This is a genomic window from Blautia sp. TF10-30 (assembly GCF_003481245.1).
Lineage (GTDB): Bacteria > Bacillota > Clostridia > Lachnospirales > Lachnospiraceae > Fusicatenibacter > Fusicatenibacter saccharivorans.
Genome location: NZ_QUKM01000015.1, coordinates 1 through 57,671 on the forward strand (window position 1 = coordinate 1; position 57,671 = coordinate 57,671).

At 48.6% G+C, this 57,671-nt stretch carries 51 protein-coding genes, 1 tRNA gene, 2 pseudogenes, 1 CRISPR repeat array and 1 riboswitch (1 of these 56 running past the window's edge); of the genes and pseudogenes, 9 read left to right on the forward strand and 45 right to left on the reverse strand.

All coding sequences use genetic code 11. The annotated features are described in order from the left end of the window. Nucleotides 1-317: 317 nt before the first annotated feature. The 9 genes from radA to cas9 form a co-directional block, all read right to left on the reverse strand. Nucleotides 318-1,697, reverse strand: coding sequence for a DNA repair protein RadA (gene radA / locus DXD02_RS12475; protein ID WP_118640954.1), 1,380 nt, complete (start codon nucleotides 1,695-1,697; stop codon nucleotides 318-320). A gap of 70 nt (nucleotides 1,698-1,767) precedes the next feature. After that, the gene (locus DXD02_RS12480) at nucleotides 1,768-2,181 is read right to left on the reverse strand and encodes an endosialidase (protein ID WP_118666926.1); all 414 of its coding nucleotides are present in this window, start codon (nucleotides 2,179-2,181) and stop codon (nucleotides 1,768-1,770) included. Nucleotides 2,182-2,284: 103 nt separating this feature from the next. Continuing rightward, nucleotides 2,285-4,759, reverse strand: coding sequence for an ATP-dependent Clp protease ATP-binding subunit (locus DXD02_RS12485; protein WP_117804997.1), 2,475 nt, complete (start codon nucleotides 4,757-4,759; stop codon nucleotides 2,285-2,287). 16 nt (nucleotides 4,760-4,775) lie between these two features. Further along, nucleotides 4,776-5,162, reverse strand: coding sequence for a GntR family transcriptional regulator (locus tag DXD02_RS12490; RefSeq protein WP_117510240.1), 387 nt, complete (start codon nucleotides 5,160-5,162; stop codon nucleotides 4,776-4,778). Between the two features lie 79 nt (nucleotides 5,163-5,241). Further along, nucleotides 5,242-6,006 (reverse strand): type III pantothenate kinase, encoded by a 765-nt coding sequence (locus DXD02_RS12495; RefSeq protein ID WP_117510241.1) that lies wholly within the window; start codon nucleotides 6,004-6,006, stop codon nucleotides 5,242-5,244. Between the two features lie 225 nt (nucleotides 6,007-6,231). After that, a CRISPR array of direct repeats spans nucleotides 6,232-7,123; the repeat unit is 36 nt; unit sequence GTTTGAGTACCATACATTTTTACATCATTCTCAAAC. 63 nt (nucleotides 7,124-7,186) lie between these two features. Beyond that, a complete protein-coding gene (gene csn2, locus DXD02_RS12500) occupies nucleotides 7,187-7,861 on the reverse strand; it encodes a type II-A CRISPR-associated protein Csn2 (RefSeq protein WP_117510242.1) in 675 nt (224 codons plus the stop codon). After that, nucleotides 7,858-8,163, reverse strand: coding sequence for a CRISPR-associated endonuclease Cas2 (gene cas2 / locus DXD02_RS12505; RefSeq protein ID WP_117510243.1), 306 nt, complete (start codon nucleotides 8,161-8,163; stop codon nucleotides 7,858-7,860). The genes csn2 and cas2 overlap by 4 nt, the downstream gene beginning before the upstream one ends. A gap of 11 nt (nucleotides 8,164-8,174) precedes the next feature. Next, nucleotides 8,175-9,041: a type II CRISPR-associated endonuclease Cas1 gene (gene cas1 / locus DXD02_RS12510; protein ID WP_117814296.1), complete on the reverse strand. Its 867-nt coding sequence runs from the start codon at nucleotides 9,039-9,041 to the stop codon at nucleotides 8,175-8,177. Then, entirely contained in the window at nucleotides 9,038-13,015 is a 3,978-nt protein-coding gene (gene cas9, locus DXD02_RS12515) for a type II CRISPR RNA-guided endonuclease Cas9 (RefSeq protein WP_118666927.1), read from the reverse strand. The genes cas1 and cas9 overlap by 4 nt, the downstream gene beginning before the upstream one ends. Nucleotides 13,016-13,428: 413 nt before the next feature. On the opposite strand from cas9, the gene DXD02_RS12520 reads away from it, so the two are divergent. Then, nucleotides 13,429-13,511: transfer RNA gene (locus tag DXD02_RS12520), tRNA-Leu, on the forward strand. A gap of 157 nt (nucleotides 13,512-13,668) precedes the next feature. Here the strand turns inward: DXD02_RS12520 and DXD02_RS12525 are convergent. The 3 genes from DXD02_RS12525 to DXD02_RS12535 are packed head-to-tail and all read right to left on the reverse strand — an operon-like array spanning nucleotide 13,669 to nucleotide 17,285. Beyond that, nucleotides 13,669-14,946 (reverse strand): diaminopimelate decarboxylase, encoded by a 1,278-nt coding sequence (locus DXD02_RS12525; protein ID WP_118666928.1) that lies wholly within the window; start codon nucleotides 14,944-14,946, stop codon nucleotides 13,669-13,671. A gap of 23 nt (nucleotides 14,947-14,969) precedes the next feature. Further along, a complete protein-coding gene (pyk, locus tag DXD02_RS12530) occupies nucleotides 14,970-16,406 on the reverse strand; it encodes a pyruvate kinase (RefSeq protein WP_055268187.1) in 1,437 nt (478 codons plus the stop codon). A gap of 15 nt (nucleotides 16,407-16,421) precedes the next feature. Continuing rightward, entirely contained in the window at nucleotides 16,422-17,285 is an 864-nt protein-coding gene (locus DXD02_RS12535; RefSeq protein ID WP_118666929.1) for a hypothetical protein, read from the reverse strand. A gap of 219 nt (nucleotides 17,286-17,504) precedes the next feature. On the opposite strand from DXD02_RS12535, the gene aroC reads away from it, so the two are divergent. Beyond that, on the forward strand, nucleotides 17,505-18,611 hold the full coding sequence (gene aroC / locus DXD02_RS12540; protein WP_118666930.1) for a chorismate synthase: 1,107 nt from the start codon (nucleotides 17,505-17,507) through the stop codon (nucleotides 18,609-18,611). A gap of 84 nt (nucleotides 18,612-18,695) precedes the next feature. Here aroC and DXD02_RS12545 read toward each other — a convergent pair whose 3' ends face one another. The 6 genes from DXD02_RS12545 to DXD02_RS12570 form a co-directional block, all read right to left on the reverse strand. Further along, complete coding sequence (locus DXD02_RS12545) at nucleotides 18,696-19,754, reverse strand: lactonase family protein (RefSeq protein WP_022463215.1); 1,059 nt, start codon at nucleotides 19,752-19,754, stop codon at nucleotides 18,696-18,698. Nucleotides 19,755-19,977: 223 nt separating this feature from the next. After that, nucleotides 19,978-20,505, reverse strand: coding sequence for an RNA polymerase sigma factor (locus tag DXD02_RS12550; protein WP_055228517.1), 528 nt, complete (start codon nucleotides 20,503-20,505; stop codon nucleotides 19,978-19,980). 279 nt (nucleotides 20,506-20,784) lie between these two features. After that, the gene (locus DXD02_RS12555; RefSeq protein ID WP_117802506.1) at nucleotides 20,785-24,582 is read right to left on the reverse strand and encodes a phosphoribosylformylglycinamidine synthase; all 3,798 of its coding nucleotides are present in this window, start codon (nucleotides 24,580-24,582) and stop codon (nucleotides 20,785-20,787) included. A gap of 246 nt (nucleotides 24,583-24,828) precedes the next feature. Beyond that, entirely contained in the window at nucleotides 24,829-25,500 is a 672-nt protein-coding gene (locus DXD02_RS12560; RefSeq protein WP_055268197.1) for a phosphatase PAP2 family protein, read from the reverse strand. 72 nt (nucleotides 25,501-25,572) lie between these two features. Further along, complete coding sequence (locus DXD02_RS12565; RefSeq protein WP_118666931.1) at nucleotides 25,573-26,445, reverse strand: glycerophosphodiester phosphodiesterase family protein; 873 nt, start codon at nucleotides 26,443-26,445, stop codon at nucleotides 25,573-25,575. Next, entirely contained in the window at nucleotides 26,442-27,389 is a 948-nt protein-coding gene (locus tag DXD02_RS12570; RefSeq protein WP_158580146.1) for a diacylglycerol/lipid kinase family protein, read from the reverse strand. Before DXD02_RS12570 ends, DXD02_RS12565 begins: the two co-directional genes overlap by 4 nt. A 335-nt stretch (nucleotides 27,390-27,724) precedes the next feature. Between DXD02_RS12570 and DXD02_RS12575 the strand changes: the two genes are divergently transcribed. Continuing rightward, a complete protein-coding gene (locus tag DXD02_RS12575; protein ID WP_118666933.1) occupies nucleotides 27,725-29,287 on the forward strand; it encodes a PucR family transcriptional regulator in 1,563 nt (520 codons plus the stop codon). On the opposite strand, the gene DXD02_RS12580 is transcribed toward DXD02_RS12575, so the two are convergent. Together DXD02_RS12580 and DXD02_RS12585 are read right to left on the reverse strand one after the other, a co-directional pair. Next, a complete protein-coding gene (locus DXD02_RS12580) occupies nucleotides 29,223-29,744 on the reverse strand; it encodes a phosphatase PAP2 family protein (RefSeq protein WP_055221420.1) in 522 nt (173 codons plus the stop codon). The genes DXD02_RS12575 and DXD02_RS12580 overlap by 65 nt on opposite strands. Before the next feature lie 2 nt (nucleotides 29,745-29,746). After that, a complete protein-coding gene (locus tag DXD02_RS12585) occupies nucleotides 29,747-30,403 on the reverse strand; it encodes an NAD(P)-dependent oxidoreductase (protein ID WP_147326119.1) in 657 nt (218 codons plus the stop codon). Between the two features lie 190 nt (nucleotides 30,404-30,593). Between DXD02_RS12585 and DXD02_RS12590 the strand changes: the two genes are divergently transcribed. Then, nucleotides 30,594-31,478, forward strand: coding sequence for an N-acetylmuramoyl-L-alanine amidase (locus tag DXD02_RS12590; protein ID WP_117805007.1), 885 nt, complete (start codon nucleotides 30,594-30,596; stop codon nucleotides 31,476-31,478). Between the two features lie 67 nt (nucleotides 31,479-31,545). On the opposite strand, the gene pcrA is transcribed toward DXD02_RS12590, so the two are convergent. Continuing rightward, nucleotides 31,546-33,774 carry a DNA helicase PcrA gene (gene pcrA / locus DXD02_RS12595; RefSeq protein WP_117805008.1) on the reverse strand — a complete coding sequence of 743 codons (2,229 nt, stop codon included), beginning with the start codon at nucleotides 33,772-33,774 and terminating at the stop codon, nucleotides 31,546-31,548. Nucleotides 33,775-33,953: 179 nt separating this feature from the next. Here pcrA and DXD02_RS12600 point away from each other — a divergent pair, with 179 nt between their 5' ends. Continuing rightward, nucleotides 33,954-34,574, forward strand: a complete 621-nt coding sequence (locus DXD02_RS12600; RefSeq protein ID WP_055228509.1) for a DUF1836 domain-containing protein — start codon at nucleotides 33,954-33,956, stop codon at nucleotides 34,572-34,574. Nucleotides 34,575-34,634: 60 nt separating this feature from the next. Here the strand turns inward: DXD02_RS12600 and DXD02_RS12605 are convergent, their stop codons facing one another. The 5 genes from DXD02_RS12605 to DXD02_RS12625 all read right to left on the reverse strand — a co-directional run bounded on the left by DXD02_RS12605 (nucleotide 34,635) and on the right by DXD02_RS12625 (nucleotide 39,727). Beyond that, entirely contained in the window at nucleotides 34,635-34,934 is a 300-nt protein-coding gene (locus DXD02_RS12605; RefSeq protein WP_022463203.1) for a YerC/YecD family TrpR-related protein, read from the reverse strand. 96 nt (nucleotides 34,935-35,030) lie between these two features. Beyond that, nucleotides 35,031-35,918: an AraC family transcriptional regulator gene (locus DXD02_RS12610; protein WP_118660436.1), complete on the reverse strand. Its 888-nt coding sequence runs from the start codon at nucleotides 35,916-35,918 to the stop codon at nucleotides 35,031-35,033. An 18-nt stretch (nucleotides 35,919-35,936) separates the two neighbouring features. Further along, complete coding sequence (gene xylB / locus DXD02_RS12615) at nucleotides 35,937-37,409, reverse strand: xylulokinase (protein WP_118666934.1); 1,473 nt, start codon at nucleotides 37,407-37,409, stop codon at nucleotides 35,937-35,939. A gap of 124 nt (nucleotides 37,410-37,533) precedes the next feature. Then, the gene (locus DXD02_RS12620) at nucleotides 37,534-39,000 is read right to left on the reverse strand and encodes an L-fucose/L-arabinose isomerase family protein (RefSeq protein ID WP_055221457.1); all 1,467 of its coding nucleotides are present in this window, start codon (nucleotides 38,998-39,000) and stop codon (nucleotides 37,534-37,536) included. Between the two features lie 109 nt (nucleotides 39,001-39,109). Beyond that, nucleotides 39,110-39,727 (reverse strand): DUF4867 family protein, encoded by a 618-nt coding sequence (locus DXD02_RS12625; protein ID WP_055221409.1) that lies wholly within the window; start codon nucleotides 39,725-39,727, stop codon nucleotides 39,110-39,112. Between the two features lie 152 nt (nucleotides 39,728-39,879). Then, nucleotides 39,880-39,989: riboswitch (TPP riboswitch) on the forward strand. Nucleotides 39,990-40,054: 65 nt separating this feature from the next. Here DXD02_RS12625 and DXD02_RS12630 point away from each other — a divergent pair. Then, nucleotides 40,055-40,723, forward strand: a complete 669-nt coding sequence (locus tag DXD02_RS12630; RefSeq protein WP_055221407.1) for an energy-coupled thiamine transporter ThiT — start codon at nucleotides 40,055-40,057, stop codon at nucleotides 40,721-40,723. A 71-nt stretch (nucleotides 40,724-40,794) separates the two neighbouring features. Here DXD02_RS12630 and DXD02_RS12635 read toward each other — a convergent pair whose 3' ends face one another. The 3 genes from DXD02_RS12635 to DXD02_RS12645 are packed head-to-tail and all read right to left on the reverse strand — an operon-like array spanning nucleotide 40,795 to nucleotide 42,656. Continuing rightward, a complete protein-coding gene (locus tag DXD02_RS12635; protein ID WP_238033485.1) occupies nucleotides 40,795-41,514 on the reverse strand; it encodes a SpoIIIAH-like family protein in 720 nt (239 codons plus the stop codon). Between the two features lie 13 nt (nucleotides 41,515-41,527). Further along, on the reverse strand, nucleotides 41,528-42,097 hold the full coding sequence (locus tag DXD02_RS12640) for a hypothetical protein (protein ID WP_055228505.1): 570 nt from the start codon (nucleotides 42,095-42,097) through the stop codon (nucleotides 41,528-41,530). A gap of 4 nt (nucleotides 42,098-42,101) precedes the next feature. Continuing rightward, nucleotides 42,102-42,656 carry a stage III sporulation protein AF gene (locus tag DXD02_RS12645; protein WP_022463195.1) on the reverse strand — a complete coding sequence of 185 codons (555 nt, stop codon included), beginning with the start codon at nucleotides 42,654-42,656 and terminating at the stop codon, nucleotides 42,102-42,104. A 14-nt stretch (nucleotides 42,657-42,670) separates the two neighbouring features. On the opposite strand from DXD02_RS12645, the pseudogene DXD02_RS16280 reads away from it, so the two are divergent. Then, nucleotides 42,671-42,799: pseudogene (locus DXD02_RS16280) on the forward strand (DUF6783 domain-containing protein); the annotation flags it as partial. Here the strand turns inward: DXD02_RS16280 and DXD02_RS16285 are convergent. The 14 genes and pseudogenes from DXD02_RS16285 to DXD02_RS12710 all read right to left on the reverse strand — a co-directional run. Then, nucleotides 42,749-42,880 (reverse strand): annotated as a pseudogene (locus DXD02_RS16285) (DUF6783 domain-containing protein); the annotation flags it as partial. The pseudogenes DXD02_RS16280 and DXD02_RS16285 overlap by 51 nt on opposite strands. Beyond that, complete coding sequence (locus DXD02_RS12650; protein ID WP_055228504.1) at nucleotides 42,852-44,138, reverse strand: stage III sporulation protein AE; 1,287 nt, start codon at nucleotides 44,136-44,138, stop codon at nucleotides 42,852-42,854. The gene DXD02_RS12650 and the pseudogene DXD02_RS16285, both read right to left, overlap by 29 nt. Beyond that, nucleotides 44,125-44,508: a SpoIIIAC/SpoIIIAD family protein gene (locus DXD02_RS12655; RefSeq protein ID WP_055221401.1), complete on the reverse strand. Its 384-nt coding sequence runs from the start codon at nucleotides 44,506-44,508 to the stop codon at nucleotides 44,125-44,127. Before DXD02_RS12655 ends, DXD02_RS12650 begins: the two co-directional genes overlap by 14 nt. A 29-nt stretch (nucleotides 44,509-44,537) precedes the next feature. Beyond that, nucleotides 44,538-44,732 (reverse strand): stage III sporulation protein AC, encoded by a 195-nt coding sequence (spoIIIAC, locus tag DXD02_RS12660; RefSeq protein WP_022463192.1) that lies wholly within the window; start codon nucleotides 44,730-44,732, stop codon nucleotides 44,538-44,540. A gap of 27 nt (nucleotides 44,733-44,759) precedes the next feature. Beyond that, complete coding sequence (locus tag DXD02_RS12665; protein ID WP_055221399.1) at nucleotides 44,760-45,275, reverse strand: stage III sporulation protein AB; 516 nt, start codon at nucleotides 45,273-45,275, stop codon at nucleotides 44,760-44,762. After that, a complete protein-coding gene (spoIIIAA, locus tag DXD02_RS12670) occupies nucleotides 45,275-46,282 on the reverse strand; it encodes a stage III sporulation protein AA (RefSeq protein WP_055228503.1) in 1,008 nt (335 codons plus the stop codon). The genes DXD02_RS12665 and spoIIIAA overlap by 1 nt, the downstream gene beginning before the upstream one ends. Before the next feature lie 57 nt (nucleotides 46,283-46,339). Further along, entirely contained in the window at nucleotides 46,340-46,891 is a 552-nt protein-coding gene (locus DXD02_RS12675) for a 4'-phosphopantetheinyl transferase family protein (protein WP_117802514.1), read from the reverse strand. Between the two features lie 82 nt (nucleotides 46,892-46,973). Then, nucleotides 46,974-47,480, reverse strand: a complete 507-nt coding sequence (locus tag DXD02_RS12680) for an SEC-C metal-binding domain-containing protein (RefSeq protein ID WP_055221393.1) — start codon at nucleotides 47,478-47,480, stop codon at nucleotides 46,974-46,976. Between the two features lie 110 nt (nucleotides 47,481-47,590). Then, nucleotides 47,591-48,067, reverse strand: coding sequence for an Lrp/AsnC family transcriptional regulator (locus tag DXD02_RS12685; RefSeq protein WP_055221452.1), 477 nt, complete (start codon nucleotides 48,065-48,067; stop codon nucleotides 47,591-47,593). Nucleotides 48,068-48,075: 8 nt separating this feature from the next. Next, entirely contained in the window at nucleotides 48,076-49,425 is a 1,350-nt protein-coding gene (locus DXD02_RS12690) for a hemolysin family protein (protein WP_022463186.1), read from the reverse strand. Nucleotides 49,426-49,450: 25 nt separating this feature from the next. Next, nucleotides 49,451-50,830, reverse strand: coding sequence for an aminopeptidase (locus DXD02_RS12695; RefSeq protein ID WP_055221450.1), 1,380 nt, complete (start codon nucleotides 50,828-50,830; stop codon nucleotides 49,451-49,453). Nucleotides 50,831-51,118: 288 nt separating this feature from the next. After that, entirely contained in the window at nucleotides 51,119-51,826 is a 708-nt protein-coding gene (locus DXD02_RS12700; protein WP_055221390.1) for a DnaJ domain-containing protein, read from the reverse strand. A 6-nt stretch (nucleotides 51,827-51,832) separates the two neighbouring features. Further along, entirely contained in the window at nucleotides 51,833-52,672 is an 840-nt protein-coding gene (locus DXD02_RS12705; protein ID WP_118666935.1) for a DUF5685 family protein, read from the reverse strand. 21 nt (nucleotides 52,673-52,693) lie between these two features. Further along, nucleotides 52,694-53,095: a hypothetical protein gene (locus DXD02_RS12710; RefSeq protein WP_022463182.1), complete on the reverse strand. Its 402-nt coding sequence runs from the start codon at nucleotides 53,093-53,095 to the stop codon at nucleotides 52,694-52,696. Between the two features lie 191 nt (nucleotides 53,096-53,286). Between DXD02_RS12710 and DXD02_RS12715 the strand changes: the two genes are divergently transcribed. Then, nucleotides 53,287-53,523: a hypothetical protein gene (locus tag DXD02_RS12715; protein WP_118660430.1), complete on the forward strand. Its 237-nt coding sequence runs from the start codon at nucleotides 53,287-53,289 to the stop codon at nucleotides 53,521-53,523. Then, nucleotides 53,520-54,122: an HAD family hydrolase gene (locus DXD02_RS12720; RefSeq protein ID WP_118640978.1), complete on the forward strand. Its 603-nt coding sequence runs from the start codon at nucleotides 53,520-53,522 to the stop codon at nucleotides 54,120-54,122. The genes DXD02_RS12715 and DXD02_RS12720 overlap by 4 nt, the downstream gene beginning before the upstream one ends. Before the next feature lie 48 nt (nucleotides 54,123-54,170). Here the strand turns inward: DXD02_RS12720 and DXD02_RS12725 are convergent, their stop codons facing one another. Both DXD02_RS12725 and DXD02_RS12730 read right to left on the reverse strand, forming a co-directional pair. Beyond that, nucleotides 54,171-56,708: a transglutaminase domain-containing protein gene (locus tag DXD02_RS12725; RefSeq protein ID WP_055221449.1), complete on the reverse strand. Its 2,538-nt coding sequence runs from the start codon at nucleotides 56,706-56,708 to the stop codon at nucleotides 54,171-54,173. A gap of 153 nt (nucleotides 56,709-56,861) precedes the next feature. Next, nucleotides 56,862-57,671, reverse strand: partial view of a glycoside hydrolase family 18 protein gene (locus DXD02_RS12730; RefSeq protein ID WP_118660427.1) — the 3' portion only. Its footprint extends 204 nt past the window's final position; the window shows 810 of its 1,014 coding nt (coding positions 205-1,014); its start codon lies off the right edge, out of view; its stop codon occupies nucleotides 56,862-56,864.

Consider the following 57,671-nt stretch of genomic DNA (forward strand, 5'->3'; position numbering starts at 1 on the left):
TCAGCAACTCGTTTATTTTATCAAACTCATTCGCTTTTGTCAAGAACTTTTTTCAGGTTTTTTTGAAGCAGTTTTTCCAACCCGCGGCAGCCACCCGGCTCCGAGCTAGGTTTTTCTGTTTCAAAGAAACTCATTCGCATCAGCTCTCGCTGACAGCTTAGTTATAATAACACCGCCCAAAGCAAAAGTCAACACCTTTTTTCGAATTTTCTTATTTTTAGAAAAATATAGTTAATTCTGTATATTTTATATTTTATCTGAATTTTTTAAAAAAGACCGTACGCATCACACGCCGGTCCTTTTTCCACAACTTCCTTCTAATTTTTCCCCACGCGCAGAATCGCATCCTGAATATTTTCCACCGGAATCAGTGCGATTCCACCGATTTTCTCCACGGACTTCATGCAGACAGCAGGTAAAATCACCCGCTCGAAGCCCAGTTTTTTTGCTTCCAGTACACGCTGTTCCGCCATGCTGACGGCGCGGACCTCACCGCTTAAGCCGACCTCGCCAAATACGACCGTTTTCTCATCGATCACCTGATCTTTGTAGCTCGATACGACGGCAAGTGCGATGCCAAGATCGATCGCCGGCTCATTCATCTTGATTCCGCCTGCGATGTTGACGTAGGCATCGCTTGTCGAAAGATTGACTCTTGCGCGTTTTTCCAGCACTGCCATCAGCAGGTTCACACGGTTGAAATCGCATCCTGCTGCGGTGCGGCGCGGGATTCCGAAATTACTGTGGCAGACCAGTGCCTGAATCTCGATCAGGATCGGGCGCGTTCCCTCCATGGAGCATGCGACAACCGAACCGGAAGCTCCCTCCGGCCGTCCGTTCAGCATGTATTCCGATGGATTTTTCACTTCCACGAGTCCCTCTGTCTGCATTTCGAAGACGCCGATCTCATTTGTAGAACCAAAACGGTTTTTGACGCCGCGCAGAATCCGGTAGGACGCATGACGGTCGCCCTCGAAGTACAGCACGGTATCTACCATGTGTTCCAGCACACGTGGGCCGGCCACATTACCGTCTTTTGTCACATGACCGACGATAAAGATCGAAATTCCCATTCCCTTTGCAATCTGCATCAGCACATTCGTCGATTCCCGGACCTGGGATACACTGCCCGGCGCGGAGCTGACCTCTTCGTTATACATGGTCTGGATCGAGTCGATGACGGCAATCTCCGGCTTCTCTTTTTCCATGACGGCGCGGATAATGTCAAGATTCGTCTCACAGAGCAAGGACAGATTTTCATTAAATTCTCCGATCCGCACGGCGCGCAGTTTGATCTGGCGCAGGGACTCCTCGCCGGAAATGTATAAAACCTGATGTCCTGCTGTGGACAGCATGCGGCACACCTGCAGAAGGAGTGTGGATTTTCCAATTCCCGGATCGCCGCCGACCAGTGTCAGGGAACCCGGCACGATTCCTCCGCCGAGCACCCGGTCGAGTTCTCCGATTCCCGTCGGGATACGCTCTTCTTTTCCTGTTGAAATTTCCGTCAGATGCACCGGCTTTCTGCCCGCTGCGCTGTGGCTTCCGAGCCCCTGGTTTCCCGCCGGTGTTTTGGCCGCCGTCGGTTCCTCCACAAACGTGTTCCATTCTCTGCACGCCGGACACTGGCCCATCCATTTTGCGGACTCATAGCCGCAGTTCTGGCAGAAAAAGGCTGTCTTTTTTGCTTTTGCCATAGTTGTCTCCCTTATAATTGTCAAAAAAGCTGCCGCACACGTTCTGCGACAGCCTTCTTTTTTTACTTCATCATGCTTTTACGATTTCTACTGCTACATCCTCTGTTTTTTCCAGCTCTACGCTGAAGGAAAGTTTTCCGCCGAGGTTTGTGGTCATGTGGCCAACGTTTACGCCGTCGAGCAGCACCTTGTATTCGGTCTCTGCTTCCATTTCAACGGTGATCTGTGCATCCTCCGGTCCTTCTACTTTGAAGGTCATGCCGTCGTCGAATACGTTCAGATCGGTAACTGCGGTTCCCGGAACGGATTCGTATACGAACAGTCCGTTTCTCTCCAGCTTTGTGATTTCCTTAAAGGTTTTTACTTTATACAGATCTCCTCTGTGCTCAAAATCAGATTTTTTTGCCTTTGCCGCAAGCTCATAATCTCCGAAGCTGATGCCTCCGTCTGCCTCTGTGCGGATTAATTCTTTTACTACTGACATTTGTAAATGCCCTCCTGGTCTTGTCTTTTGTGGTGTTTCGTTTGTTTGTGAAAATCATACCATAATCGAAAAGATTTTACCATATAATTTATGGAATTTTATATTATTTTTTCTCAAGAACCTTAAATGTAATCTCTTTCTTATTCATTCCAGCCGCAACGGTATCGCCTTTTTTCACTTCTCCGTTCAGGATGGCTTCTGCGAGCGGATCCTCAATTTTGCTCTGGATCGCGCGTTTTAACGGGCGGGCACCGTACTTGCTGTCGAAGCTGTTTTCCACGAGATATTCTTTCACGGTGTCACGGACTTTCAATTCAATGTCCATCTGCTCCTTGCAGCGGCGCTCCAGATCTTTGAGCAGAATCTGCAGAATCTTCTTCATATCCGCCTTGGTAAGCTGATGGAATACAATAATCTCGTCGATTCGGTTCAGGAATTCCGGCTTAAACATCCGTTTGACTTCTTCCATCACCTGGCCCTTCATGTATTCGTAGTCTTTCCGCTCATCTTCTGTCGAAAGGAATCCAAGGCGTTTCGGCGCTACAATGTTCTGTGCTCCGGCATTGGATGTCATGATAATGCAGGTCTGTTTGAAATCAACTTTTCTGCCCTGCGCGTCGGTGATATGGCCATCATCAAGCACCTGCAGCAGAATGTTGAAGACATCCGGGTGCGCTTTTTCGATCTCGTCAAACAGGATCACACTGTACGGGTTGCGGCGCACTTTTTCGGAGAGCTGGCCGCCTTCCTCGTAGCCGACGTATCCCGGAGGGGAGCCGATCAGTTTGGAGACGCTGTGTTTCTCCATGTACTCCGACATGTCGACGCGGATCAGGGCCTGCTCTGTACCGAAAACTGCCTCGGCGAGTGCTTTGGAAAGTTCTGTTTTTCCGACACCGGTCGGTCCAAGAAACAGGAAGGATCCTGTCGGACGGTTCGGGTCTTTTAATCCGACTCTGCCTCGTTTTACGGCTTTTGCCACAGCTGTCACGGCTTCTTCCTGGCCGACAACGCGTTTATGGAGTGTCTGCTCCAGTCTTGCCAGACGTTTCGATTCTCCTTCCGCGAGACGCTGTACCGGAATTTTCGTCCAGGTGGATACGGTTTTTGCGATTTCTTCTTCTGTTACCTGCAGTTTTTTGTTTTTGCAACGGCGTTCAAAGCGTTTTCGGATCTGCTCCAGATCTTTTTCGAGCTCCTGCTGGCGCGCCTGCAGTTCTTTTGCCTGCTCAAAATCGCCGGCACTGATCGCGGATTCTTTTTCTTTCTGTACTTCGAACAGTGTCTGCTCCTCTTTTGCCATGTTGTCCGGCACCTGGTAGCCGGCGAGCTGTACGCCTGCGGATGCCTCATCGATCAGATCGATGGCTTTATCCGGCAGGAAACGGTCGTTGATGTAGCGGACGCTCATTTTTACGGCTGCTTCCAGTGCTTCATCGGTGATTTCCACGCCGTGGTGGCGTTCGTAGTATGGGCGCAGGCCTTTTAAGATATCAAGTGCTTCGCTTTCCGTCGGTTCTTCTACTTTGACCGGCTGGAAACGGCGCTCCAATGCGGCATCTTTTTCGATGTATTTACGGTATTCTTCCAATGTTGTTGCACCGATGAGCTGAATTTCTCCGCGGGAAAGGGACGGTTTTAAGATATTGGATGCATCGAGTGCTCCCTCTGCACCGCCGGCCCCGATGATGGTGTGAAGTTCATCGATGAACAGCAGAATATTTTCATTTTCCGTGACTTCTTTGACAACGCGTTTGATACGCTCCTCAAATTCACCGCGGTATTTGCTTCCGGCTACCATTCCGGAAAGGTCAAGGACAACAACTCGCTTATCGCGGATCGTTTCCGGCACGATGCCAAGGGCAATCCGCTGCGCCAGACCTTCCGCAATCGCCGTTTTTCCGACACCCGGCTCTCCGATCAGACACGGGTTGTTTTTTGTCCGGCGACTTAAGATCTGAATGACACGCTCAATTTCCTGCCCACGGCCGACAACCGGATCGAGTTTTCCTTCGCGCGCAAGCTCAGTCAGATCCCGGCTGTACTGGTCCAGTGCCGGCGTTTCGCTGGTCTGCGCTCCACCTCTTGTCTGCGGTCCGCGGCCGGTGTTTGTATTTCCGCTTGCACCGCCCTGCAGCGGTGCCTCGCCCATGGCAGTAAGGATTGCTCCATATAGTTTCTGAATGTTGATCCCCATGGTAAAAAGCAAACGGGTAGCAACACAGTCACTTTCTTTTAAGATTGCAATCAGCAGATGCTCGGTTCCCACAGCTCTGCTCTTAAAACGCGCTGCCTCCGCTTCTGCATTTTCAAGCACTCTGCGTACCCGCGGAGTATAGCCCGGTCGGGATTCGGTCACGGTGTTTCCGCCTGGTGCAATCAGACGGTCAATCAGTTCGGTAAGCTGTCCGGCATCTACGTGAAACTCAGAAAGCACCATGCCTGCTGTGCCATCCTCCACGTTCAGAAGTCCGATCAGAAGGTGTTCGGTTCCTACGTAATTATGTCCACATTTTTCAGCTGTCCTAACCGCATATGCCAGTGCTTTTTTTGCCTGACTGGTATATCCTTCTCTCATAATACTATTGTCTCCTTCATGTTTCGTCTGCGTAATTGCTGTAAATTTCATCTACAAGCTGATGTACTTCTTCTTTTGATATATTTTTGCAGACGGCTTTTGCAAGAATCACCTGCAGATCTTCGCGCAGTTCCTGCATGGCATACAGTTTATCCGCATCGATAGAGATAACGGCTCCTTTTCTTCGGTCAATCGAAAGAAGCCCCTCCTGCCGGAGTACGCTGTAGGCCTTATTTACGGTATGCATGTTGATTCCGATATTGTCTGCGAGCTGTCTTACCGAAGGTAGAGTATCTCCTTCCTGAATTCTGGAAGTGGCAATACCCAGAATAATCTGATTTCTCAGCTGGATATAGATCGCTTCATCGCTGTTGAAATCGATCTGTATTGTCTCATAATACATAGTTACACCCTGCTTTCTCGTATCGTTTTGTTATACATATGTTATAACAATTCGCAGACTTTGTCAACAAACGGTTTCCCTACCTGTTTTTCTCGTAGATGATCTGAAGACCTTTCAGGAGCAGATTCTCATCGATGATGATGTCATGTCTGCAGTGCGGAATCACAGCTTTCGCCAGACCTCCGGTAGCCACAATCGTGCATTTGCAGCCAAGTTCTTCTTCCATCCGTTCGATCATGCCGTCGATGCTGGCAGCGTTTCCATAAATCATACCGCCTTTCATACAGTCCAGCGTATTTTTGCCAATGACTTTTTTCGGTGCTGTCAGACTGGTCTGGCTAAGCTGCGCGGCATTTGATACGAGAGCATCCAGCGAAGTACGAAGTCCCGGAAGAATCACGCCTCCGATGAAGCTTCCTTTCTGATCAAGTACACTCATCGTCGTGGCAGTTCCCATATCGATAACAATCTGCGGACATGTGTATTCATTCAGCGCTGCTACTGCTACTACAACAAGATCGCTTCCTGCCGTTGCGGGGTCGTCCAGTTTGATATTAAGTCCGGTCTTCACACCGGGGCCGACAACTTTGACCGGCTTTTTAATCACTTTTTCTGCCGCACTCCGGCAGAGCTCTGTCACCTGCGGAACAACGGAAGAGATGATACCTCCTTCGATCTGCTCCACCGGAATCTCATACAGTTCCAGTACATTTTTCAGGCTGACTGCGTATTCCAGCTCTGTTTTTGCCTTGTCCGTGGAGAGTCTTTCGATGAAGTATGTTTTTTTCCCTTCCACACACCCAAGGACGATGTTCGTGTTGCCGATGTCTATTGCAAGGATCATGATTCAGGTTCCTCCTGTAAAAACTATGAAATGAAATTCTTGTGGTTTTATTATACATGGTGCGGCGCTTTGAGACAAGGAAAAAGACAGCAAGAAAAAGACAATTAAGTCGATTTCATACTGTCTTCTGAATATTTCATTTTGAATTATCTATTCTTGTTGTTCACAAAAATAAATTTTACATCATTCTCAAACCTTTCGGTAATTGTATTATCTCATATAGTTGTTTGAGTACCATACATTTTTACATCATTCTCAAACTAAACGAGTCCAACACTTTGCAAAAGTTCCGTTTGAGTACCATACATTTTTACATCATTCTCAAACGAGATCCGCCACACGGTCTTCTGCTGATTTGTTTGAGTACCATACATTTTTACATCATTCTCAAACGAAACACTCGCAGACTACGTCCCGCCCTGGGTTTGAGTACCATACATTTTTACATCATTCTCAAACGAGAGGTTTGATGTGTCTGTGTATACGGTGGTTTGAGTACCATACATTTTTACATCATTCTCAAACTCGCCGGAGAATTAAAGGCATCGTTATTTGTTTGAGTACCATACATTTTTACATCATTCTCAAACTCATGAAGCTCTCTTTTCAGCTTCCGCAGCGTTTGAGTACCATACATTTTTACATCATTCTCAAACGGTTGTCGGAATGAATGTTTTGTGTATCGTGTTTGAGTACCATACATTTTTACATCATTCTCAAACACGTCTGTGATATGCGGAACTGTTTTTTATGTTTGAGTACCATACATTTTTACATCATTCTCAAACCGAAGTCACATTGAGTATACCCGAGTTTTAGTTTGAGTACCATACATTTTTACATCATTCTCAAACTAACACTAACATGTATAACAGATGTATAACGTTTGAGTACCATACATTTTTACATCATTCTCAAACAGAAGGAAGTGAGTAAGATGCAGAGGTATGTTTGAGTACCATACATTTTTACATCATTCTCAAACATTAGATTATACGAGGCACATGAAAACGGAGTTTGAGTACCATACATTTTTACATCATTCTCAAACTCAAATGGTCGGTGGACGTCCGCTTTCATTGTTTGAGTACCATACATTTTTACATCATTCTCAAACCTCAAATTTAAAAATGAACTGCTTTCATCTGCACAAAACAGGTACTCAAACATCCGATGGATATTAATAGACATCACATCCATCTTTGTCAATTATATAATATTCTCTCTGATTCGAAAAGTCCCTTTGTATATTTTCTATGAAAAGCAAGGATATTTCATAGTAGCATGCCATTTGGGAGAGTTTGTTTATTTGTGTTTCGTTCAGATAGGATCGAATATTGACCAAAATCACCAGTTCTTTTTGGAGAAGTTCGGCCATAACTTTGATATATTGCGTTAATTTTTCCAGAAGTCCCATCTCTTTTTCGGTTTCTGTCTGAACTCCCATCAATTTTAGGAGTGCGCTCAAATCGATTTCCTCATTTTGTTCCAATTCGTACCCACTGACAGCTTCCAATTGATAGATGTATTTCTTCAGTTCCGCAATAATTCTCTGTGTTTCCAGAAACATTTCTTCATTTTGCGCACTTTTGACCAGCTCTGTAAATAACCGTTTTTGTATTCTGTGATCCGCAAAATCAAGAGAAAAGGGCGTTAATACCAATTCCACATCTCTTTTCATATTCAGCTCTGTGTCAGCTTTAGAAAGTACGAAATTTCCCTCTTCTCCCTGATTTTGTTTTTGCAGCTGCTCCACATATTTTAAAAACAGCTCCGGTGATTCTATAATCCATTCCGTGGGACAGTTCCGATGAATCGCAATAGGTTTTTCCAAGTCCACATGTACCAGTTTCATAAAATCACCAGCCTTTCATCCGTATTCAACACTTCACTCTTTACGTTCCCAACAATCAGATCCATTTTCGCATACTGCTTCTCAGTCACCGTTAAAAGCTGTACCAGGCCTTCTTCCGGCTTATTTTTATGAATCTGATCCACGATTCCATTCACTGCAGTTGTATTTAACGCAAGCTTACAGTATACGGATTCCTGGAGCATCAGGAATCCGCTTTTCAATAAAAACTTTCGAAATCTCGCATATTCTCTTCTCTGATCGCCCGTCAGCACCGGAAGATCAAACAGTACCAATACTCTCATAAAACGATAACTCATAGGCCATAAAACCGGATCAATGCACTGTCATTCTCATTTAAGGCATCAAATACACTTTTACAGTAAATTTTTATGGCATTATTCACATACTGTGTTTTCCCGTCTATCATGACTTCGTTGTTTAATACATTGACCAACTGTATTTTTTCCTCATGCGTAAATTCTTTCCTCTGCATTTGGATTACTTCCCGGTCAATCAGAACACGGAACGGTTCCATCAAATCGGACGCCAGATTAAACTGATTAAACATATTATCATGAAAGAGTCCGAGCTGTGTAATATAACCGCTCGCTACAATTTCTCTCGCAAACGCAGACAACAAAATGCTATATCCGTAATTCAGCGCTGCATTTTCCGGACAATCCGCAGTTCTGGTAAATGTCATGCCGAACAACGCATTAAAATATACCTTTGCCGCATGCCCTTCCCGGTTTGTCTCATCGTTCCAGCCAATCTCCTGTAAATATGCTTCTAACAGACCCGCTTCTTCCTTTCCCAGATTTTTTAACAGTTCCTTCTGTTTTCGTATTTTTTCCGTCACAATCTCTGTCCAGATCGCTTCTTTACTGTGCCGGCTCCACTGAATCTGCTTTCTGACCTTATTGCTGGTATCATGACTTCCGTAATACCCAACCAGTTCCGACGATGGATTTCTCTTTTCATCGCAAAAAATCACTTTTATTTTCTTTTTTGTCAGCTCTGCCAGCAGACTTGTTGTGACTGTTGCTGCTGTTGACTCAATCAGAATGGTTGATATTTCACTTAAATGTATTTTTGTTACTTCCTCATTTCGCACCACAAGATAACCAAGCTGATAGTCCAGCTTTGCCCGTTTGGAAATAACCACAATCCGCCAGCTCATAGTGCATTCAGGTCTACTGTCTGCTCGTAGATACCGGTTGGCGATTGATGAATCATTTCGATTCGACTGCAATCGGTTATATTTTTGTTGAGACACAAAATTCCTGCTCTTCCAGATCCTCCAATTAATTTCAAATCAGCGGCAGCACTCTGGCACTGGAAAAAATGTAAAACTTCATACAAAACGATACACTTTTCTTCTATGCATAATTCTTTAAATTTTTCTCTTTTTTCCGTTAATGTCTTTGCCTGTGCTCCAAGTTTTTTTGCATATACCGTATTTATTAATTTATTCAAAAAGGTTTCATACAGCATCATCACCTTCTTTTCTTCTAAATGGTCGGAATCGTAAATTTTCAGTTCTTTATTCTGTTTTTTACGTTCCACGTACTGTACTATTTTTTTCAGTATTTCCGTTTCTTCCTGAGAAAGTACCAGCTGATTTGCACCTTGCATCAATAGCTGATCTCCTGATCTTCCGGAAACCCACATATAAAATCCGTCCACACACAACAGAGTATCTATTTTGATTTCCGGCACCAGCACTCGCGGATTCTTTAACTGTCTTTCCTCTTCCAGATACCGAATTATATTTTCTTCTGACTTCTGAATTTCCTTTTTCAGACGAATCGGCACATACTCGATTGTTCGTATTTTCTTTCCCTTTTTGCCCTCCGATTCTGCCAGTACAAAGTAAGCTCCCGCCTCTTTGTTATATCCTCCATACTTCTGTATATCACAAAGCCGTTCATCACTGCTCTTGATCGGAACCTGACCTTTTCCTTTTTTGACAATCTGCTGGTCAAACAATGCACCTGTTGCCTCATACGATCTTCGCGTCACAAGAATGTTGTTCTTTTCCATAAACTTTCGGACTGTCACAATGGTTCCGTTCCCGCCTTCCCAGGCAATTTCTCCGTTTCGTTCAATTCTTTCCTGTTCAAACATCTTCTTCAGGTTATAACTTCTTCCCGGATTTTCCTTAATGAAGTGAATCGGATTTGATGTGAATTTTACAAAATATGCGTTGCCAACGACAATATTCAAATAAGCATCCTTCGCATGATGATAATCATTCATCTCCCGTACCTTCAGAAATTTAAAATCCTTACGGAACTTTGAAACGGTTGGCGCTTTCACATAAACAATCTGTGTATCCGGGATCACCTGCTGCAGAATACTTGCTGCCGCTTTTGTACTCTGACGAGTTTCCACCAGCTGCCTGGAAATAAATCCAGCCAATTCAGACGGTTCAAATCCGTTTCTTCTTATCAGCCGTTTATATTTTTCTTCACTGATCAATCCGGCATCCACTAAAGATTTCCAGAATGGCTGCATTTTTTTCCGAACTGTTTCATCGATCGGATATTTATCCTCTTTCATCTGATTACACTTTTTCTTTACAAGTACCCGGTTATCCAGGCTATCATCCATCACTTTGGACTGTGGAAAAATATGATCAATGTCATACTTCTGATTATCCCACAATTCCTCCAGTTCAATTGTTTCACCGGAATACATGCATTTTCCTTTTTGCGTATAATACAAATACAGCTTGTCTCTTCTCATTTCCGCATCGGAACGTTTTTCAATCTCATCTATCCAGTCTTTTTCTTCCGCTTTACATTTTTTATAGAGTTCCAGCAGTTTCTTTTTTCTTGAAGTGGTTCTTCCCTGATCGGTTTTCTCTCTTGCCATTTCTATAAAAACACGTTTCGGTGGGTTTCCCATCACTTTACAGATTTCCTTTACAATCAAAAGGCTCTGCCAAATCTGCCGCTTCACTGCCGGTGATACGTAAAGTTCCTCGACTAATTCATACGAAATATCCCGTTTTTTCTGTTCGTTTCCATTCTTTTCTTCGATTGCCGATGCAAACAAATATTTTTCGCTAAGCAGTTGCATCAGATTGTCATTCGTCTCCCACAAAGCCCGAATAATAGACCATGCCTCTCCCGTTTCCGGTGCCGGTGCTTCCGTCTCTTCCAAAAACACTTTTGAGAGTCTTCCCCAACCACGATACGGCAGTTTACTTATGCTGTCTCTTTGTTTTTCTGTCAACTCCGGAAACAGTTTCTTTAATCTCTGTTTCAGTATCGCTTTATCATCTCCAAACAGCGTTACGTTCAGGATGATGCATTCTTTTTCCGCCTGGTTCAGTGACAGATTTGTTAATTTCTCTTTAAAGTCATGGTATGCCGTAAGAGAACTCTTGAAATCACCATCAATTCCGGTAATTTCAACTTCTTTTCCGGTAATTCCTTCTTTCACTAAATAGTTTTTCAGTTTTTTCTGTGTAACTTTTCTGCTTTTCTGGAATACTTCTTCATATATTTTCTGTTTCTGCTCTACAGATATCTTTTCTCCATCCAAACGCAGATTATTTAATTCATTTAAAACTTCGTATTTGCTATACAGCAGAGAATACTTTGGTAAAACATCTTCACTTGGCAGATAAGTACATTTATTCGTCATTCTTCGAATAAACTGCTCTGCACTTGCTTCCAAATCTACCATCTCATCGAAGTTCCATGGATATATTTTGCCTTCTTTTCGTACCGCCCAGTTACTCTTCTCCCCTTTTTTTCGAATTCCGTTTAAGGGTCCTACGTAGTACGGAATGCGGAATGTGAAAATCTTTTGAATCTTCTCTCCATTCTCTTTCAGTAGCGGAACTTTATCTTCCAGATTTTTCAGGATTGCATTTAATTCATATAAATGAATCTGATACGGAATGACACTGTTGTCTTTTACAGTCTGTTTCGGAAGAAACGTTCCCATTTCCATTTCCTTCTGCATACAGGATGCTTTCGTCACATCTGATATCTTGCCCAGAATATTCTTTTTCAGATAACCGTAAAAGTCTTCCTGGCTACATTGCTTTGGTGCCTTGATATACGCATAATAATTAGTTTTTTCGTCCTTTTTTGCAAACAGTCTCTGATATTCTTCCCTTGAAAGATTCTCTCTGACCAGCTTTTTCAGATCTTTCAGATCCTTTTTATGCTTTTCATAAAGTGCCACTTTTGCCTCTGAAAGAGAAGAATAGTTCTGCAAAATATCAGCCAGAACAGCCCAATCGTACACTGCTTTTGCGTGTTCAATTAATGCATATTTTTCTCCCAGCTCTGCTTCGATCTCTCCAGCGTATTCTTCATAACCTGCATCTGCGAAGCAAAGTTTTGGCCGTTCCAGTGTATCCATCTGTTTTTCCCCAAACAGATTTCCCAGTTTTGCTGTTCCACCGGTAATCAATCCCAGCCACTCTTTTTCACAGGATGTTTCTGCCCGCATTGCTTTTACTGCTTTTGTCTTTTTCGCAGATTTGGTCAATGTTCGGTCTTTTAAAATTGCCTCTATTTCCTTGCTTCTTTCCACTCCAATCTCGGAAGAAAAGCCAAGTTCTTCTGCCCTCACTGCTTCAAGGAACTGTTCAAATGTTGTCTGAAATTCTCTTACCTGTTCGATATTTCCGTTTAATAGAAAATGGCCTCTGTGTTTCATCATATGATGCAGAGCAAGATATATCAGGCGAATATCAGGCGTTTCGTCAGTTTCCATTAACCATTTTCTCAGATGATAGATGGTTGGAAACTGTTTATGATATTCTTTGTCTGTGTAATCATCATCCGCAAACAATGCATAGGGAAGTTCTGGACACTTTCCCTGCCTGTCACGCTTATCCTCTGGCCAGTAACGACTCTCTTTCATTCTGCGAAAAAATCCATCGTCTATCTTTTCTACTTCTTCCGCAAAAATTTTCTGCAGCAATTCTATTCTCCAATTACGACGATCCAATCTTCGTTTTGCTGTCCGAAACCCTCTTCTCTCTTCTGCAGTCTGTGCACTGTCAAATAGCCGTACACCCCAAAGTGTTTTTCCATGTGCGCGCAAAATTTCGTACTTCTCATTTGTCACAGCCCATCCAACCGAACCGCTTCCCATATCAAGTCCGAGATAATATTCCCCTTTCATCTGTTCTTTCCTCCATTTTCTACATTTATAATAATTTTACCATATATTTTGATTTTTTACATCTTTTCTTTCCTATTTTCAACAATTCTACTTCCTGGTTCTTGCTGTTCTCACAGTACTGAATCATAACCATGTTTCATTTCTAATTTTAGACAACAAAAAAACTGCTGTCTATGAAGACAACAGTTTTCGTTCCACACACTGTGGACCATCTAACGATGGCGTTTTCGATAAATCGTTATTTGAACTTATGATGTAAAATTTAGTATGGTACTAAACTATCTACACTATACTTCTATTTTTTCCTTTCGTCAATCTTTTTTAGAAAGTTTTTATGATAATTATTCCATTTTTTTCTCTTGCGTCCTTCTTGTTTTTATGATAAAATATATTTTGTTCTGATTATGAACACTGCCGCTGTGGCGGAATTGGTAGACGCACTTGACTCAAAATCAAGCGGTGAATAACCGTGCCGGTTCGAGTCCGGCCAGCGGCATAGCTAAAAAAGATCTGCAAAAACGAACGTTGATGCAGATCTTTTTTTATTGTCTTCCCTTCAAAAAAACAGCTTTTGAAAGAAAGAAAACCCCTTTCGAAGAACCGGCCATCTGCCGCATGGTTCTTTTTGAAAGGGGTTTTACTGTTGTTATCTCTTATTTATTTCCAAACATCTTCTCATACTCTGGTGTTCCATCCAGTGTAGCGAAGTAGTCTTTCGGGGTTTCTGCGCGGCGGATGACTTCAAAGCTGCCGTCCTCTTTTAACAGAACCTCTGCAGATTTTAATTTTCCGTTGTAGTTGTATCCCATGGAAAATCCATGTGCGCCGGTGTCGTGGATGAAGAGGAGGTCTCCGACTTCCACTTCCGGAAGCATGCGGTCGATCGCGAATTTATCGTTGTTCTCGCACAGGGAGCCTGTTACGTCATATTTGTGGTCGTACGGCTGATCCTCTTTGCCCATCACGGTGATGTGGTGGTAAGCGCCGTACATAGCCGGTCTCATCAGGTTGACCGCGCAGGCGTCGCAGCCGATGTACTCTTTGTAGATGTGTTTCTGATGGATGGCGCGGGTAACGAGTCCGCCGTACGGTCCCATCATAAAACGGCCCATTTCCGTGTAAATTGCAACATCGCCCATGCCGGCCGGAACAAGAACTTCATCGTACACTTTATGTACACCCTCGCCAATCACGCGGATGTCATTGCCTTCCTGATCCGGTTTGTACGGAATTCCGACGCCGCCGGAAAGATTGATGAATTTAATCTTCACGCCCGTCTCTTTCTGCAGCTTTACAGCCAGCTCAAACAGTGTTTTTGCCAGAACCGGGTAGTAATCGTTGGTTACGGTATTACTTGCAAGGAAGGAATGGATGCCGAACTCTTCTGCCCCTTTTGCCTTCAGAATGCGGAATGCCTCAAAAATCTGCTCGGTTGTCATACCGTATTTGGCATCTCCCGGATTATCCATGATGTCGGTGCTGATTTTAAACAGTCCGCCCGGGTTATAACGGCAGCAGATTTTCTTTGGAATGTAGCCTAATGTTTTCTCAAGAAAATCAATATGTGTAATATCATCAAGGTTAATGATCGCACCAAGCTCTGCAGCCAGTTGATACTCTGCAGCCGGTGTTACGTTGGATGAAAACATGATTTTATCTTTTTCAAATCCCATCGCATCGGAAAGCATCAGCTCCGTGTAAGAAGAGCAGTCGCATCCGCAGTCATATTCACCCAGCATTTTGATCAGTGTCGGGTTTGGGTTCGCTTTTACAGCAAAATACTCACGAAATCCCGGATTCCAGGAAAAAGCTTCCTTTACCGCTTTCGCATTCTCACGAATTCCTTTTTCATCGTAAATGTGAAACGGAGTTGGTACTGCTGCTGCGATTTCTTCCAGTTTTTCTTTTGTTACAAAAGGCTTCTTCGTCATTCTCTTTTGTCTCCTTCTTCTGCTTATTTTGCCTGAATAATGTGAAGCATGTTTGTCATATATCCTTCACCCGTCACCTCGTTAGTAGCAGGGTCTCCGGCCGTAAAAATAACCATATCGCCACGTTCTACAAGCTCCTCACGGCGCACCATATACATAGCATGGGAAATGATATTCTCCGTAGAATCTTCCTCGTATCCGGTCACCGGACGAACGCCCCAGTAGAGCTGCATTTTTCTTCTTGCCCATTCATATGGGGTAACGCCGTAAATCGGTACGCTCGGACGAAGGTTTGAGATCAGTCTTGCGGTCTGACCGGACATCGTCGGGGTCACAATGCAGGCTGCTTTGATGTGTTCTACCATAGAAACGGCTGCGCTTCCAACTGCTGCGGAAACATTCAGCTTTCCTTCCAACGCTTTTCCATCGCGGTAATCTTCGAATTTCAGATAACGCTCCGTCTGCTCGGCAATCTCTCCCATCATGGTAACTGCCTCGATCGGATATTTTCCGGCTGCTGTTTCGCCGGAGAGCATGATCGCATCCGTTCCATCATAAATTGCATTCGCAACATCGGCTACCTCTGCACGGGTCGGGCGCGGGTTCCGGATCATGGAATCCAGCATCTGGGTTGCCGTGATAACCGGTTTGTATTTATGATTGCATTTTTCAATGATGATTTTCTGTACGTGCGGTACCTGGCACGCCGGAATCTCTACACCAAGGTCTCCCCTTGCAACCATCACACCATCTGCCGCATCGATGATGCTGTCGATGTTCTGCACACCCTCCGCATTTTCGATCTTCGCAATGATATCAATATGCTCTCCTCCGTTTGCCACAAGGAACTCACGGATTTCGTTAATTGCCTCTGCATTCCGGATAAAAGAAGCCGCTACAAAATCAATATCCTGTTCAATACCAAAGAGAAGATCTCCTTTGTCTTTCTCCGTCAGGTTCGGAAGATTGATCGAAACGTTTGGTACATTCACACCCTTTTTTTCTCCGAGCTCGCCGCCGTTTACTACGGTACAGACAATTTCCGGTGCATTTACTTTTTCTACGCGCAGGCCGATCAGACCATCATCGATCAGAATTGTGTCTCCCTCTTTAATATCGTCGGTAAGGCCGGTATAGCTGACAGAACAGTGATTTTCATCTCCGGTCTCCTGAACGGTTGTCAGGGTAAAGGTCTGTCCGGTTACCAGATTTACTTTTTTTCCATCTTTCAAAACGCCGGTACGAATTTCCGGTCCTTTGGTGTCCAGAAGGATTGCCACAGGAGTTTTCAGCTCTTTTCGAAGCTCTTTCAGCATATCCATACGCATTTTCTGCTCATCGTGGTCTCCATGAGAAAAATTAAAACGAGCAACATCCATTCCGGTTTCAATCAGTTTTTTCATCAGGTCACGTGAGTTGGTATTTGGTCCCATGGTGCAGACAATTTTCGTTCTTCTCATACTTTCTCTCCTTCTTTATTTTACATGTTCATGCGTAAACAGGTGATCCTGGCAGTATTCATAATTTCCGTTGCATCTGGAGCAGAAACGGAACTCCAGATTCGGATCATCCTTTTCCGTCCGCCCGCAAATCGCACATTTGTGTTTTGTGATTCCATTTGGATTGCGGTATTCGGCTTCTCCTCTTGATACGGCTTTTTTAAATTCTTTCCTGCGTCTGTTCTGCCGGAAAGAGTTATGCTTTCCTTTTCTTGTCATCAGGAAAAACACCAGGACATTTGCCAGGGAACACAAAATGACAACACATCCTGCCCAGTTTCCGCTCAGAATGCTGGTAATCATGCTATAAGCAAGAAGCGCTACATCAAGATATGCCAGCCATTTGATCTTGATCGGGATAATAAAGTACAGAAGCACCTGCATATCCGGAAAACTGATCGCAAAGCCAAGGAAAATAGAAAGGCTGATATAATAGGTGCTGAATGCAGTTCCCATCAGCGCCGGATACCCATTCACTGCATATTCGATTCCATACAGCAGGAAGGAACCGAGGATCGTCATCAGAATACCCGAAAAGATATAAACGTTATATTTGAAATCTCCCCAGGCTCTTTCAAGACTCGTTCCGATTGAGTAGTAGAAAAACAGCATAATGATCGTAAAGATATCAAGGCTGCTCGGCGGAATCAGAATCCAGCTCACCAGACGCCAGATCTGTCCGTGCAGAATATAGTATGGTTCCAGCGTCAGATACTGTCTCATAATGGGGGCCGCAAGCTGAATGATATAGCCCGCAATGTACGTTACGATAATGTACATCGTCAGATGGCTTAACGCGTATCTCCCATATTTTCGCTCCATTTTGTCTAAAAAATTCATGCACACTCTTCCTTTTTCGTTTGTTTTATTTCACCGGCTTTCACTGCCCGAAAATACATTCTCATTATACGTGCTGCCTTTTCGTTTGTCAAACGGTATAACGGTGAATTTCGTCTCTGAAAAAGAGCTTTACGAATGTTTTACTTTCCGGTATAATTTATTAGAAATCTTTTCCAGTTATTTTATAAATATACGAAAAAATTCAGGAGGACTTTATATATGGCAGGATCATCATTTGGTACCATCTTCAGACTGACCACCTGGGGAGAGTCTCATGGAAAAGGCGTGGGCGTTGTTGTGGACGGAGTGCCGGCCGGCCTTTCGCTTTCCGAGGAGGATATTCAGGTTTACCTCGACCGCAGGAAGCCGGGACAGAACCGCTTTACCACAAAACGGAAAGAATCCGATACCGTTCAGATTTTATCCGGCACTTTCGAAGGAAAAACGAGCGGTACCCCGATTTCCATGGTGGTATGGAATGAGGATCAGCATTCCAAAGATTACAGCGACATTGCTTCCTATTACAGACCGGGCCACGCCGACTATACGTTTGATGCAAAATACGGTTTCCGCGACTACCGCGGCGGCGGACGCTCCTCAGGACGCGAGACGATCGCACGCGTGGCTGCAGGCGCCATCGCCTTAAAAATGCTCTCTGAGCTTGGCATCACCGTTTCCGCCTACACCCGCTCCATCGGTGACGCGGAAATCCAGTCTTTTGATGCCGCTGAAATTGCGAATAACGCCCTGAATATGCCGGATGCAGAGGCTGCCGAAAAGGCTTCCGAGCTTTTAACAAAAGCCATGGCGGAAAAAAATTCCGTCGGCGGTGTGGTCGAATGTGTCGTTCACCATATGCCTGCCGGTGTCGGCGATCCGGTGTTTGAAAAGCTCGATGCCAACCTTGCAAAAGCACTCGTCTCCATCGGCGCCGTAAAAGGCGTGGAAATCGGAGACGGTTTCTCGGTCTGCACAGCTACCGGGCTTACCAATAACGATGCCTTCCATTTAAATGCGGACGGCTCCATTGTCAAGCTGACCAACCACGCCGGCGGTATTTTAGGCGGTATCAGCGACGGAAGCGATATCGTTGTCCGGGCTGGTTTCAAACCGACCCCGTCCGTTGCTGCTTCCCAGCAGACCATCAACAAAGATGGTGAAAACATTGCCATCGAAATCAAAGGCCGCCACGACCCGATCGTCGTTGCACGCGCCGTTGTTGTCGTGGAATGCATGACCGCTCTTGTCCTGGCGGACGCACTGCTTGTCGGCATGAGCGCCAAACTGGACAATGTAAAGAAAGTCTGGGCTCCGGACGAGAAATAAAGGCCGGACTGCTTCTTTCTGGCTTCAACACAAAAAATGCCTGCGGGATACAGTTCTTCCTGCAGGCATTTTTGCGTTATTTTTTTAGTGAACGCCTTTTTTCGTAATCAGAATACAGTTCGGCGTCTCCACTTTCATCGGGCGGCCTTTCTGAACCAGCACGTTTTTCTCATAATCAACGGTAAATGTTGTGATCGTGTTGGACTCATGATTTGCCACTGCGATATGTTTTCCGTCCGGGAACATTGCAATATCCTTTGGATATTCGCCGCTGATCGGAAGTGCAAACTTCTTCTCCAGGCAGCCGGTCTCTGGGTCGATATGGAACATTGCTACGGTATTGTCTCCGGCTGTAGAAGTAAACAGGTAGTGGTGATCCGGGGAAAGGCACATGCCGGATGCAGCGTCGTGCGCCTGGTCCACGTTCGCGGATGTGGTGCTGATCGACTGCAGTTTTTCAAATTCCGGTCCGTTTCCCGTATCACGGTAGCTGAATACATCGACTTTGTTCATCAGCTCGTAAATGACATACGCGTATTTTCCGGATTCACTGAAAACGATCTCTCTCGGACCGGATTCACGCTCACAGCGTAGGATATCCACCAGTTTCAGGCGGTCACGCTGTGTGTTCAGCTTGTACATTTTGATCTGGTCAATGCCGTTGTCGACTGCGCAGACATATTTGTTGTCCGGTGTAGGAACAACACAGCTGACATGCGGGCGGAAGTTACGCTCTGCCACACTGCCAAGGCCCTTGTGGAACACGCCGTCCATCAGACTTCCGAGGCGGCCGTCCTTATGGGTATGTACAACGGTTACTTTTCCGTCATGATAGCCTGCCACGAACAGGTATCTTCCGGTTTTGTCCACCGACAGATAGCAGCCGCGCATGCCGTCGATGTCTACTTTGTTGATCGGGGTCAGGTCTCCGTCATCCTCCACTGCAAACACTGCAACGCCTTCATCTGCAATCGAATACAGGTATTTGCCGTTTAAGGAACGGGCAATGTGGGAAGAGTTGTTGACCGGTATGACTTTTCGCTCTGTCAGAGTGCCTTCTTCTACATTTACATCATATAAATGAATACCAATGCTGCTTCCATGGGTATAAGTGCCTACATAGGCTACGTACTCATCCTTCATGTTGTTTTCATCCTTTCTGCCTTCTCGCACATCGTGTGAATTTTCTAAAAATATTTTAACACAATTTCCGCGCCACGACAACGAGGAAAACGGATTTTTGATATGTAAACGGTAACACTTTATTTTTAGACACAGGATATTCTCCTGCAGAGAATTTTTTAGATATTTCTATTGTTTTTAGATTGTAAGAGTTGAGGTTTCCGCTGCATACCATTTTCATTTTCTACGCTCTCGTCAGACTGATTTCCTGACTCATCATTCCCTGCAGTTTCTTGATTGCGCGGCTGTACTGGCACTGCAGCGCCTGCTCGCTTTTCTTGCAGAATCCGCTGAGCTCTTTGTAGCTGAATCCATATGCTCTCCCCCAGAAAATGCGCTGATCCATCGGATTCAGGTTCTGGATGCAGTTCTGCATCACCATTCGTTCCTCAATCTCGGCTGTCGCGCCCGCCTCCCCTTCATTTCTGTTCTCTTTCTGATACTGTGTATAGGAAACTTCATTCTGATAATAATGTTTTCTGCGCTGATTCTTGATCTTGTTTTTTGCCACACAGAACAGCCATTTCGTCATCTCTTCTCCTTCGAGATCGGCAACGGTTTCAAATTTTACCACCAATACCTCCCATACATCGTTCAGCACATCCTTCGCCGTCTCCCGGTCATTGTTCAACTGACCGCAGATATAACGGAACAGCACATGACTGTTTTTCTCGAATATGATCTGAAAAAATCGTTCCTCCTCTTGTCTCATACACTTCTTTCTCCCTCCTGTTATTTCGCTGTCCTTCTCTTCCGGGCCCGTCATATATGTAATGTGTTGAGACTATCGAAATCTTTCATTTTTTCAGAATATTTCTACTATTTGACCTTATTACTTTTGTTAATAAAGCAAAATATTGCGTTATAACTGCACCGCGGCGCATAATCAAATTTTTTCTTTCGAAATCAGAAATTACTGTTTCTGACAAAAAAATTCCCGCAGAAAGGAGCTTTCTTCCTCTCTGCGGGAATCTTCTATTTTGGTTTTATTTTATTTAAAGTAAGCAACACCGGACTCAAAGATCTTCAGATCCTGCTCTCCGTAGATGTTGACTGCTACGCCGTTGTCGCGGCGCTCTGCGTGTGCCATCTTACCAAAGACACGGCCGTCCGGGCTGGTGATACCCTCGATTCCGCAGTAGGAACCGTTGACATTCCAGTACTCGTCGTTGGTCAGGTTTCCGTTGACATCGCAGTAGCGGGTTGCAATCTGGCCGTTTGCCATCAGCTTGTCGATCCACTCTTTCGATGCTACGAAACGTCCCTCTCCGTGGGATGCCGGGTTGGTGTAAACACCGCCAAGCTCGGCGCCTGCCAGCCATGGGGATTTGTTGGTCACAACCTTCGTGTAAACCATCTTGGAAATATGGCGTCCGATGGTGTTGAAGGTCAGAGTCGGGGAATCTTCCGTCTGTCCGAGAATCTCACCGTACGGAACGAGTCCCAATTTGATCAGTGCCTGGAATCCGTTGCAGATACCAAGGGCAAGTCCGTCTCTCTCATTCAGCAGTTTGGTAACAGCTTCTTTGATCTTCGCATTCTGGAATGCGGTTGCAAAGAATTTTGCTGATCCATCCGGCTCATCACCTGCGGAGAATCCGCCAGGGAACATGATGATCTGCGCCTGGTTGATGGCTTTTTCAAAGGCATCGACAGAACCGCGGATGTCTTCTGCGGAAAGGTTGCTGAATACCTGAGTGATAACTTTTGCACCGGCACGCTCGAAAGCTCTGGTGCTGTCATACTCACAGTTCGTTCCCGGGAAGACCGGAATGAATACGGTCGGCTGTGCCAGCTTGTGGGAGCATACGTGGATGCTCTTTGCCTGATAGCAGCTGTCTGCAACAATTCCGTTTTCGTCTGCTGCTGCCACATTCAGGGCATCTACATCCGGAAGCTCTGCACCGGATACGGTCTTGAATACTTTTTCCAGCGGTTTGTTCCATGCGGAAACGGCCTCGCGGATGGTGATTTCGGTGTCTTTATAGGAAAGAACCGGTTTGTCTGTCACTTCACCGATGACGGTGTAGGTGCTTGCCAGCTCTCCGACTTTTTCAGCCGGAACTTCGCAGATCAGATCTGCAATATATGGAGTAAAGAGATCTCTCTCGTCTACATTGTGCTCGATGGTTACGCCGAGAGCATTACCGAATGCCATCTTGGATACGGCTGCTACGATACCCTGACGGTCTACGACATAAGCGGCTTTCACACGGCCGTTCTGCATATCCTCATGCAGTTTTCTGTAGGTTTCCATGACGCCTTCGTACTCTGGAAGCAGATGTGCATCGACTGGAAGGTGGATCCACACGAGTTTGTCTCCTGTGTTTTTCAGCTCCGGAGATACTACATCTTTTAATTTTGCAACGTCAACCGCGAAGGATACGAGTGTCGGCGGTACATCGATATGGTTGAAGGTACCGGACATACTGTCTTTTCCTCCGATAGACGGCAGGCCGTAGCCCATCTGTGCGTCGTATGCACCAAGAAGTGCTGCGAACGGCTGGCTCCAGCGGTGCGGATCCTCAGTCATTCTGCGGAAATATTCCTGGAAGGTGAAGCGGACTTTGCTGTAATCGCCGCCGACTGCCACGATGCGGGACAGGGACTCGGTTACGGCATAGACTGCTCCGTGATACGGGCTCCAGCTCGATACGTATGGATCAAAGCCGTAGCTCATCATGGTAACGGTGTTGGTCTTTCCATCCGGAACCGGCACTTTTGCAACCATGGCCTGAGTTTCAGTCAGCTGATATTTTCCACCGTACGGCATCAGCACGCTGGCTGCTCCGATGGAGGAGTCAAACATCTCGACAAGACCTTTCTGGGAGCATGCGTTGAGGTCTGACAGGGTGGACAGCCATTTTTCTTTCACGTCGGCAATGTCACCGCTTCTTTTTAACGGGGTGTCCTCTGCTTTTGGAATCTCTACGAAGACATCATTCTCCTGATGTGCTCCGTTTGTATCCAGGAATGCACGGGAAATATTGACGATCTCTTTTCCTCTCCAGGAGAGTACCAGACGCGGGTCCTCGGTTACGACTGCAACTTCGGTTGCCTCCAGGTTCTCTTCTGCGGCATATTTCAGGAACTGCTCACGGTCTTTCGGGTCGATGACAACGGCCATACGCTCCTGGGACTCGGAGATGGCGATCTCTGTTCCGTCGAGGCCGGCATATTTTTTCGGTACTTTGTCCAGATTGATCTTAAGGCCCGGTGCCAGCTCGCCGATGGCAACGGAAACTCCGCCTGCACCGAAGTCGTTGCATTTTTTAATCAGAAGGCTGACTTCCTCGCGGCGGAACAGTCTCTGCAGTTTACGCTCAGTCGGTGCGTTTCCTTTCTGTACCTCTGCACCGCAGGTCTCGATGGATTCTGTCGTATGTACTTTGGAGGAACCGGTTGCACCGCCGCAGCCGTCTCTTCCAGTACGGCCGCCGAGCAGGATGATGATATCGCCCGGATCAGAATTTTCACGGACAACGGCACGGCGCGGTGCTGCTCCAAGGACAGCTCCGATCTCCATACGTTTTGCCACGTAGTCCGGATGGTAAACTTCTTTGACATAGCCGGTTGCAAGACCGATCTGGTTTCCATAGGAGCTGTAGCCGTGTGCTGCTTCTCTTACGAGTTTTTTCTGCGGAAGTTTTCCTTCGAGTGTCTCGCTCTGCGGACGGGTCGGATCTGCGGCTCCGGTCACACGCATTGCCTGATATACATAGGTTCTGCCAGAAAGCGGGTCACGGATTGCACCGCCAAGGCAGGTTGCTGCACCACCGAACGGCTCGATCTCGGTCGGGTGGTTGTGGGTCTCGTTTTTGAAGTTGATCAGCCACTCTTCGTCTTTTCCATCTACATCTACCGGTACGACGATGGAGCATGCGTTGATTTCATCAGACTCTTCCTGATCTGCGAGTTTTCCTTCGGATTTCAGTTTTTTCATTGCCAGAAGGGCAAGGTCCATAAGGCAGATGAATTTGTCGTCACGGCCTTTGTAGAGTACCTCACGGTCGCTTAAGTAGCGGTCGTAGCTTTTTTTCATCGGCTCGTAGTAGTCGCCTTCGCCGAAGGTCACGTTGGTAAGCTCGGTGGAGAAGGTGGTATGGCGGCAGTGATCGGACCAGTAGGTATCGAGTACGCGGATCTCGGTCATGGATGGATTGCGTTTTTCTTCGCCGCGGAAGTAGTTCTGGATATGCAGGAAGTCTTTGAAGGTCATGGCAAGGCCGAGGGAATCGTACAGGGCTTTTAATTCTGCCTCCGGCATGTCGATGAATCCGTCGAAGATTTTGACGTCTGCCGGCTCTTCAAATTTTGTCACGAGGGTTTCCGGTTTTTCAAGTCCTGTCTCTCTGGAGTCTACTGGATTGATGCAGTGTGCTTTGACTGCGTCAAACTGCTCATCAGTCATCTCTCCTTCGATAACATACGTAACGGCGGAGCGGATGATCGGCTGCTCGTCTTCTTTTAAGAACTGCACGCACTGTACGGCAGAATCGGCTCTCTGATCAAACTGTCCCGGAAGGAATTCTACGGAAAATACTCTCGCACCTTCTGCACGCGGGAAATCTTCCTGATAGCAGATATCAACCGGCGGCTCTGCAAAGACTACTTTACATGCTTTCTCATATGTCTCATCACTGATATTTTCTACATCGTACCGGATCAGCTCCCGTACGTTGGTTACGGTCTGGATGTTCAGATAGTGCTTGATTTCATGCTTCAGATCTTTCGCCTTAATCGCAAATTCCGGCTTTTTCTCCACATAAACGCGTCTGACTGTACTCATTTTTATCCTCCATTTGTCTGAATCATAGTCCCCCAAAAACGGGACAATCTTTCGTTACTTACAGAATAGCATATTTATCTTTATAAATGAAATTAATATATCTTATATGTTTTATAAGTTTTGTTTCTTAATAGACGGACGCATTCCATTTTTCCTGCACTACCATCCCACTCATCACCCATTCTCTCTCGTCCTAAACCGTCAGGCCCGCGCACTTTCTGGTGCGCGGGCCGTCCGTTTCCGTTTTTACATTCTATATTTCGCTTTTTTCTCCCGTGTCCGCAGTGCATTCCCCGCCTTTGCCGGCCGGTACAGCAGCATACAGGTTCCCGCATTCATAACAAGCGCACAGCACACATCCGATACGGAGTGCTGTTTTAAAAACATGGTCGAAAACACAATCAGCACCGTCAGGCCCAGGCAGACGTTTCGGAATACCGGGCGGTTTTTGAGCTGCTCGCTGTGTTCTACGGCAACAGCTACGGCTACGGAATTATATACGTGAATACTTGGGAATACGTTGGTCGGTGTGTCTGTCAGGTAAAGGCCTCTGACCAGATCCGTGAAAATGTTCTCCCGTGGGAATACCGTCGGGCGCAGGTTCTGGCCGTTCGGGTACAGATAGGAGATCACGAGGAACGCCGTCATTCCGATTCCCAGGTTGATAATCAGCTGATAATATTCTCTGCGGTTCTTGTTGCAGAAGCCGAAATAAAGGACAGACCATGCAATATATCCAAACCACATAAAATAAGGAATCACAAAAAACTCACAGAACGGAATCATATCATCAAACGGAGTATGAATCAGATGATAACCTTTCGTAATGTGAGTTTCCAGATATTGAAAACATTTCAGATAGAAAATACCATAAACCACTACCGGAAGAAAATGCTTATATTTTTTTATTGTCTTCATAGTTTCCCTCCACTTTTCTGACGAGGTTTTTCTCTTCAACCTGCTGAAATTATAGCACACCGAAAACCGAAGTCAATAAGCTTTATTATTTTTTAAGAAACAATTCATCGGTTTCTGAAAACCGTCCTTGGGATGGAAATGTTCAAAGATCGCCGCGTCGAATTTTTTCCGTGTCCGGTTATATACATGCTCATCTTTTACCGTCCATGCAAATGCCGGTGTCCGAAACAGCATACGGTCGATCAGGAAGCCCGGGCAGTCGGCATAGCGGTGGTCGTAGGCGATAAAATCCGGTTTCCCGATAAAATTCAGCATCAGATGACGCGCCATTATCCGCAGGATCAGATGCACCTTATCATCCTTTGAAAAACGGCCGGAAAGCTGGCCGCGCAACGTCTGCGGCATGTGGCGGCGGCACCAGCGGAGGGCCAGGCTGTTGAAGGATTCCATGCAGAACATACCGGTGTACCCCTCCATCTCCTTCTGAAATCCCGCACAGACCGCCGTGGAAAGTCCCGGCATCTTGATTTCGATTAAAAGCGGCACGCGGCCGTCTACCGTCTGCAGTACCTCACGAAGCAGCGGAATCTTTTCCGTGCTGTCGCCCAGATGGAACTGCTGGAGTTCCTCATACGTATAATCGCTGATTTTTCCCTCGTTTCCACACATCCGCTTCATCGTGTCGTCGTGGAACACCACAATCCGGCCATCCTTTGTGATCTGAATATCCAGCTCGATGGCATATCCCTGCTCCGCCGCGCGGGCAAAAGCCGGAAGAGAATTCTCCGGAACTCCCTCCGCCGCGTTCCACAGACCGCGGTGCGCATAATTCCATTCCGCAAATTTCAGACATTCCTGCCGTCTCGATGTAGCCGGCAGAATGGAAAAGAAATAACCTGCTGCCAGGAAGGCAAGCACTGCAAAAAATATGATCCAGAACATCATCTTTCCATCCCTTCTTTCACCCAGTCGCCCAAAAGGCGGAGACGCTCCGTTTCCAGTCCGATCCTTTCCTCCGTGCGGTGTCCGCCCGATTCTCCGTCCAGGTGGACCGGTTCCGCGCGGTCTGTCTGAAAGGAAAGGCTGCTGCACCGCTCCATATGTACCTCAGGAAATCCCGTGTGGCGTCCAAACAGCGCCATCGGCAGAAGATAGCTGACTTTCCATTTGGCAAGATTGGAAACCACCATCACGTCGAGCAGATCATCCGTCCCGTCCGCCTCCGGGCAGAAGCAGAAGCCGCCGCCTTCGTACGAAAAATTCATTGCCACTGCAAAAAGAACATTTTCAAACGAACGGTGTTCTCCGTTTTCCAGAGCTGCATCCAGCGTGAACGGTTCGAGATAAAAGAGCTGCCGCAGTGCAATCATCACATACGTAAGTTTTCCCAGATGCAGCCGGTTCAGCGTATTCTTGATTTTTGATGCCAGCGCCTCGTGGCAGATGCCTGCATCAAAACCGATGCCGGTGCTGACGAGAAATCTCCGCTTTTGGCTGCCAAGAAGCGCCGTTCCAATGTTGATCTCCTTTTCCTCCCCTTTCAGCACAGCTTCCAGCGCCTGCAGCGGATCGGAGGGAATTCCGGCACCGCGCGCAAAATCGTTGCCGCTTCCCGTTGGAATATAACCGAACTTTACATCCGACAGGCTGGTGATTCCATCGACCGCCTCATTCGCCGTACCGTCTCCGCCGATCACCAGAAGGACATCATCGAGATTCCATACCCCTTTCGCGGTCAGCCGTGCTGCCGTCTCCCGTGCGCTTCCGTGATACTTTGTCGGATATACACGAAATTCCGTCCTGCGCCGCTCAAGCTCGCCCTCAATCACCGGCCACAGCTTCTCGCCGCGCCCCGACCGCGATTTTTTATTTACTATAATATGATACATCAAAGTCATACCTTCCTTTTTCTTCTGTAAAAAACCACTTCAAATCACCTGAATCATGTTCTTACGCAGCGAAACAACAAGTGTTTCACTGCTGAGTGAACAGTAACCAAATCAGCCATATTGTAGCAGTTTTCCCCGCAAACCACAACTATCTTCACAAAATCTTAACTTGTTGCCGCCGTAAAAATTCCCGCACCCCTGTCTTTTCTTTCTTGACAGACCTTTTTGTTCTGCTAAAATAAAAAGTACCGCGGTTTCGTCCGCAGAACGTCACTCATTTCTGAGGAGGTTTTTATGAATTTTTACGATATGACACGCGCAGGGAGGATGATAAGATGAAGCTCTCCCCCGCATTTCTCGCTTATAAACTAAGCAGCGCTTTTTCGGTTCTTGCACCGGAAAACCTGCCGCTCTCCGGCACACTGGAGCTGCCTGTTCTTTATCAGACAGGCTCCGCAGCCACTGCGCACCGTGTCTTTCTCTGCACAGAAGAACAGATCGGCTCTCTTTCCTCCCTCCTGGAAGAAAGCAGCTCCCTTTTTCTTCTCTGTACCGAAGAACTGCCGGAGGAACTTCCGGCTCCGGTTTCGATCGCCGTTAAGAGCAGCGTATCCGCTGTTTTTTCGTTCCTGCAGGAGCTTTTCTGGACGTACGATTCCTGGCAGAAGGAGCTGATGCAGGCACGGCTCGACGGAAAATCGATCCAGCATCTTTTAAATCTCTCCCTGCCTGTTTTTGCCCACCCCCTGATGGTGGTCGGCATGGATTTTTCCATCATCGCCGCAGCGTCCGAAGAACCTTCCTTTTTTCCCGAGAAGGTGTTTGGCTCCCTCGATGCAACGCGCCCGCTTCTGCTCTCCTTGACAGAAAGCAGCGAATACGCGTCCGTCCGCGATCTCGATGGATGGTTCCGCTTTCCGGATCACGTAACGGGACTTGGTTCCCTCTGCGTCAACATCACGCAGCATGGTCAGAGCGCCTACCGCCTGCTGCTCCTCGACACAAAAAAGGATCTTTCTGATTCCGAAGGCTTTCTTCTTGAATTTCTTGCAGAAATGATCCATCACGCCTTCCTGCACAATGTGATGCAGAAAACCTCGCCGGCGCAGTCGCTTCACACCGTGCTGCTCCGTGCCCTCGACGACCGGATGGCCGACTATATTGCGGTCAGCCAGGCTCTCGATGCGCTCGGCTGGCATTCCCGCCACACCTACTGCTGCCTCTATCTGCAGCTCTCCGATATGGATCAGAAAAACCTGACGGCAAACTCGGTCTGCGCCTATCTGGAAAATATTCTGACCGGCTGCTCCGCGTTTCCGCACGGCGGCGGTATCGTTGCGTTCTTTAACCTCACGCTGTCCGATTTTTCCATGACCGATCTGATGGAACGCATGGTGCACTTTGTGGAGGACAGCTCCTTAAATGCCGGCTTTTCGCGCTGCATGAACGGCCACATGAATCTGCGCCGCCAGTATATCCAGGCAAAAATCGCCCTGCAGTTCGGCACGCGAAAATACCCGGACAAGCGGATGCATCCGTTCAACGATATCTCGTTTGACTACATCCTCGATCAGGCAACAAAAAAGCTCCCAGGCTACATGCTGTGCCATGAGAGACTTCTCTTTCTGCAGGAGCACGACGACAGCTCCGGCAGTGACTATATGCGGACGCTCCGCTGCTATCTGGACAACCACTGCAATGTCGTCCAGACGGCGCGTGAGCTTTTTATCCACCGCAGTACCCTGCTCTACCGCCTGGAAAAGATCAAGGAAATTTTAGAATCTGATCTTTCCAGCCCGGATGAAATTCTGTATCTGATGCTTTCGTTCCGTTTTATCGACCTCGAGAATGAAGAAGAAAACCGTTCTGGATCTTCGCAGCCAGAAAAGCACAGATAAAACCAACCGCAATTCCCGCCAGGACATCGGTCGGGAAATGCACAAACAGATACAGTCTGGAAAATGCAATCAGGCAGGCCAGAATCAGTGCGGCAGCTCCTTCTTTTTTGTGCATCACAAAAATAGAGACTGCCGCCGCAAACGAGGCTGCCGAATGGCCCGATGGGAAGGAATAGTCCTTCGGAGCGGCAACCAGCAGCTTTACCTGCTCGTCAATCCAGCACGGACGCGGGCGCGCTGCCAGCGGCTTTAACACCAGATTACATAAAATCAAATCTAAAATCAGCGCGATCGCCATTCTTACACCGCATTTCCGGTATTTCGGAAGGATTAAGAAAACGGCAGTCAGCGCAATCCAGATCCATCCCGCATTTCCAAGTGAAGTAATTCCCACCATCACCCGATCGAGCACTGCATTGTGAAGATGCTGCAGTGCATATAAAATTGAAAAATCCATTCTTACCCCTCTCTGTAAAAAATGGGCATTTTTCTGCTGTACATCTGCTGATCGGCGGCCGCCTCGTACAGAAATTCCGCCAGGGCCTCTCTCGAGTATCCAGGCCGGAACTGGCTGCCGTCCAGCGAAATACTGCAGTTCTGCCCTACCTTTTTCACTTTTCCGTCTCTTCCCGGACACGTCCGCACCAGTGTCCAGTTCAGATCGCTCCGTGCCAGAACCTGTCCCATCTTCTGCATATCTTTATAGACACCTGGCCAGAAAATCTGCATGAATTTCGTACTCATTCTCTGGTATTTGTCCTCGCAGTCTCCAAACGCATGAATGCAGACATGGCCTACCGTCACAAACCGCGTTTTTCCAAGCTGCTTCATGGCTGAGAGAATCATCGCGTTTCCGTCAGCCAGCGGTGTCTCCTCTTCTTTTACATGTTTCACACGCATCGGAGTCAGCACGCTGATGACTGCATCCGCTTCCAGCAGTGCCTCCAGCACGCGTTCCCGGTTCTGAAGGCTTCCCTCAATCACGGTCAGATTTTTTCTCGGCCAGATCGCTTTTGCATCCGGCACGTAGGCGGTCACCTGTGCGCCGTGAAGAAGCGCCGTGTTGGTCACATACTGCCCAAGCAGTCCCCCCAGACTGAATATTGTAATTCTCATGAAATCCTCACTCTCATCTGTGTGTCTTTTGTATCCTCCGCAGATTTTTTGACACACTTTCCTAATGTTATCTCCTATTCTAACACACCGCCCGTATACGATACAATGAAATAAAACTAAAAAAAGTATAACCTTTTTCGTCCTTTCTTCATATCGTAAGTAGAACCGTATTTTCAGGAGCTTTGATCTTATGCCCTATACTATCGTAATCGATGCCGGACACGGGGGAAGTGATCCGGGCGCTGTCTATGAGGGACGCAGGGAAAAGGATGACAATCTTTCCCTCGCCATCGCGGTCGGCGAGCTTCTTTCCCGGCAGGGTGTCTCTGTCATTTATACCCGCACAACCGATGTTTATCAGACGCCGTTTGAAAAGGCGCAGATGGCCAATCAGGCGGATGCCGACTTTTTTATTTCTTTTCACCGGAATTCTTCGGAGGAACCGAACCAGTATACCGGCGTGGAAACGCTTGTCTATGACAACTCCGGCATCAAACAGACAATGGCAGAAAACATTAACGGCGCGCTCTCGGAGCTGGGATTCCGGAATCTCGGTGTCAAGGCACGGCCAGGGCTCGTTGTTCTGCGGCGGACGAAAATGCCGGCTCTTCTGATTGAAACCGGCTTTCTGAACAATGAGCAGGACAATACGCTCTACGATGAAAAGCTGGAAGAAATCGCCCGCGCCATCGCGGATGCAGTGCTTGGAACGCTGGATCTCGAGACGGTCACGGAGGCTGACCGGCGCGCTGCGGAAACGGAGGCCGCCCGTCCGTCCGTTTCAACAGCGGATACCGTCACTGCTTCCGCTTCGCCCCATCCCACGCCGCCGGAACAGGAAAATCCTTCCGATACACCGGAAACCTTCTACCGTGTCCAGACCGGCCTTTTCCGCATCCGCCAGAATGCCGACCGTATGCTTTACGACCTTCTCGACCAGGGCTATCCCGCTTTTCTTCTCGCCGAGGACGGCTTTTTCAAAGTCCAGGTCGGCGCTTACCGCCAGCTCGGAAATGCCATTCTGATGGAACGCCGCCTGCGCCGCGACGGCTATTCCACCCTGATTACCACCTGAGCGTCTGACGCATCAGTCGAAAAAAGAGCGTGCCGGAATTTTATTTTCCGGCACGCTCTCGTTCTCCTTATAACTTTTTCAGTTTTGCAAACGAAGCAAACATTTTCTTCGTACCAGCCTGGTCAAAGTTGACGGTAACTTCATAATCTCTTCCGCCGTCCACGATATCCGTGACAATGCCGACACCGAACTTGATATGGCGCACCGTATCCCCGATTTCGTAATCGAGTTTCGTCGCCTTCTGCGCACTGAAGGTTTTCGCCTGCTGCGGCTTCTCGCGAAATGCCTGCTTCATCGCCGCATAGACGCTGCCTCTCGTCGGAATGTCCATCTTCGGTTTCTGGTCTTCGATCTCCCCGCGCTCCCGCTCCAGGGAAATCAGCTCCCGCGGAATCTCTTTGACAAAACGGGACATCTTGTTGTACTGCACTTCGCCGCGGATCATTCTCTGGCGCGCACACGTCAACGTCAGATGCTGCATCGCACGCGTGATGCCCACGTAGCAGAGACGGCGCTCCTCCTCCAGCTCCGACGGATCATCCCCGGTGATCGTCATGTAGCTCGGGAAAATGCCATCCTCCATGCCGGCAAGGAATACGTTCGGGAACTCCAGTCCTTTTGCGGAATGCAGTGTCATCAACAGCACGTAATCGCTCTCCTCATCCACCGAGTCGATATCAGACACCAGCGCAACCTCCTGCAGAAAACCACCGAGAGATGGCTGTTCGGCGCTCTCCTCATAATCCGCAATCTTTGAAATCAGCTCGTCGATGTTCTCGATGCGGGCTGCCGCTTCTTCGGTTCCCTCCGCCTGCAGATCTGCTACATAGCCGGTCTCCTCGATGATTTCATTCAGCAGCTCTTTGACCGACAGATAATCTGCTTTCGCGCGGAGTACCTGTAAAAAGGACGTGAAGGATTTAATCTTATTTAAAGACCGCATCAGCCCCGGCACATACTCGGCCTCGAGAAGCGCATCGTAGAAACGGATGCCCTGCTCTGCCTCCCAGTCCTGCACTTTGTTGATCGTCGCCGCTCCGATACCGCGCCGCGGAACGTTGATGATACGCAGTACCGCAAGGTCATCCTCCGGGTTCTCGATCACACGCAGATACGCCAGCAGATCCTTGATCTCGCGTCTCGCATAGAAGTTAACACCGCCCACGATTTTATATGGAACATTTGCAAGCAGCAGTTTCTCCTCAAAAAGACGGGACTGTGCGTTGGTACGGTAGAGAATTGCATAATCACGGTACTTCTTTCCCTCCGTGCGGACGCCGCGCGTGATTTCTCCTGCCACGTACTCCGCCTCCTCAAAACCGCTCTGGAACTGCCGCAGATCGATCAGGTCACCCTCCGGATTCTCTGTCCACAGGCGTTTTGCTTTTCGTCCCTGGTTATTCGCAATCACTTCATTTGCCGCATTCAGAATATTCTGCGTGGAACGGTAATTCTGCTCCAGTTTAATGACCTTCGCATCCGGGAATACATGCTCAAAACTCAGAATATTTTCAATATTCGCCCCGCGGAATTTGTAGATCGACTGGTCATCATCGCCGACAACGCAGAGATTGCGGTATTTTGCCGCCAGAAGGCTCACAAAGCGGAACTGAACCGTGTTGGTATCCTGATACTCATCGACCATGATATAGCGGAACTGCTCCTGATAATAGTCGAGCACTTCCGGGAACTGCTGGAATAATTTTACTGTCTGTACCAGCAGATCATCGAAGTCCATCGCATTGTTTTTCTTTAACTCTGCCTGATACTCCGCATAAACTGCCGCATACTTCTGCAGCTTCCAGTCGATTCCCGCGTCAATCCGGTACTGGTCCGGCTCGATCATCTCATCCTTTGCGGACGAAATTGCCGCCATGATCGCACGGTCGCGGTACAGTTTCGGATCCATCTGGAGCCGTTTCATGATGTCCTTGATCAGCGATTTCTGGTCATCGGTATCGTAAATTGCAAAATTGTTGGCGTATCCCAGACGTTCAGCATGGCGGCGCAGAATCCGCACGCAGCTGGAATGGAAGGTGCTGACCCAGATCCGCTCCGATCCGTATCCCACGATTTTATCGACACGCTCACGCATTTCTCCGGCGGCCTTATTCGTAAAGGTGATCGCCATAATATTCCATGGATTGACGCCTTTGTCCCGGATCAGGGAGGCGATGCGGTGCGTCAGTACCCTCGTCTTTCCCGAACCGGCACCTGCAAGGATCAGAAGCGGCCCTTCGGTGTGCTCCACAGCTTCCATCTGCATCGGGTTTAATCCTGTTTCTGTCTGATTCATGTTCTTTCTCCTTCATCTGCTTCGAATCTTTTCACATGCATCTCAGTATATAACAAATCCGCCCCGGTTACAAGTAAGAACGAACATACGTTGCATTTTTATCATGGAAACTTTTTTTCGCAAAGTCCTTGCTATCTGGTATTAAAAACTATATAATGGGAACCGTGAGGTGATAACAAATGACGATAGACTCAGATAAAATTCTTCATGATTTACTGAATTCACTGGATTCTCTCGAAGGCATCCGCCCGGGGGAAATCCCGAACATTGCTTTATATATGGACCAGGTCACGACCTTTATGGACGCACAGCTCGCTTCTTCGCGCCGCTTCGAGTCCGATAAGGTTCTGACAAAAACAATGATCAACAACTATGCAAAAAACAAGCTGCTCCCGCCGCCGGTCAAAAAGAAATATTCGCCGGAGCACATGATGCTTCTGGTTTTTATTTACTACTTTAAAAACATCCTCTCGATCACGGATATCCAGACACTGCTCGCCCCGATCACCGATCGGTATTTCGGCACGGAGAGCGGCTTTTCCATCAAAGATATCTACGACGAAATTTTCCAGATGGAAAAAGAAGAAATTGCATCCGTAAAAGAAGATCTTCTGAAAAAAGCGGATGTATCCAAGTCCATGTTCGGCAGCTCACCGGAGGAGGACCGGGAATTTCTCCAGCTCTTTTCGTTTATCTGTCTGCTGAGTTTCGATGTCTATCTGAAAAAACAGATGATCGAGCACATGGTGGATGAACTGGCATCCCTCGCGGCGCCTTCTGATCCGAAAAAGAAAAATTAAGAACAAACGTGTAAAATCAAAAAAGACGGCTGCGTTGGAATCGCACCGTCTTTTTTGATTTTACACATTTTCTTTCTTTTCCATCCGTTCAAACACCATCTCATATCCGTCGTTTCCATAGCTTAAGGAACGGTTCACGCGGCTGATCGTCGCCGTGGATGCTCCCGTCTTTTCGGAAATTTCCAGATACGTTCTCTTCTCCCGCAGCATTTTCGCCACTTCAAACCGCTGCGACAGCGAAAGCAGTTCATTGATGGTGCATACATCCTCAAAAAAAGTATAGCATTCTTCCTTATTCTTCAGACACAAAATTGCCTCAAAAAGCTGGTCTACTGCTTCTGAATGAAGTTTCTTGTTCATTTCAAGCCCTCCTGTACGAAAATTAAGTCCCCATCTCATTCTTATAACTTGGAATACTACCATTTTAGCACAGTAAAGTGTGAAATACAAGTCCTTTTATCCCTGCATCAGCAAAGCCTGTACCATCGACTCCCGCTGTCTGCGGTAATCGCTCGGCGAACAGGCCTTTACCGTCTTGAAGGTACGGTTGAAGGCACTTAAAGAAGAGAATCCGGAATTCATCGCCACATCCGTGATACTCATCTTTTTGTCGTACAGAAGCTCCTCTGCGCGTTTGACGCGTTTAGAATTGAGGTACTCATAGAATGTCATGTTCATGTACTGCTTGAAAATTCTGGTAAAGTGGAACTTGGAAAATCCGCTGACCGCAGCTACTTCCTCGAGAGAAAGATTCTCCATATAATGGACATTGATATAACGGCAGACGCTTAAAACAGCCTCTATATATTCCTGCTGTTTCATTGCCCCGAACGTATTCTGCGCGTTGGCATCCGAAAAGCCCTTGCGGCCAAACTCTGAAAAAAGCTCTTTGAGGCCGGTGCAGATTCTGTGCGTCATCACTGCGCCCTCATTATCGTATTCCCGCACCAGTTCCAGAATCTGGCTGCGTAGAAACAGATAGAAGGGATCTTCCTCATCCTCTTTTTTGAAGTAGATGGCCGGAAGCCGCAGGAAAATCGTTTCCATTTCTTCCTGATTCTCCACACAGCCCGGTTCCACCAGCATGACAATCCGTTCTCCCTGGGATACGAATCTCATTCCGTGTACAACGCCGGAATTGATCATAATGATGTCGCCCTCTTTGAGATTATAGCTGTCTTTTCCGACAACAACCTCATATTCGCCTCTGGTCGGCATGATAATTTCAATTGCGGTATGCCAGTGCTCCGGATAGCCTTCTGTCACGGTGTTGTGAAAGATTTCAAACGCCGGCGGGTTTGCTGCATTCCGGTCAAATGTTTTCCCATGTTCCACTTTCTTCATCTTATTTCTTACCTCTTTTTATTGCAGCAGCTCTGTAAACAGATCTTTTACGGTCGGATAAATCTTTGCAAATTTCTGATACTGGCGCTCATATTTCTCAACCAGTTCCGGTTCCGGCTCGATGGTCTCTGTCACACGAACAATTTTTTCTGCCGCCTCTTCTACGGATGAAAAGACACCGCAGGCAACGGCTGCCAGCATGGCTCCGCCAAGTGCCGGGCCTTCCTCGGACTCAATACGGTCCACTTTGATGTTCAGCACGTTTGCGATCATGCGTCTCCACAGCGGGCTCTTTGCACCGCCTCCGCAGATTTTCGTTCTCTCGATCTGGATACCGAGGGATTTTGCTATCTCAAAGGAATCGCGGATCGCAAAGGCAACGCCCTCGAGAACAGCCTGGGTCATATCCTCTCTTGTGGTGTCCATGGTCAGGCCGATGAAGGTTCCTCTTGCATCCGGGTTGTTGTGCGGGGAACGCTCGCCCATCAGATACGGCAGGAAGAATACATTATTCTCGCCAAGTTTTGTGATGTTCTCCTGCTCTTTTGTATATTCTTTTGTGCGGATGATTTCATCCATCCACCATTTGTTGCAGGAAGCTGCACTCAGCATGCATCCCATCAGGTGATAGTGGCCGTCTGCGTGTGCGAATGCGTGCAGGGCATTGTGGCTGTCTACGCCGAATTTGTTGCTGGAAATGAATACGGTTCCGCTTGTACCAAGGGAAACGTTGCACATGCCGTCGCCTACGGTTCCGGTTCCGACTGCGGCTGCTGCGTTGTCTCCGGCTCCTGCTACAACTTTACAGGTCTCCGGCAGTCCAAGTTCTGCTGCTACTTCCGGTTTTAAGGTTCCGACAGCGTCAAAGCTCTCATGGAGCTCCGGCAGCATCTCCAGGGAAATACCGCAGATTTCTGCCATCTCTTTGGACCAGCATTTGTTCTTGACATCCATCAGAAGCATGCCCGATGCATCGGAGTAGTCGCTTACGAATGCGCCGGAGAGACGGTATGCCAGGTAATCTTTTGGAAGCATGATTTTGCAGATTTTTGCGAAGTTATCCGGCTCATTTTCTTTCACCCAGAGAATCTTCGGTGCGGTAAAGCCTGCAAATGCAATGTTTGCGGTGTACTCGGAGAGTTTTTCTTTTCCGATTACGGTGTTCAGATAATCGGTCTGTTTTGCGGTACGGCCGTCGTTCCAGAGGATCGCCGGGCGGATGACGTTATCGTTCTCATCCAGGATGACAAGGCCATGCATCTGGCCGCCGAAGCTGATGCCGGCTACCTGGGATTTGTCTACGTCTTTTACCAGCTCGCGGATTCCCTCTTTGCTCTGCTCCCACCAGTCTTCCGGTTTCTGCTCAGACCAGCCTGGATGCGGGAAATACAGCGGATACTCTCTCGATACAATATTTACAATTTTGCCTTCCTCGTCCATCAGAAGCAGTTTGACAGCGGAAGTACCAAGGTCAACACCAATAAAATACATGTCGAATCTCCTTTTTCTACTCTTTTTCAAAAAGGGCGGCAGCAGACCTAGATCTCTGCTCCGCCCTTTTGCTTATGCGTTACTGCATATCTTTCTTATTTTTCAGTGATTCTTCCGGAACGGATTAGCCCCACGGATTCTCTGTCGGGTAACGAACACCCTTCGGCTGGTTGTAGCCGATCTCATCTACTTCAACACCGAGCATTTTGAATACTTCGAATAACGGTTTTCCGAAGTGTCCGAATGCTACTGCGCCGTGATGCGGATAGTTTTTCTCTACCAGTACGTGACGGTAGAATCTGCCCATCTCCGGAATAGCGAAGATACCGATGCTTCCGAAGGAACGTGTTGCTACAGGAAGAACCTCGCCCTCTGCGATGTATCCGCGCAGTTTTGCGTCAGATGTGCTCTGCAGACGATAGAAGGTGATGTCTCCAGGAACGATATCTCCCTCGAGGGTACCCTGTGTTACTTCTTCCGGAAGGGTTCTTGCCATGATCATCTGATATTTCATAGAGCAGAATGCCAGTTTGGTGGAAGCGGTATTTCCGCAGTGGAATCCCATGAAGGTATCTTTTAAGGTGTAATCAAATTTGCCTTTGATTTCGCTCTCATACATATCCTTCGGAACGGTGTTGTTGATGTCGAGGAGTGTTACGGTGTCTTTGGATACAACGGTTCCGATGAACTCGGACAGTGTTCCGTAGATATCTACCTCACAGGATACCGGGATGCCCATCTTGGTCAGACGGCTGTTGACATAGCAAGGAACGAATCCGAACTGTGTCTGGAATGCCGGCCAGCATTTTCCGGTCAGGGTTACGTATTTTCTGGAGCCTTTGTGTGCTTCGATCCAGTCTAACAGGGTGATCTCGTACTGAGCCAGTTTCGGCAGGATTTCCGGTTTCAGGTTTCCTTCGCCGAGCTCTTTTGCCATATCTTCTACGACTGCCGGGATTCTCTCGTCGCCTGCGTGTTTGTTGAATGCTTCAAACAGGTCAAGCTCGGAGTTCTCTTCGATTTCTACGCCAAGGTTGTACAGCTGTTTGATCGGTGCGTTACATGCCAGGAAGTTGGTCGGACGCGGTCCGAAGCTGATGATTTTCAGGTTCTTAACAGCTACAACTGCAGTTGCAACCGGTACGAAATCTTTGATCATGGCTGCTACGTCTTCTGCATCGCCAACCGGGTACTCCGGAATGTATGCGTGCAGGTTGCGCAGTTTCAGGTTGTAGCTTGCGTTCAGAACGCCGCAGTATGCATCGCCGCGTCCGCCTACAAGGTCGTCGCCGGTCTCTTCTGCTGCTGCTACTACCATGCAAGGTCCGTCGAAGTATTTTACAAGCAGGGTTTCCTCGGTCTCCGGTCCGAAGTTTCCAAGGTATACAACAAGTGCATCACACTCTGCTTTTTTCAGATCTTCGAGTGCGTTCATCATGTCGATTTCATTCTCGACGATGATTGGACATTCGTAGATTTCTCCGTCGTATGCTTTTACGACTGCTTTTCTTCTGTTCTCGGAAAGGCTGTTCGGGAAGCAGTCACGGCTTACTGCAACGATACCTAATTTGATTTCCGGTGTATTGTTGATCATTTTTGAAGATCCTCCTTTTTTGGGTTTTCTTGGTTTTTAGTTTCTTTTTATGTTCAGAACTGCTCTTTTGGGGCAGTGTTTCTGATTTCTGGTTTTGTCTCTGGTTTTATTTTACCGAGAGGTTTTCTCCTTTGATGCCTGCTACGCTTCCAGCGATGTTTGCATCCGGGTGGCTTAAGAGCCATTTGTTTCTGGCGAAGAGCAGGTCGTCTTCCGGGGTGTGTTTTTCTTCCAGGGTGATGTCGGTATTGGTTCCTTTTGGAAGGACTACGACGCATTTGAAGCCGCTGGCTGCCACGTTGCATGGTGCGTAGTGGAGGGTGGTTGCGTAGACTTCAATGGTGGTTCCGGCCGGGATTAAGAAGGCCTCCATTTTGGATGAGTCGTAGGTGTGGTCTTCGGTGATGTCCTGTTCTTTTCCGAGGATCAGGATCAGGTCGGTTACGGCGATGTTGATTTCGCTGTCGCGGTGGTATTCTACGGCGTTCAGTAAATGGTTGTGGCCGTTGCAGTAGCCGATCTGGATCGGCATGCCGCCGTAGAGGCTGTCGGATACGGACTGGGCGCTTTTGCAGGCTTCGAGGCTTTCAATGGAAGGCTCGTAGACTACGTCGTCGGGACATGGGGTCTCGGACATGGCGGTGATGATGTCGCTGACGTCGAGGTCTTTGATGACTTTGCCGTACTGGCGGAATGCTTCGTCTGTTACTTTCAGAATCTGCATTGTGTTGGTGCTCCTTTCGTACAATTAGTTTAATGATTGAACTAATTGTAATATAGCACTTGTATGTACTTCTTGTCAACATGTATTTGGATGAAAAAACGGGTAGGTTGACAAATAAGGGGGAGGTTGGTATACTTTAATACGTTAAAATAATAAGACGCTAGGGGAGCCTTTGGCTGAGAACGTGGGGCAGGGATAAGCTCACGGACCCTCACTACCTGAACGGGATAATTCCTGCGTAGGGAAGCTGGAACGTGGTTTCGGAGGTGATTCGGGGCTGTGTTTTTATGTGAGCCCCTCCAAGCGGAATGCGAAGGAGGTTTTTTTATGAGTTTTTTTGTTACTGCTGACGGCGGACTGACGACGGCCGGTTATGTTGGATGCGTGGTGCTGATGGTGGCGCTGGTGGTGATTGCTTCGGTTCTTTCTGCTCAGAAGAGTAAGGGGACGGGAATGGATGCAAGGAAGCTGGCGTTTTGTGCGATGGGGATGGCGCTGGCGTTTGTGACTTCGTATGTGAAGGTGTTTGAGCTGCCGTACGGGGGATCGGTTACGTTGTTTTCGATGCTGTTTATTGTGCTGATTGCGAACTGGTATGGGGCGAAGACGGGTATTCTCGTTGGTTTTGCTTATGGACTGCTGCAGTTTATCCAGGGGCCGTATGTGCTGTCGCTGTTCCAGGTGTGCTGTGATTATGTGTTTGCGTTTGCGGCGCTGGGTGTGGCCGGATTCTTTGGAAAGAAGAAAAACGGGCTGCTGATCGGGTATATTGTAGCTGTGCTGGCGAGGGGATTTTTCCATACGTTAGGCGGGTATCTGTACTGGATGGATTATATGCCGGAGAATTTCCCGCAGTCTTTAAAGGCGCTGTATCCGATTATTTACAACTACAGCTATCTGCTGGCTGAAGGTGTGCTGACGGTGATTCTGATCTCGCTGCCGCCGGTGAAGAAAGCACTGCAGACGGTTGCAAGAACAGCACATGGTGCAAATTAAATAGAATTACGTGAAAAAATCCGGGAACGCATGATTTTGCGTTTCCGGATTTTTTACGTGGATATCAAAATTTACTGAGCACTCTCCTCTGCGGCTGTGTCGGCGGCGGAGCTCATGGGGGTGATGACGATGTTTTCTACGCCGATTCCGGTTTTGCGGGTTACGATGTCTTCGATCTGGGCACGCTGTTCCTCGGTTACTTCTTTCATCGGAACGACGATGTCGGCGGTTTCGCCGGTCAGGTTTACAACGACGTCGGTGAAGCCTTTGGCTTCGAGGAGGAGTTCAGTTGCTGACTCTTTTTCTACGAGTTCCGTCATTTCCACCATGCTCTGGACAGCGCTCTGGCGCTCGGTTTCGGAGAGGTTGGTGTTGTTGATGATTTCATTTAAGGTGTCTTTGTTCTGGGAACGGATCTGTTCGCGGTCGATTCTGGCCTGGGCCATGTATGTAGATGCCCCGGCAAGGACTGCCTCTCCCGGCGTTTCGGTGACGGTCCGCGACGAGTCCCCTGCTGTGCCGGCATCCACCTCGTCGGTGATGTCGGTGTCCAGGCTGGAGATGTCTTTTAAAACGGTGCTGGCATCCGCCGTGGTTCCGTCTGCCTTCTCCTTCGTGGACAGGGTACTGTCAGCATAGTTGATGTATCCGGCGACGGCAATCATGATCGCAAGGGCGGTGATGATGACCTGATTTTTCCGGAATTTTTTCTTTTTCCCGGCCGTCTTTTTCGGCGATGGTGTCTCTGCCATTTTCTCAGGTGCATTCATTTCCTGTTCTAATTTTTCCACGCATTTGACTCCTTTACTTCATTTTGACTACTTTAATCTTATTTGCGCCCACCTGAAATAATGCCATCACGGCCTCCTGAATCTCCTGTATCGTCACCGGGTTTCCCCCGCCTTCTGCGATAACGAGCACGCCGCGCACCGCCGGGTACTCCTCGGAAACCACATACGGTGTCTCGGCTCCGTTCTGTGTCTTTTCATAGACAGTTGCCTCATCCTGCGACGAGGATGTAACGCTTCCGGTCTCCTCTCCCTTCTTGTTTTCCTCCGTTGTGCTCCGCGTTGGGACATCTTTTTCCACAATCTTTTTTCCTGTGGATTCCAGCGTCACCACGACGTGCACTGCGCCCACACCGTCCATCTGGGAAAGTGCGTCACAAAGGCGCTGTTCCATCTCCTCCTGCACCGAAAGTCCCGCATCCCCCGCCGGACGCGCAGCCGTCTCCTGCGGCTGTTCTGTCTCCTCACTGGTCTTTTTTGTTCCCGTCGGCAGCAGCAGGACAACGCCGATTGCCGCCAGCAGGAAGTACAGCATCCACTGCTCCTTTTTCTGTTTCCGGAAAAACGCCGCTGCCTTTTCCCTCATAGGCCTATTCCGAAATCTCTACCATAATATGCGCTGGATCAGTTCCGTAGACCTCACTTAAAACACTTTTGATCTCTGTCAGCTTTTCATCGAGCATTTCCCGCTGTTTTTTCTGTTCTTCGCGGTAAATGCTCGTCTGCCGCATCGGCGCTTCAATGCGGATCTCTTTTGCCTCACCGGTGTTTCCCGGCTCCAGCGTTACCGAAACGGCTGCCCCCGGAATGCCGCTCTCTGACAGATACATCCGGATCTGGCGCTCCGTCTCTTTTTCCCAGGCGCCCACGTAATACTGTTTTTCAAAGCTTTCTGCACGAATCTGTACATTTTCCATTGCTGCTGCCTCCTCTTCCAGCGTCAGACGGTCGAGCGTCTGCGCCATTTTCTGCTCCAAACCTCCCGCTTTTAGCACGGGCTGGAAAAAAATCAGTACCATCACAATTCCAAGAAAAAACTGAACCGGCTTCTTGTCCTCCTTCTCCGGGATCAGGTTCAGCACAGTTGTCATAAAAATCAGAAAAATTGAAATATTCTTAAGCCACTGCAGAATCTCTTCTACCATGCCGCCTCCCGCCGCTGCCTGCCCAACTACACGCTAGAGCGTGTCTGAAAAACCATTTCCGCAAGCTGCAAGCCCCACTTTGCGGTATATTTTACCCTCATTCGGTTGCCGTAGCCCGCTACGCCGCCCTCATTCGGATAAAATCTCCCACAAACTGGGACTCGCAGCTTGCGAAAAGCCTTTTTCAGACAAGCTCTAGGAAAAAGTTCCCGCCAGGATTGCAATCGTCAGCAGAAACAGGACTTCTACGGTCAGAAGGAGACGCAGAAGCATCGCATATCCTTTTCCTGCCGCCGCAAGACATCCCGCGATCCGCTTGTCCGAGACGGGCTGCGCCGCCGCGGCGAGAAGGCGGAAGGAAAGACCCGAAACGAGAAGCTGAACGGCGGGGACCATGCCTGCTGCGAGCAGTACCAGCATTGCCGTCACGCCAAAGCAGTTGCGGATCAGCACCGCGGAGCCTGCCACCAACTCGGTTACAGCATTCACCGCATTTCCGATGCCGGGAATCATTCCGGCAGTCCGCCAGAGTGCCATCTGCCGCAGGGAATCGAGCGCCGGTGCGATCAGATTCCGGATCATCTGCATTCCCACAAGTACGCCGAGCGACGATTTTAAAAGGCCGTTCACGCAGGTTTCCAGCAGCTCTGTCATATGGGACAAAATCTCCTCGCCGGAAAGATCGTTTACAAGGGCGATGAGCAGATAGATATGGATCATCGGGAGAACGAGGGCGAGCAGAAGCTTTTCGACAGCCAGAATCACCAGAAGGAGCATCTGATAAAACATCACGGCTGATGATGCACCACCGGCGGCCGCGGCCGCCAGATAGTAGGATGGCGTCAGGATCCGCATAAAAGCGACCAGCGATGTGATGACAGCTTTCAGGTTTTCCCCGCTCGACTGGAAATTTTTCAGAATCAGTGCAAGCGCAAGCAGATAGACCATATAAAAACTGGCGTCCCTGACCTGTTTTCCTTCAAAGAGAGAGGAAAAACTGCCGAGCACCGCGCCTGCCAGAACGAGGAGAAACAGCTCCTTCATCAGCCCCTTCTGCGCAAGGAATGCTGTTTTGGCACAGGAAAGAACGGCATTTCCGGCACGGAAGGTGCGGAAGGGATCGCCATCCTGCAAAAGAGAACGCACCGTACCGGCAAAAGAAAACTGCTGGCTGGACAGCAGGCTGTCCACTTCCTGCTGGATTGCATCGAAGTCGAGTTCTGCAAGAAGTTCGTCCTGCGCTGCTGCTGCCTGATCCGTTTCGGTATCCCCCGCTTCTTTCTCCTGCTGTCCTTTCTTTTCTCTGACCGCCGCACGCTCCGTCTCCTGATCTGTTCCTACGGTGTCCAAACGTGATTCTTCTTCCAGGCTCTCCGGCACGTTTTGTACCGCTGCTTCGATTTTCTGCGTTCTTCCCGTTCCGAAAATGAGACACAGAAAAAGCAGCGCCATGCCCCATCCGGCTTTTTTACAGAAAATCATGAACCGTTTCCAGCAGAGCGAGCAGCACTGGCATACTGACGGCAAGGACCGCCAGGCGGGCGAACAGTTCAATCTGCCCTGCAATGGAAGAATAGCCCGCATCCTTACAGATCCCGGCGGAAAACTGCCCCACATACGTGATCCCAAGCATTTTCAGCAGCGTATTCAGATACGATGAGTCCACCGGGAGATACGATTTCATTTGTGCGAGCATGCCGAGCAGATACTGCATTTTTCCGACGGTCCCGGCAAGAATGCAGAGGCCGGCACCGACCGTCACAAGAAGGGCAAATTCCGGCTTTGCTCCCTTTACTGTGATTCCAAGCAGCACGCCCGCCGTACCAAGCGCAGCGATCCGAAGTATATCCATATGATCCCCTCCGTTTTTTCTCCCTGCTCTTAAATTGTAAACAGTTGTTTGATGTCCTCAAACAGCGCGGAAATATAGGGAAGAATCCAGAACAGCACCAGCACAAGACCGGCAAGGCTTGCAAGAAATGCCTGTTCTTCCCGGCCGCTGTGTTTTAATACCTGGCACAGGACCGATACCAGAATCCCGACTGCCCCGATTTTAAATAGAATCCCGACCTCCACGCCTGCTCCTCCGTTTTCAGACACGCCCTAAACCAGAATCAAAAATAAAAAAAGGCCTCCCATGATTCCAAGACTCTGACAGAGCCTCTTCCTTTCCGGCAATCCTTTCTGCAGTTCCGCGATCCGCTGCACAAGGCGTGCCTCATACCGGTCCAGATTCGCCTTCTGCATGGCGCGGTCCCCGGTGCCAAGGCTGCATCCGGCCTCCTGCAGCTCTTCTTTTTCTTCTTTTGTAAGGCGTGTGTCCGCCAGGTGGACTGCCGTATTCTCTTCCAGAATCGCCGGCAGTGTCTTTCCGTCCGGGCGGCGCATATCCTCGGAAATATCCTGTAAAAAATCCCGGTACGGATCCCGCATCCGCCTTCCCGTCTCCCAGAACGCATCCGGCAGCGGGGAAGCCGCCGTCACAATCTCTCCACGCAGATACTGGATAATTTTCTGCAGTGTTTCCAGATCTTTCACATGGGCCGACAGCGCCGCACTCTTTGCAAAGCCGATCCCGACGCAGGCAAGAGAAGCCGCCAGTAAAACTGCAAGCCGCATCACAGAAACGCCTCCCTTCGGTACAGTGTCGTTCCTCTTCCGTCAAAAATAGCCTGTACGCTTCCGGCGTGGGGTTTCGCATCCAGCACGATGTACCGCTCGAAAACGTGGGATTCCACGAGGCGGTTCAGGAGAGGCTTCTGCTTCATATCCTCCATGGAATTGCCATGCACGGTCGCGAGCAGCTTGCACCCGCAGTTAACGACGGACTCGATCGCACGGATGTCCTCGCCCGTTCCGATCTCATCGACTGCCACCACATCGGGCGACATGGCGCGGATCAGCATCATCATGCCCTCCGCCTTCGGACAGCAGTCGAGCACATCGGTGCGGATGCCGACATCATTCTGCGCAACGCCGAGATAGCAGCCTGCGATCTCGCTCCGTTCATCGACCACACCGACGGTCAGCCCCGGATACGGCGACTCCCCGTCCGAAATCTGGCGGATGATATCGCGCAGCATCGTCGTTTTGCCGCAGCCGGGTGCGGAGACAATCAGGGTGTGCAGGAAACGGCCGTCTTCCCAAAGGTACGGCATCACTCGGTCCGCGCAGCCCTTTTTCTCATGAGCAACCCGCACGTTGATGCAGGATATATGGCTGATGCCTTTCACCTTTTCCCCTTCGATTACCGTCTTTCCGGCAATGCCGATCCGGTGGCCGCCCTCCACGGTCAGAAAACCCTGCCGCAGTTCATCCTCGTAGGCGTAGAGGGAAAAACTTCCTATGTAATCCATCGTATCGCGGATATCCGTCGGTGAGACGGGATAACCTTTCTCCCACTCCCCGGTCAGTGCTCCGTCCGGGGTCAGAAAGTACTCCTGATCCTTTGCGACCACCAGAAGCGGCGCGCCGGTCCGCAGACGGATTTCCTGCAGGTCATCGGCCAGCAGATCTGTGTTTTTCAGAATTTTCCGTATATTCGCAGAAAACAGGCGCAAAAGTTCCCTTTGCTCCTGTTTTTTCTCTGGCGTAACAATATCCTTTTGTCTTCCTGTCCTTTTCATCTTCACCACCTCTTATCGTTATATATATGAGATGGCGGGACAGGTTATGCACGGTTTTTATGGTTCTATTCTTTTCATGCAGATTTTCACGGGCTCCGCTGCCCAGACGGCGCCTTCATATCCTTTCTCCGGACTGAAATGCGTGCAGAGGCCCTCTTTCTTTTCCGTTCCAAGAGAACCCGAAAGACCGGTTCCCCTCCACTTGCCGTAGCTCTCCTCCTCGGTCCAGATCCGGAAAAACAGCGTTTCAGCATTCTCCACTGCGGCAAGGCGTTTCTGGTCTTCGGCGGAAAAATACCGTTCTGCCATGCGCTCCCAGGCAGCGCGGCGGTGCTGCTGCAGATCCATGCCGATCGGAATGGAAGCAAAAGCGCAGGCAGCGTATTCCCCCGAATGAGAAATATTAAAACAGATCTGCGGATGCCCCGGCAGGTACGGTTTTCCGTGCGCATTCCGTTCGATCGTTATCTTTTCTCCATCCAGCCCATACTGTTCCTTCATTCCCATCCGGAACAGCTCCCATCCGCACTGCGAGAGTTCCCGTTCCAGCTCTTTTTTTTCGCCCTCCGGCTGCGTAATTTTTTTCAGATAAACTACCGTCTCCTGCATTCTGCTTCTCCCTCTTCATAGAAAAAGAGACCGCGAAGCCTTTCAACTTTCGGCTCCCCGGTCTCTTCTCGAAAATTCTTTCTTATGCGTTTTTACCGCAGCAGTATTTGTATTTCTTTCCGCTTCCGCACGGGCATGGATCGTTTCTTCCGATTTTTTTGCCTTTGATTACAGTGCCGGATTTTTTCTGCTCCATGTAAAGCGTTTTCTTCTGCTCTTCTGTGAAGATCTCATCCCACATCGGCAGGTTGTACAGCCAGTCTGCTTTTGCGTCTACCATGTTTTTGTACAGAAGCTCTTTATCGTAAGCCAGTGTAACAACGGTATCCTCTTCCATCTCCTCGATCGGGTTCGGGATCACAAGGCTGTCGTTGATGCCGTCCAAGAAACCAACCATGGTCATAACGTCCACTTTGTATTTCTCTGCCAGCTCTTTTACGGTTCCTTTTACCACTTCATCCGGGTTGGAAAGAAGCTGCTCGTAAATGTTTTTCTCAATCAGGAAATAATTGGTCCAGAACTGCTGGAGCTGTTTTTTGTCTGCTTCCTGATTATAGGCGATATCACGCCAATTCTGTAATAAACTCATGTTATTATCCATCCTTTATCTGTTTCTCTGAGCGCGTTTTTTCGCGCCGTCCCCTAGCGGGATTCCGGTTTTTGTAACACGCTTTAGTATATCGGAAAGTCCGCAGAAAATCAACCTTTTTCTTCTTCCTGCTCCAGAATCGGGATTCTGGTATCGCCGAGCGGAATTCCTCTGTGTTCCACCGATGTAGAGAACACGATCTGCGTCTTCGTTCTTCCAAAATGCTGAAGCTGGCCAATAAACTGATCCAGCTCAGATGTCGTGTGGAACACAACCTCCATCAGCATCGAATAGTCGCCGGTCACGCAGTTGCACTCGATCACATTCGGGCAGTCAGTGATGTACGGATAGAATTCCTTTTTCCGCACCGGCTCAACCTCCAGATTGATGAATGCCTTGATCCGATAGTCGAAAACCTCCGGGTTCACACTCGCACGGTAGCCGGTGATCACCCCGTCCTTTTCCAGGCGGTCGATTCTCGCCGAAACCGTCGGCGAAGTGAGACTTACCTTGTCTGCAATACTTTTGAGCGGAAGCCTTGCATCTTCCTGCAGCAGTTCCACAATTTTCCGGTCTGCTGTATCCAGTTCACGTTTCATTCCCTCTCCTTACGTTCCTCCTGCTCTCCTTTTTCTTTCGGAGGCAGTTTCTTTACCACCGTATTTTCCACGCGGTGTTCTTTGACCCGCATGACCTTGATCCAGAGATCGTCGGTCTCGAGTTCAAACTGGCTGCCGTCATCCGGAACCGCACCGAGTTCGCCGAAAATGTAGCCGCCGAACGTTTCATATTCATCGACCGGCAGTTTGATCTTCAGTTCCTCCGCCACATCATCCAACGAGGCACTTCCCATGATTTTCCAGGTGTCTGTGGAAATCAGCTCAATTTCCGATGGCTGCCCGATCTCCGCCTCATCATTCAAGTCCCCGACAAGCTGCTCGATCAGGTTACGCACGGTGATAATTCCATCCATGCCGCCGTACTCATCCAGAACCACGGCAAAATAGTTGCCGGTCTTTTTCATGTTCTGGAACAGCGTGGCAGCCTTGATGTTTTCAGGAACAAAATAAGGCTGTTTGATTGCTTCTTTCATGACATGATCGCGGTCCTTGGTGCGAAGCCGGAAATAATCCTTGGCGTCCAGAACGCCGATGATATCGTCCACATTTTCACCACAGACCGGGTAATAAGAATGGCGGCTTTCATGGATCAGCTGCTCCCACTCCTCCATCGAGTCTTCCAGCCACAGAAGATCTACATCGGTTCTGTGGACGCAGATTTCATCAATGGTCAGATCATCGAACTCAAATACGTTCTGAATCATATCTTTTTCTTCATTGTCGATCGCGCCTTTTTCGCTGCCGGCATCTACCATCATCCGGATTTCTTCCTCCGTCACCTGATCGTCGTCCTCATCCGGATCGATCCCCAGAAGGCGCAGGATACCGTTTGTCGATGCAGTCAGCAGCCACACAAGCGGTGCAAACACTTTCGAAGCACCGCTTACAAGACCGGAAATCCCGAGCGCAATCTGCTCAGCCTTCTGCATTGCAATCCTTTTCGGCACCAGTTCGCCAAAGATCAGGGTGATGTAAGATAAAAGCAGCGTAATCAGCACAACGGCAATCGCATCCAGTGTCTTTTCCGGAATCTTCATACCCGCGTCCACAAGAGCAGAAACGATTCGATCCGAAAAATTTTCTGCTGCAAAGGCACTTCCAAGAAAACCGGACAGAGTGATGACCACCTGTATCGTTGCAAGAAAACGGGATGGCTGTTCCGTCAGATGAAACAGCTTCGCCGCTCTTTTGTTTCCCTCCTGTGCCATTTTTTCCAGTTTAGCGTCGTTGCAGGAGACCACAGCGATCTCCGCGCAGGCAAATACCGCATTGACCGCTATCAATACGACCTGCAAAAGAATACTGCCGACTATGTCACTGTCCAAACGTTTCAAACCTCCTCAATATTATTTATGCGTTTTTCAAAAATGCCACATAGGCCTTCTTGGCCTCGTAAACATCTGCTTTGCTGGTTACTTCCCATGGAGCATGCATGCTGAGAACCGGTACACCGGAATCAATCACTTCCATACCGTACAGAGACATGATGTAGGCGATGGTTCCGCCGCCTCCAACATCAACTTTACCAAGCTCTGCTGTCTGCCAATTTACTTTTGCATCATCAAAGATAGCGCGAAGAGCTCCGACGTACTCTGCATTGGCATCGTTTGAGCCGCTCTTTCCGCCTGCTCCTGTAAATTTGTTAATTACGATACCTTTTCCGAAAAATGCAGCGTTTTTCTTCTCAAATGCTGCTGCATACAGCGGATCAAATGCTGCGCTGACATCAGAAGAGAGCATTCTGGAGGAAGCAAGGCATCTTCGAAGGGCCAGTTCTGTTCCCTCGCCTGCAAGTGCAAGCAGCTCTGCCATGGTGTTCTCGAAGAAATGAGACTGCATACCGGTTGCGCCGACGCTTCCGATCTCCTCTTTGTCTACGAGCAGGCAGCAGGATGTCTTCTCCGGTGCTTCCACCTCGAGCATTGCGACAAGAGAAGTGTATGCGCATACACGGTCATCCTGGCCGTATGCAAGAATCATGCTGGCATCCATACCAAGCTCACGCGCTTTTCCTGCCGGTACAATTTCAAGCTCTGCGGAGAGGAAATCCTCTTCTTCGATGCCATACTTGTCGTTTAAGAGCTTTAAGGTCATGGCTTTCACTGCATCTTTCTCTGTTCCTTCCAGCGGCTGGCTTCCGATCAGAAGATCGAGGTTCTCGCCCTCTACTACCGTACTTGCCGGTTTGGTCTGCTGCTCTCTGGAAAGGTGAATCAGGAGATCTGTCACACAGAATACCGGATCGTTATCATCCTCGCCGATGACTACATCCACTACTTCGCCATCCTTCTTGGCTACAACACCGTGGATTGCAAGCGGAAGCGTTACCCACTGCCATTTTTTGATGCCACCGTAATAATGGGTATCAAGATATGTAAATCCGTTGTCCTCATACAGTGGATTCTGTTTTACGTCAAGACGCGGAGAATCGATGTGCGCACCGAGAATATTCATACCCTCTGTCAGCGGCTTTGTTCCGATCTGGAACAGGGCAATGGCCTTCTTCATGCATACAGCATAAACCTTGTCACCCGGTTTTAACGCACGATTTTCTTTTACATAGGTGTCGAGGCTTACGTATCCGGCCTCTTCTGCCTGACGTACACTTTCCTTTACACACTCACGCTCCGTTTTTCCGTGATCCAGGAATGCGCGGTAGCCGGCGTTTAATTTTTCCAGCTTTTTCATATCTTTTTTCTTGTACTCATTCCATGCTGTTTTTCGTTCCATAGCTTTTCTCTCTTTCTGTTTTCTTTCTATGATCCGTTCGTATTTTTTTGCTCCGGTCATAATTGCGATCTCTTTCATTATAATCTGTTTTGATGGGAAAAACAAGGACTTTCGGCTGTTAGAAAAAAGCCCCACAGCGAACCGTTTTTTCGGCTGCAGCGGGGCTTTTAAGGGGAGGATAAGTATTTCCTTATTTTTCTTTTGTATCATCGAACAGGGGAATTTCGATGACACTGTTATTCTCCCCTGAATGTTCACTTTTATACATTTCTTGTAATTATTTTTTGATCAACAGCAGAAAAATCCCCGTCCGCCACAGCAGCAGCAATTGCAGATGGCATTGATTGCCATACATTCACAGCACCATTTTCCGAGATCACCTGCACTTCTCTCGTAGCCATAGCCGCTTCCCATGTCGGAATACCACTGGCCGCTGCCCTGGAGCTGGTTTAAAAGCTGCTGGTACTGCAGATTCTGCGGTTCTAATTTGACTGCCATCTCGGCATCCTGCACGGCATTGATGTTGTTGCCGAGGCGCGAATTTGCGATCGCATGCAGGAAATACCATTTTCCGCTGCGGTCGGAAATGTCGTTCAGCACGTTCATCGCCTCGCGGAAGTGGCCGCTGTTGATGTAGTTGGCTGCCGCCTGCAGCCGCATTTCCTGCTCGGAATTTCCATAATCATTCCGTGCGGAGCCGCCGTTTCCGTACGCGCCGCCGAATGGGTCGAAGCCGCCGAACGGGCCATAGCCGCCGTAAGCATCTCCGCCATACGACGAACCTCCGCTCTGGTAAGAGGTGCCGTGCTCGCGTTCATCCATGATCTGTTTGTACGCCTGCTGCACCTGTTTGAATTTTTCTTCTGCTTCTGCTTTATTCGGATTATTGATATTGGCATCCGGGTGATACGTCCGGCTGAGTTTTCGGTATGCTTTTTTGATTTCATCGTCCGAAGCCCCGCGGGACACGCCCAGCACCTCATATGGATCTGTCATCAGTCTTTATTTCTCCTCTTTTTGGCGCTCTTTTGCGCTTTTTCTCATTTCGTATTTTTCCCAGATACCAGCATACAATATATTTCGCAGAATGTCTACATTTTCCAGGATCGGAAGTTTTTCAAATGCACGCGACGCTTCCGCCGTCATCATCAGCAGGATTTTTTCTGCGGTTTCCTCGAAGTCCGGCTGATCTGCGATGGACAGAAACGGGTTGTAGTTTCCGCTCTTTTTATCTTTTTCCACGTCATCAAGCGCATCCATCAGGTAAATGAATTTTCCGATGTAAAAGCCGACCTGGCGCAGATCATCGCTCCAGATGTCCTCCTCCGGAATATAGATCTCCGCCATCACCTCTCCGGTATAGCCCGCCGCAAGATCGAGGTCTGGATTATTTTCCTTCTCACATGCATGCAGCTTTTCGATGTAATCCTGCACTGCTTTCGTCTGGCGCGGATACGATGCCTCGATGCGTGTCACAGATTTTTTCAAAGCCTTTGCCGCTGTAAACGCCGCGTAGTTTTTCTCGTCCTCCCAGTCATCCAGCAGATTGTAATAGGCGAGCAGCACGTTCATGTCTGCGCAGTATTTTGTGTATTTGTTCCGCAGGCATTTATGTTTTTTGCCGGGATGAAGAAAGCAGTAATGCTCCTCTTCTTTTGTCTCACACTCATAAAGCCCGGTCAGCAGGATGGAAAGAAATGTCATATCAAACGTCAGCATCGCCTGACCCTTTTTTCCATACGCCTCTTTGATATCCTGACACAGACCGCAGTAGTATGCCTGATATTTGTTGTAATCTTTGACTTTCAGGTCATCCTTTCGGATGGTCACATAACCAAACATGAATCGCACTACTCCTTTTTATCAGGTGTTTTTGATGAATTTTGTTCCGCATTTCGGGCAGCGGATCTCGATATGGCCTTTTCCTTTCGGTACACGCACCTGCTGATGGCAGGACGGGCAGCGGAAGTAGCAGTGCTCTTTATCCTTGAATGCACGGGTTCCGCCTCGGAAGAATCCGACGACGCGGTTTTTCAGTTCCAGGAATTTCTGGTTTTCCGCATACCGTTTGGAATGGTTCTTGGACATGATGCGCACATCCGCCCAGACGATCAGGACGAGTGCCAGGGTGTAGATAAGGGAGCTCCGTACAACCGCTCCGAAAATCATCATGGCAACTGCCGCCCACATCATAAAATTGCCCAGCTGATCGATGCCGTAGCGGCCGTACATCAGGCGGGAAAGTTTTTCTTTCAGTTTATCCATTTTGTTCTCGTTTCTCCTTTTTCAAAGTATATGCCAATACTCTATCCCTTTTGAGGGAAAAAAGCAATCGAAAGCGCCATTAATTTTTTCTAAAAAATTCTTAAAACTTGCGGTGGATGTTTCTTTTCAACTGTGCTACACTTGGTTATGTTTCTTTATATTTTATTTTCAGTAAACGATCGGAGATTTTTATGAAACGACTCAAACAGATCGGAGCCCTTCTCGCCATCGCGTTCCTGATCGGATTCGGGCTTGGCGCCATGATTTTTGCGTTTATCGACACGCCGTTTGCACACAAGGCGCTGACAGTCTGCCTCTACTGTGCAATTACCGTACCAGTGCTCATCTATGCCATGATGCTGGTTGCCAAGGTTCTGTCGCACCGCGATGAGAACGACAAATCAGACAAAGGAGAAAAACAGTCATGATTGATACCATTATTTTTGATGTAGGCCGCGTACTCGTCAACTGGGACTACGAGTCCTATCTGAAACGCTTTGCTTTCGGTCCGGAAAAAACGAAAGCAATCACCGCCGCAACCTTCGAAAGCCCTTACTGGCGCCAGTTCGACCGCGGAATTCTCACACCAGAGGAGATTGTAAAAGGATTCTGCTCCCTCGCCCCGGAATACACCGAAGAAATCAAAGAGGTTTTCGCCCACTGCGAGGAAACCATCACCCCGCTGCCGTATGCAGAAAGCTGGGTACGCTCCTTAAAAGAAAAAGGCTACCGCCTCTACATCCTCTCCAACTACTCCGGAGACCTCTTCGAGCGCACCAAAGAGAAAATGCCCTTCCTCCCCTACATGGACGGAACCCTCTTCTCCTACACCTGCCATTTAACAAAACCGGAACCGGAGATCTACCAGCACCTGATCCAGAAATTCTCCCTCACCCCGGACCGCTGCGTATTCCTCGACGACACCAAAGCAAACGTCGAGGCCGCAGAGCAGGCAGGGATTCATGGAATTCATTTTACGGGATATGAAGATGGCGTGGCACAGTTGAAAAAACTGGGCGTTCTTTAAAAAAACAGGCTGCCGCATTCGTGCGTCAGCCTGTTTTTTAGTATTAACTTACGCTTTCGCCGCCTCTTCCATCAGCCGCAGCATCAGTCCGACGCTGCCGACGTTATATCCGGCATAAGCGCGTCCGCCGATGTTTCCCGGCAATGCGAGTATCAGCAGTGGGAGTTTTTCTGCGTCGATTCCCATTTTTTCGGCGATCGCCGGGGCGTCGTCGGATGGGTCGAGGTAGAGGGACATGTTGTGGATTGCTGCGCGGGCTTTCTGGAAAGTCGTGTTTTCCAGGTCGGCTTTCGTGCGGAGAACGGCTGCCATGGCAGCGTCTTTTGCGTTCCACTTCTCTGCGATTTCGATCAGCTCATTCAGAACATGCTCGGTCGGCTCCTCTCCGGTTCCGAGGAAGGCCAGAAGGATCGGGCCGTCTTTGGTGAGATCGTTCAGGGTATGCGCCTTTCCATCCAGATCCTCCAGCGTGATCTCCGGCAGTTCGATGTGCTCTAACAGCTCATCCAGCTCTTTTTTCACGGTTTCCAGATAAATCTCTTTTGCTTCTCCCGCCTTCAGTTCAAACACGCGGTATGCGGCATGCTGGTCACCGTTCGGCATACGCATACTTGTAATCAGACGATAGCAGCCCGGCTCCAGGGTCAGATCCAGTGTTTTTCCGTCGAATGCGGTTTCTTCGTAATTCAGCGTCTCAAACACTGTTCCGTTCCACTTTCCGATGGTCCACGTCTGATAATACTTCCATGCGCTTCCATCCTCCGCATTCAGTGTCAGAACCGCACTTTCCGTTTCATCCTTCAAAACAGCAGCTTCTGTTTCCACACTGTGGAATGCCCCATCACGGTAATACTCCGGCTCCAGGGTCACCGGATTCAGTCTTGCCGCTACATTGAGACTCCGGCAGATTGCCACAAACAGAATCTTCTGCGCCAGAGGACTTCCCTGTTTCATCGTAAGGACGCCGACCGGTGTTGCCATGATCGTGTCATACTCTTCTTCTGCATGGAAGGTAATATTCTTCTTAAGATAATCCAGAATCCGTTCCGGCTGCTCCACAAAGCTGCGTTTTGTCTCCTCTTCAAAAAATCCGCGGATCATGCTCCGATACGGCGTCAGCTCCTCGAGGAAAATACGCGGGCAAAGAAGATCCTTTCTGAAAATCTCCTCTGGAAGATCCCCCTGCTCACAGTCGAGATGATCCTCTAAAACGGATGCCTTCAAGTCCTTCGCATCCTTTAATGCCAGCGAAAACAGCAGCTTCTTCCGGTTCGGATTTTCATCTTTGGAAAGGAATGTATAAACCTCCTCAAAATTCTCTCCTGCCCGGTGGAAAATCTCTTCCGCTTCCGGATACGCAGCAGCCTTTTTCTCATCAAAGCATGCTGCAAACCGTGCCTTCCGAAGCCGTTCCGCCTCTGCCATCCGTGCCGCATTTCGCTCCTTCTGCTCCTTTGTGGCAACGATATTCCGTACCGGCACTTCCTTCGGTGCCCGGATTTCCAGCGTCTGCCACCTGTCATCCGCTTCCGGAACCGCCTCTTCACGAAGCACCAGTTCCAGCGAATCCTCCTCCTCAATCCGCATCATGGCTTCCGCCCGGCGTATTCCGTCAAATGCCCGTACCCGGATATCGCCAAGGCCAAGTGTCATCCGAACTTCTCCGTCCGCATCCGCAATCATCACTGCAGCCGGGAAAAACTCTGCCATATTCAGGATTTCAACCGCAATATGCGCTCCTGCAGCCGGTTTTCCATTCTCATCCTTCACAAGAATCTTCACCAGCTTCGTTCTGCCATAAAAATCTGTATGGTTAAAGTAGTACAGCGCCCCTTCTTTTCCAAGATACTCCTCGTTACTCTCCTTTACATAATCCGAGAAGTTCCGCGTATGAATCAGAATTGCCCGATTCGCCGGACCGGAGAACCAGCCGGTATCCAGCACTTCTTCCGGCTCACAGGCGCCGAGGAAATGCCACTCGCCGTCCACAAACACCTCAACCCAGGCATGATTGTCATCACAGTGCGCCCATCTTGGTGTATAGACCTGCCGCGCCGCAATACCGACACTCCGATACGCCGTAACTGCAAACGTAGACTCCTCGCCGCAGCGTCCCTTTCCACTCCGATACATTGTCATCGGAGATGCCGTTCTGCCGTCCGTCGCCTCATACGTCGCATGCTCCGCACACCAGTAATTAATCTCCAGAATCGCCTCTAAAAGACTCATTCCGGCTACACGCCCCATAATCTGCTCATAAAAAAACGGTCTGCAGTCCGTAATGTCCTCGGAATTGATCCGGTCATACAGCACATAGTTTACAAACACATCCTCCGGCAGTTCCTTACACCATGCCACCTTCTCCCGCAGCATCAGCGCATGCTTCACGTACGAAAGAAAAAGGTCAAATCCATATTCTCCCGCATCCCTTACCGGCATCGTACCATACAGAAACTTCATCAGCACAGCCTCTTCCTCACTGCACTGTTTTAATTTTTCTTCGATAACAGGCATCACCGGAGCCAGAAGCTCTCTCCGTCTCTCAAATTTTTCCGTTGCATATTTTCTTAAATTTTCTGAGATCATGATTCTATCTATCCCTTCCTCTTTTTTTCTATCCGTCTCCACAACGTACATCCGCCCACCGGCGGCAGACGCCATGTGAAAAAGGATTCCTTGCGATTTTTCAGGAACACCGGAGCGAGGAGCCTTTTCACATACCGGCTGTGGGTCACTACGCTACATATTTTTCTTTATAAATGAAAGTAATTCTCCGCTGGGATCGCATTTATACTCCCAGAACATAATGCCCCCCATGCCCTTTTCTTTCAGGTACGCAATTTTCACCCCAAGCGACTCACAGTCCTCATAGCTGATAAATGTCTCCCCGTCAAACAGATACGGAACCTTTGCCTGCTCATCCCAATACCGGATAAATCCCCTCTTTCCGATCCAGCTCTCTTTGAGCTCGCCATAGTCACCGCCATATCCTCCGACCGTCTCTGCTTCCATTCCGAGCCCGTTGCGGCATCCGGCGCCTTTTACTCCATCCCATTTTCTGGAATAAAACGGTACGCCAAGGATCAGCTTCTCCATTGGAACGCCTGCATTTGCAAAACCGTTCACTGCCTTCTCCACACATGCGTCAAACAGGTTTCCCTCACTGTGATACAGCGCCGCATGATGTCCCGTCACCTTCTGGAAACCGCCCTGCAGATCATACGTCATCAGCTGCACATAATCCAGATACCGGGAGGCCTCCTTCATATCTGTCTGCAGTGCAAAATAAACATCTCCGCCGACTGCTGTCGTTACAAGCATGCCTTCTCTGTACGCGTCCAGTGTCTTCCGAAGCTCCGCCAGAAGCAGCGTATAATTCTCTTTATCCGATCTGTCCGACGCAATTCCTGCCAGCGATGTGCCCGGATACTCCCAGTCAATATCAATACCGTCCAGACCATACTCCTTCACAATTGCAAGCGCACTCGCAGCAAACCGCTCTCTTCCCTCTTTTGTTCTCGCCGACTGGGAAAAGCCGTCTGCTCCCCA

What these genes read in the sequence shown, in the direction of transcription:
- DXD02_RS12695 (WP_055221450.1), bottom strand. Translation starts at nt 50,830, where the DNA reads ATGGAACGAAAAACAGCATGGAATGAGTACAAGAAAAAAGATATGAAA.
- DXD02_RS12605 (WP_022463203.1), bottom strand. Translation starts at nt 34,934, where the DNA reads ATGAACAAGAAACTTCATTCAGAAGCAGTAGACCAGCTTTTTGAGGCA.
- DXD02_RS12480 (WP_118666926.1), bottom strand. Translation starts at nt 2,181, where the DNA reads ATGTCAGTAGTAAAAGAATTAATCCGCACAGAGGCAGACGGAGGCATC.
- csn2 (WP_117510242.1), bottom strand. Translation starts at nt 7,861, where the DNA reads ATGAAACTGGTACATGTGGACTTGGAAAAACCTATTGCGATTCATCGG.
- DXD02_RS12585 (WP_147326119.1), bottom strand. Translation starts at nt 30,403, where the DNA reads ATGAGAATTACAATATTCAGTCTGGGGGGACTGCTTGGGCAGTATGTG.
- DXD02_RS12720 (WP_118640978.1), top strand. Translation starts at nt 53,520, where the DNA reads ATGATTGATACCATTATTTTTGATGTAGGCCGCGTACTCGTCAACTGG.
- DXD02_RS12650 (WP_055228504.1), bottom strand. Translation starts at nt 44,138, where the DNA reads ATGATTTTCTGTAAAAAAGCCGGATGGGGCATGGCGCTGCTTTTTCTG.
- DXD02_RS12655 (WP_055221401.1), bottom strand. Translation starts at nt 44,508, where the DNA reads ATGGATATACTTCGGATCGCTGCGCTTGGTACGGCGGGCGTGCTGCTT.
- DXD02_RS12610 (WP_118660436.1), bottom strand. Translation starts at nt 35,918, where the DNA reads ATGAAGAAAGTGGAACATGGGAAAACATTTGACCGGAATGCAGCAAAC.
- pcrA (WP_117805008.1), bottom strand. Translation starts at nt 33,774, where the DNA reads ATGAATCAGACAGAAACAGGATTAAACCCGATGCAGATGGAAGCTGTG.
- DXD02_RS12580 (WP_055221420.1), bottom strand. Translation starts at nt 29,744, where the DNA reads ATGGATTTTTCAATTTTATATGCACTGCAGCATCTTCACAATGCAGTG.
- DXD02_RS12565 (WP_118666931.1), bottom strand. Translation starts at nt 26,445, where the DNA reads ATGATGTTCTGGATCATATTTTTTGCAGTGCTTGCCTTCCTGGCAGCA.
- DXD02_RS12545 (WP_022463215.1), bottom strand. Translation starts at nt 19,754, where the DNA reads ATGAAGGATGAGTACGTAGCCTATGTAGGCACTTATACCCATGGAAGC.
- DXD02_RS12625 (WP_055221409.1), bottom strand. Translation starts at nt 39,727, where the DNA reads ATGCAGATTCTGAAAGTAACAGACGAAGCATTCCGCCAGTACGGCAAA.
- DXD02_RS12555 (WP_117802506.1), bottom strand. Translation starts at nt 24,582, where the DNA reads ATGAGTACAGTCAGACGCGTTTATGTGGAGAAAAAGCCGGAATTTGCG.
- DXD02_RS12590 (WP_117805007.1), top strand. Translation starts at nt 30,594, where the DNA reads ATGCCCTATACTATCGTAATCGATGCCGGACACGGGGGAAGTGATCCG.
- spoIIIAA (WP_055228503.1), bottom strand. Translation starts at nt 46,282, where the DNA reads ATGAAAAGGACAGGAAGACAAAAGGATATTGTTACGCCAGAGAAAAAA.
- aroC (WP_118666930.1), top strand. Translation starts at nt 17,505, where the DNA reads ATGGCAGGATCATCATTTGGTACCATCTTCAGACTGACCACCTGGGGA.
- DXD02_RS12710 (WP_022463182.1), bottom strand. Translation starts at nt 53,095, where the DNA reads ATGGATAAACTGAAAGAAAAACTTTCCCGCCTGATGTACGGCCGCTAC.
- DXD02_RS12535 (WP_118666929.1), bottom strand. Translation starts at nt 17,285, where the DNA reads ATGAATTTTTTAGACAAAATGGAGCGAAAATATGGGAGATACGCGTTA.
- DXD02_RS12600 (WP_055228509.1), top strand. Translation starts at nt 33,954, where the DNA reads ATGACGATAGACTCAGATAAAATTCTTCATGATTTACTGAATTCACTG.
- DXD02_RS12715 (WP_118660430.1), top strand. Translation starts at nt 53,287, where the DNA reads ATGAAACGACTCAAACAGATCGGAGCCCTTCTCGCCATCGCGTTCCTG.
- DXD02_RS12725 (WP_055221449.1), bottom strand. Translation starts at nt 56,708, where the DNA reads ATGATCTCAGAAAATTTAAGAAAATATGCAACGGAAAAATTTGAGAGA.
- DXD02_RS12495 (WP_117510241.1), bottom strand. Translation starts at nt 6,006, where the DNA reads ATGATCCTTGCAATAGACATCGGCAACACGAACATCGTCCTTGGGTGT.
- DXD02_RS12645 (WP_022463195.1), bottom strand. Translation starts at nt 42,656, where the DNA reads ATGGTAGAAGAGATTCTGCAGTGGCTTAAGAATATTTCAATTTTTCTG.
- cas1 (WP_117814296.1), bottom strand. Translation starts at nt 9,041, where the DNA reads ATGAGCTGGCGGATTGTGGTTATTTCCAAACGGGCAAAGCTGGACTAT.
- xylB (WP_118666934.1), bottom strand. Translation starts at nt 37,409, where the DNA reads ATGTATTTTATTGGTGTTGACCTTGGTACTTCCGCTGTCAAACTGCTT.
- DXD02_RS12705 (WP_118666935.1), bottom strand. Translation starts at nt 52,672, where the DNA reads ATGTTTGGTTATGTGACCATCCGAAAGGATGACCTGAAAGTCAAAGAT.
- DXD02_RS12490 (WP_117510240.1), bottom strand. Translation starts at nt 5,162, where the DNA reads ATGTATTATGAGACAATACAGATCGATTTCAACAGCGATGAAGCGATC.
- DXD02_RS12630 (WP_055221407.1), top strand. Translation starts at nt 40,055, where the DNA reads ATGAGTTTTTTTGTTACTGCTGACGGCGGACTGACGACGGCCGGTTAT.
- cas9 (WP_118666927.1), bottom strand. Translation starts at nt 13,015, where the DNA reads ATGAAAGGGGAATATTATCTCGGACTTGATATGGGAAGCGGTTCGGTT.
- DXD02_RS12575 (WP_118666933.1), top strand. Translation starts at nt 27,725, where the DNA reads ATGAAGCTCTCCCCCGCATTTCTCGCTTATAAACTAAGCAGCGCTTTT.
- radA (WP_118640954.1), bottom strand. Translation starts at nt 1,697, where the DNA reads ATGGCAAAAGCAAAAAAGACAGCCTTTTTCTGCCAGAACTGCGGCTAT.
- DXD02_RS12525 (WP_118666928.1), bottom strand. Translation starts at nt 14,946, where the DNA reads ATGACGAAGAAGCCTTTTGTAACAAAAGAAAAACTGGAAGAAATCGCA.
- DXD02_RS12680 (WP_055221393.1), bottom strand. Translation starts at nt 47,480, where the DNA reads ATGAGTTTATTACAGAATTGGCGTGATATCGCCTATAATCAGGAAGCA.
- DXD02_RS12700 (WP_055221390.1), bottom strand. Translation starts at nt 51,826, where the DNA reads ATGACAGATCCATATGAGGTGCTGGGCGTGTCCCGCGGGGCTTCGGAC.
- DXD02_RS12665 (WP_055221399.1), bottom strand. Translation starts at nt 45,275, where the DNA reads ATGCGGCTTGCAGTTTTACTGGCGGCTTCTCTTGCCTGCGTCGGGATC.
- DXD02_RS12675 (WP_117802514.1), bottom strand. Translation starts at nt 46,891, where the DNA reads ATGCAGGAGACGGTAGTTTATCTGAAAAAAATTACGCAGCCGGAGGGC.
- DXD02_RS12550 (WP_055228517.1), bottom strand. Translation starts at nt 20,505, where the DNA reads ATGAGACAAGAGGAGGAACGATTTTTTCAGATCATATTCGAGAAAAAC.
- DXD02_RS12640 (WP_055228505.1), bottom strand. Translation starts at nt 42,097, where the DNA reads ATGAGGGAAAAGGCAGCGGCGTTTTTCCGGAAACAGAAAAAGGAGCAG.
- cas2 (WP_117510243.1), bottom strand. Translation starts at nt 8,163, where the DNA reads ATGAGAGTATTGGTACTGTTTGATCTTCCGGTGCTGACGGGCGATCAG.
- DXD02_RS12560 (WP_055268197.1), bottom strand. Translation starts at nt 25,500, where the DNA reads ATGAAGACAATAAAAAAATATAAGCATTTTCTTCCGGTAGTGGTTTAT.
- pyk (WP_055268187.1), bottom strand. Translation starts at nt 16,406, where the DNA reads ATGAGAAGAACGAAAATTGTCTGCACCATGGGACCAAATACCAACTCA.
- DXD02_RS12485 (WP_117804997.1), bottom strand. Translation starts at nt 4,759, where the DNA reads ATGAGAGAAGGATATACCAGTCAGGCAAAAAAAGCACTGGCATATGCG.
- DXD02_RS12570 (WP_158580146.1), bottom strand. Translation starts at nt 27,389, where the DNA reads ATGTATCATATTATAGTAAATAAAAAATCGCGGTCGGGGCGCGGCGAG.